Source organism: Thermopolyspora sp. NPDC052614 (genome assembly GCF_040678635.1).
Classification (GTDB): domain Bacteria; phylum Actinomycetota; class Actinomycetes; order Streptosporangiales; family Streptosporangiaceae; genus Thermopolyspora.
This window is the reverse complement of sequence record NZ_JBFATZ010000019.1, coordinates 1-55,334: the sequence shown is the minus strand read 5'-3', so window position 1 is coordinate 55,334 and position 55,334 is coordinate 1. Positions and strand designations below refer to the sequence as shown.

Sequence of the window (55,334 nt, the reverse complement as noted above, 5' to 3'; positions counted from 1 at the left end):
ACACCGCGCACGAGTGATGCGCCACAACCGGCACAACCGCTCATCCGCCCCGGCGACATCCCGCAGGCACCGCGCACCGTCCAGCGGATGAACCCGGTGTCGACCAGATCGGGCGCGTACCCGATGTCTGCAGCCACGCCGCCGCCTCGACCACCTCGGCGTCGGCACCCAGGATCGGCGCCAGCTCCACCGCGATCGACACATACACCGGCTCCCGATCCAGATCCATCGCGGGCGTGTCCCGACCCAGCACGATCCGCCCCTTGGAGGTGACGGTCGCGATGAGCCGTTCGTCCTCCAGCAGAATCAGCGCCCGGCGCAGCGTGTTGCGCGCCACACAGAACTCCGCGCTCCGCAACACCCGCCGCCGAGATAGAGGAGGCGGGCCTCGGAAAGACGCCAATCACCGCCCGGGATGTCGGTAAGCTCCCTCGCCAGAGCAGATTCCAGGGAGGCCAGTGTGACGGATGAGGCGCAGGAGATCGAGGTCAAGTACCGCGTAGGCGACCTGACGGCCCTACGGGACGCGCTGACCCGGCGCGGTGTGACGCTGTCGGCACCCACACGGCAAGACGATCAAGCCTACGCACCGGCAGGCTGGGACTATGGCCGCAGCAAGATCGGAGTAGCGTTCGCCCGTCTGCGCACCCAGCAGGATCGGCACCTGTTCACCGTCAAAACACCGGTCGACAACGAGATGGCGTGCCTGGAGCACGGGACGGAGGTCGCTGACCGGCAGCAGATGCGCCAGGCTATCCTCGCGATGGGGTTCCGCCCGACGGTGCGCATTGTCAAGACCCGGCGGACCGGCACGCTGGGTGAGGTGTATGTCTGCGTCGACGAGGTCGAGCATGCCGGGGTGTTCATCGAGTTCGAGTGCACAGCCCGGGCCGGGGAATCCGGCACCATCGCCCAGCATCGGCTCGACGCCCTCGCGCGCTCGCTCGAGGTTGATCTCCAGCGTGTCAGCGACACCTACGACTCCTTAGTGCGCGCAGCGATGGCCCCCGCGTAGCAGCAGCGCTGGCTAGAACAGGGCGATGGTCTCTGGACCAGCGGGGTTGCCGCAAGGCAGGCGGGAAGCCGTGACATCAAGGTCCAGCTGTACGGCGGCGTGGTCGGTCAGCCCGTCCGTTCGCACTTGGTGCAGGTAAGCAGACCCCCGGATGCGGTCGGCCAGGGCCCGGCCCACGTGAAAGTAGTCATAGCGGTAGCCCGCGCCGGTCCGGCCGATCCAGCTGTAGGCCTGAACGTCCGGCTGGCAGTGCCGGTGGGCGTCGAGAAAACCCTCGGCGTGGAGGGTCTCCAGCAGGCCGAACTCAAAAGGCAGGAACCCCGGGTGGAGCGGGCAGTGATCGGCGCCGACACGTTGTAGTCGCCGTCGATCACCAGATGGTCGTGCTGCTCGGCAGGAAGATTTCGCAGGACCGCAAGCAGCGAGCCGATGAAGGTTTCTTTACGGGTGGTCTTGTCCGCGCTGCGGTCCCGTCCTGACAGCGTGGACTCGCTCGCGCGGATGAGCCGCCCCAGTTGGGACCGTGATGGCTCGCTGGTGACATGGACGGCCCTGCCGTACGCGCGCAGTCGTCTGGCCGGCAGGCTGGTGGTCGTGGTCTTGCCGACACCGTTGGGGCCTTCCACGACCAGGAACACACCGCCGGCCATGACAGCAGCCGGGTGGCTATCTGCAGCAGTGGCCGCTCTGTGCGGGGACACTGCGCGGCATCAACGTCACCGATGCGCTGCCCTTGGGCGATCACCGCGGCGAGTCGGCGTCGAGCATCGACGGTCCTCAGCGTGTCCCGAGGACGAAGCCGCGGTAGTTGTCGGCCGCCACTTCCTCGCACGTCTCCCGGTAGACGTTGACCCCGCCGAGGTACGGCATGAAGACCCGGGGCTTGCCTGGCACGTTCGCGCCCATGAACCACGAGTTCGCGCGTGGGTAGAGCGTTCCGGCGGCGACGTCGTTCACGTGTTGGACCCATTTGTCCTCGGCGGCGGCGTCCGGCTCGATCGTGTCGACGCCGCGATTACGCAGGTCGCGTAGGCATCGTGCGATCCAGTCGACGTGCTGCTCGATTGACACGATCATGTTGCTGACGACGGATGGACTGCCCGGGCCGGTGATCGTGAAGAGGTTGGGGAAGCCGTTGGTCTGGAGGCCCAGGTAGGTGCGTGGGCCGGCCGCCCACTTCTCCTCAAGCGCGAGGCCGCCGCGACCGCGGATGTTCAACCGCAGCAGCGGGCCGGTGATCGCGTCGAAGCCGGTTGCGAACACGATCGCGTCGAGGGGGATGTCGCGCTCGCTGGTGCGGATTCCCGTCTCGGTGATGCGTGCGATGGGCTCGCGTCGGAGGTTGACGAGGTCGACGTTCGTGCGGTTGAACGTGTCGTAGTATCCGCTGTCTAGGCAGACCCGCTTCGCTCCGTATGGGTAGCCCTGTGGCATGAGGTCTTCGGCGACGGACGGGTTGTGCACGATTTCGGCGATCTTTGAGCGCACGAAGTCGGCGACCAGGGTGTTCGCGCGCTCGTCGGTCATGATGTCGGTGTATGACGCCGACAGGCAGGCGAAGAGGCCTTGGTTCCAGCATGATTCGAAGCGCTCCCGGCGTGCCTCCGGCGCGACCTCGAGCGCGGACTCGAGCCCGCGTTCGATGATGATGCCGGTGCGGGCCTCCAGTGCCTTGCGCCGGTATTCGGCGTAGTGCCGCTTGTACTCGGCGACGTAGTCCGGGTCGAGTGCGGCGTTGCGCGCGGGGAGGCTGAAGACGGGGGTGCGCTGGAAGACCGTCAGGTGTTCGGCCTGCTGGGCGATGACCGGGATCGACTGCACCCCGGACGAGCCCGTGCCGATGACGCCGACGCGTTTTCCGGTGAAGTCGACGCCCTCGTGTGGCCACATGCTGGTGAAGAGGGTGGTGCCGCGGAAGTCGTCTACGCCGTCGATCTCGGGGGGTTTGGGTGCCGATAGGCATCCGACCGCTGTGATGACGTACTTTACGTCGTATCCGGGGCCGGAGTCGGTGTGCGCGCGCCACCGTGATCGGTCGTCGTCCCACTCCAGTTTGGTGACGCGGGTGTTGAAGCGGATGTGGCGGCGCAGGTCGAAGCGGTCGGCGACGTGGTTGGCGTAGCGCAGGATTTCGGGCTGTGTGGCGTAGCGTTCGGTCCACTCCCACTCCTGCTGCAACGCCTCGTCGAAGGAGTAGGAGTACTCCAGGCTCACGACATCGCAACGGGCGCCGGGGTACCGGTTCCAGTACCAGGTGCCGCCGACATCCGATGCCATCTCGACCGCCTCGAAGGTGAGTCCGAGCTCGCGGAGGCGGTAGATCATGTAGAGGCCGCCGAAGCCGGCGCCGATCACGAGCACATCCCGCCGGACGGGCTCGTCACCCGCATTCGTCGTCATCATCAGTCGCTTTCTCTTGTGCAGTCCGTGTCGTGTCGCTTCCGCCCCTGGCGGACATGCTTGGGGTGCCTCCGTCCTGCCGCGGGGGCGGCAGGACGGAGTCGTAAGAGCGGGGACGGTCACGGGCTCCAGACGAGCGCCTTGTAGTCCGGCTCCTGCTTGAGTACGCCGTACTTGACGGCCGCCTTGGCGAGGTAGTTCAGGGACTCGGGCTTGAGCTGGGCCGGCCAGTTGTTGAGCAGCATCGTCTTGAGCAGTTCCTGATCGATCGTCGGCGCGACCTTGAGCGTCATCTGCCGGGTCTCATCCGGGTGCTCCGTGGCGTATACCGACGACTCGGAGATCGCTTCGCGGAGCCGGCGGAACAGGTCGCCCTTCTCCGCGAGCTGCTGGTCGGTCGTGAACCATGCGGCGGCCGCCGCCTCGACGCCCGGCGCGAGGTCGTGGAACGAGTTCGCGATCTGCACCGCGCCCTGCTTGATCGCGAGCGAGCAGAAGGGCTCGTTGCACATCGTCGCGTCCAGGTCGCCGTTGACGAGTGCCGAGACGAGGTCGGGCGGTGGCAGTTCGACGAACTTCACGGTGGACGGATCGCCGCCGCCCTTCTCGATCGACGTGCGGGCGAGCACCTCCAGCAGGTTGCCGAGCGTGTTGACCCCGACGCGCTTACCGTTGAGGTCCCCCGGGCTCTTGATGCCGCTGTCGCCCATCGTGAGGAGGTTGTTGATGCCCTTGTCCTCGTCGGCCCAGCTCGTGCCGGACGGCGAGATGATCTTGAGCGGCAGGCCCTGCTCGCGCCCTTGCATGATCGAGACGACGTTGCTGAAGCCGAGCTGATACTGCCCGCTCACGACCGGGGGGACGATGGCGGCGCCGCCCTGGCCTGGGTTGAAGTGCAGTTTGATACCGCGCTTGGCGAAAAAGCCCTTTGCTTCGCCGAGGTACAGCACTGCCGCGTCGGGCGAGGGGATGATGCCGACCTCGACGACGGTGGCCTCGTCGTTTCCCGTGGTCGGTGCCGCGGACCCTCCGCACGCGGCCAATGAGGACGTCATCAGCGCTGTAACGACGAGCGCGATACCGCGCCGCAACCTGGTTGTCAACATACCGCCTCCATGTGCCAGCCGTTTGGACGGCCGTTCTCACGTGGTGGAACCGGCCGTCGACGCGGTGACGGTCACCATAAATGCGCCTCAACGCCGCCGTCAACGCATTGCGTTCATCGGGACGCTGTGCGTACCATCCGGGCCAGAAGAGAAAGACGGCACCCCGGGTGGCTTTTGTCGCTCGGTGAGGAGGCCCGCGTGAACTCGATCGCCATCGTCGCGGACGAGCGCCGCTCGCGCCCACGCATCGCGCTTCGGTTACGCCCCCAGGCCTGGCGCGGTTTCGGCGGCCTGCTGGTACTCGTGGCGATCTGCGAGGCCGTGCCGAGGTCCGGACTCGTCAATCCGACGTTCCTCCCGCCGTTCAGCGAGATCATCGCCTCGCTCGTACGGCAGGCGGGCACGGCCGTCTTCTGGGAGGCGGTCGGGTCCACCCTCAGGGGCTGGGCGATCGGCCTGGCGATCGCGATGGTCGCCGGCACGCTCCTCGGCATCGTGGTCGGCTCGTCGCGCTTCCTGCGCAACGCCACGGCCTCCACCATCGAGTTTCTCCGCCCGATCCCGTCGGTCGCCCTCATTCCGCTCGCCGTGCTGCTCTTCGGCACGAGCATGCAGGCCACGCTGCTGATCGTCGTGTACGCGAGCTTCTGGCAGGTGCTCATCCAGGTGCTGTACGGCGTGCAGGACGTGGACCCGATCGCCCGCGAGACCGCGCGCTCCTATCGGTTCCGCACGCTGACGCAGATCCGCATGGTCGTCTGGCCGACGGCGCTTCCCTATGTCGTCACCGGGTTCCGCCTCGCGGCCACCGTCGCGCTCGTGCTGGAGATGACCGGCGAGCTCGTCATGGCGACGCCGGGACTCGGGCAGCAGATCACGCAGGCGCAGAGCTCGGGCAACATCCCCGCGATGTACGCACTCGTGATCGTCGCCGGGCTGTTCGGCGTGCTCGTCAACGTCGCCGCCCGCGCCGGGCAGGCCCGCGTCCTCAGGTGGCACCCCTCCATCAGAAAGGACCTGCCGCGTTGACCCTCACGACCCTGCTCCGCCGCCTCGGCTACGCGCTGGGGCTGCCGGTGATCCTCGTGGCCTTGTGGTGGGTCACCTCGGCGGGCAGCACGAACTTCTTCTGGCCGCCGCTCGGCCGCGTCATGGACGCGTTCGCCGAGACCTGGTTCGGTCCGCGGTTCGCCGCGGACGTGCTCCCGAGCCTCACCCGGCTGTTGATCGGTTACCTCGTCGCGCTCGTCGTCGGCGTCGGGCTCGGCGTCGCCGTCGGCTCGTGGCGCCCGTTGCGCGAGTCGATCGAGCCGTCACTGGAGTTCATCCGCGCGATCCCGCCGCCCGTGCTGGTGCCGATCTTCATCCTCTTCTTCGGCATCGGCGAGACCATGAACGTGACCGTGATCATCATCGGCTGCGTCTGGCCGATCCTGCTCAACACCACCGAGGGCGTGCGCAGCGTGGACGAGGTGCAGCGCGACACCGCCGCCTGCTTCCGGTTCCGAGCCGCCTCGCGGCTGTTGCGGCTGACGCTGCCCGCCGCGAGCCCGCAGATCGCCGCGGGCGCCCGCCAGGCGCTGTCCGTCGCGATCATCCTCATGGTCATCAGCGAGCTCTTCGCCACGACGAACGGACTCGGGTTCGTCATCGTCCAGTTCCAGCGCAGCTTCCAGATCCCACAGATGTGGTCGGGCATCATCCTGCTCGGGCTCATCGGCGTCGCCCTCTCACTGATTTTCCGCTTCTTCGAATCCCGCGCGCTCTCGTGGTACACGGGCATGCGCCACTCCGAGCGAGGAGAGTGATCGTGATACCAGATGCGACCAGGCTTCCCCGCACGGCCGTCGCGAGTACCGATCCCGAGGTCATGCTCGACATCCGGCACGTGCAGAAGATCTACGAGGGCAAGGACAGGTCGGTCGAGGCCGTCCACGATCTCGACTTCAGCGTCGCGGCGGGTGAGCTCGTGTGCGTCGTCGGCCCCTCCGGTGCGGGCAAGACGACGCTGCTGCGCTGCGTCGCGGGGCTGCTTGAGGTCACCAAGGGCGAGATCCGGCTGGCGAACGAGAAGGTCACCGGCCCGCCCGAGGGCATGGCGGTCGTGTTTCAGGAGTACGGCCGCAGCCTTTTCCCGTGGATGACCGTACGCCAGAACGTCGAGCTGCCGCTGCGGGAGAAGGGCGTCGGCCGGTCGGAGCGGGCCCGGCTCGTCGATGAGGCGCTGGAGGCCGTCGGGCTCGCGCGCGTCGGCCGGTCGCATCCGTGGCAGCTGTCCGGAGGCATGCAGCAGCGGGTCGCGATCGCGCGGGCGGTCGCGTACGAGCCGCAGGTGCTGCTCATGGACGAGCCGTTCGCCGCGGTGGACGCGCAGACGCGGGCCGAGCTGGAAGATCTCATCCTGCGGCTGTGGAAGCGCCTCAACGTCACCATCGTGTTCGTCACGCACGACATCGACGAGTCGGTGTACCTCGGCCAGCGCGTCATCGTGCTCTCGAACTCCCCGACGGTCGTGCTCGACGACGTCGCGATCGACCTGCCGGGCGAGCGCGACCAGGTCACGACCCGCTCCCTCCCCGAGTTCACCCGGCTGCGCACGAACATCTACCAGCTCGTGCAGCTCGCCAAGCAGCAGAACCCGGCGGCGCGAGCCTGACCGTCACGGCGGGCCGGGACCCCGACCACCGCGCCCGCGTCATCCGAATCCCCGTCCCCCTCGGAGGCAGCCGTTGGAACTCCGCAGCAACTTCCCGAAGAACTCGGCCCGGTCGATCACGCGTCGAGCGCAGTGGCGTCCGCTCGGCATCACGCCCGATGAGCTGGACCTGCCCAAGGTCGCGATCGTCAACACGTCCAACGATCTCGCCGCCTGCTTCGCTCACCTCGACGACATCGTCGTCGTACTCAAGCGGGAACTGCGCGCGCTCGGGATGCTGCCGTTCGAGGTGCGAACCGCCGCCCCGTCGGACTTCATCACGAGCGCTGGGCGTGGCGGACGGTACATCCTACCGACCCGGGACCTCATCGTCGACGACATCGAGGTCATGGTGGAGGGCGCGCAGCTCGACGCGATGATCTGCCTGAGCTCGTGCGACAAGACCACCCCGGCCCACCTCATGGCCGCGGGCCGGCTGAACATCCCGACCGTCATCGTGCCGTGCGGCTATCAGCACAGCGGGCTCGCCGCCGCCGGCGACGCCGACGTCGAGGAGGTCTTTCTCCTGTCGTCGCAGCAGGTGCTCGACGGGCGGCTCGACGACGAGGTCATCCGGATGGCCGACCAGGCGATCCGCGGGCCCGGCGTGTGCTCCGGGCTCGCGACCGCGAACTCCATGCACGTCGTCGCCGAGGCCCTCGGCATGGCGGCCACCGGGTCGGCGCCCGTGCGCGCCAACAGCGAGCGCATGTGGGCGAACGTGCGGGCCTCGGCGCGGGCGCTCGCCGGACTCGTCGAGCGCGGCATCCGGCCGCGGGACATCCTCACCGAGGCGTCCATCACGAACGCCATCCGCGTGATGCTCGCGGTCGGCGGGTCGATTAACACGATCAAGCACCTGCAGGCGGTCGCGATCGAGGCCGGCGTCGATCTCGACGTGTGGGAGACCTACCGGGTGCTGGGCCGCGAGACGCCGCTGCTCGCGGCGGTGCGCCCGAACGGCCCGTCGCTCATCGAGGAGTTCGAGGACGCCGGCGGCGGCGCGACCGTGCTCCGCGAACTGCTCCCGCTGCTCGACGGCACGCAGCTGACCGTGACGGGTACGACGGTCGCGGAGAACGCGGCGTCGGCACGCCCGGCGGACGGCACGGTCATCCGCAGCATCGCGGACCCGTATTCGACCGACCCGTCGATCGTCGTCGTACGCGGATCGCTCGCCGAGGAGGGAGCGGTCGCCAAACGGCCCATCCCCGACCCCGGCCCGTACCGGTTCACCGGGCCCGCCCGGGTCTTCCACTCCCGGGAGGAAGGAGTCGAGGCGATCGCGGCGGGCCGGGTGCGGGCCGGCGACGTGGCGATCATCCGCGGCATCGGGCTGCTGGGCGGTCCGGGCATGGGCATGATCTCGGCATTCATCTTCGCCCTGGAGGGTCGCGGCCTCGGCCAGAGCGTGGCCGTGGTCACCGACGGCCAACTGAGCGGCCTGGTCAACCAGGGCATCGTGGTGGGCGAGGTGTCGCCCGAGGCGGCCGTGGGCGGTGCGCTCGGCCTGGTGCGGGACGGCGACCTCATCGACATCGACCTGCGGTCGGGTCGCATCGACCTGCTCGTGGACGCCGACGTGCTCGCCGCGCGTCCGCCGTTCGTGCCGCGGGATCAGGTGGACACCACCGGCCTGCTCGATCGGTACCGGGCCACGGTGGGGCCGCTCTCGTGCGGCGCGGTGCTGTGCGCCCGTGGCGCGGCCACCGAGCGCCGCCCGGCCGACCCGGCAGGCGTGGCCGCCGATCGGCAGGAAACGGCGTGATCGGCGAGCTTCCGTACGCGTGCCATGGCGGCGAACGCGCGCCGGTGCTCGTCCTGGGCAACTCGCTCGGTACGACGCAGGCGATGTGGTCGCCGCTGCTCGCCGAGCTCGGCGACGCCGTCCGCGCGCTCACCTTCGACCTGCCGGGGCACGTCCGCGCCGAGGCGTCCGATTTCACCTTCGACGACATCGTCACCGCCGCGATCGCGCTGCTGGACCGGCTGTCCCTGCGCGACACCGTTTACTGCGGCGTGTCCCTCGGCGGCGCGCTCGGGGTCGCCGTCGCGGCGCGCCGGCCCGACCTCGTCCGCCGCCTCGTCGTGGTCAACGCGCCGATCCGGCAGCCGTCGGCGGAGTTCTGGTACGGCCGCGCCGAGGTCGCCGAGCGCACCGGGCTTGAGCCCTTCGCCTCGACGCTCGCCGACCGGTGGTTCGAGCCCGGATCCGACCCGGACGTCGTCGCCGCCGTGACCACGGCGTTCCGCGGGATCCCGCCGCTCGGGTACGCCCAGGCGTGCCGCGCGATCGCCCGCCTCGACATCTCCGACGACGCCGCTCGCGTGAAGGCGGAGACCGAGGTCGTCGCCGGCGAGTCGGACGTGGCGGTCGGCCGCGAGCACGCGGTGGAACTCGCCGCGGCGATCCCCGGCGCGGCGATGCGGACGGTGCCGGGCGCGCACCTGCTGCCCGCCGACCGCGCCGGTGACCTCGCCGCCCTCCTGTCCTTCGCGATCGATTCCAGAGGAGCCCAGTGACATCGAGCACGATTCCACAGCCCGCGACCGAGGTTCCGGTGATCGGCGAGTACGACGTCGTGGTCGTCGGCGGCGGGCCGGCGGGTCTCATGGCCGCGACGGCCGCCTCGCGCGCCGGCCGGTCGACGCTGCTCATCGAGCGGTACGGCTTCCTCGGAGGCGCCGGAACGATGGGCGGGCTGAGCACGTTCTGCGGCCTGCACGCGCGGGTGCACGGCGAGGATCGGCAGGTCGTGCACGGCTTCGCGGACGAGCTGCTCGATCGCATCAGGGCGCTCGACGGCCTCAACGCGCCGCACCTCACCATCGAGGACCGCATCCAGGCGGTCGCGTTCGACATCTCGGCGTACAAGATCGCCGCCGACGAGCTCGTGCTCTCGGGCGGCGGCGAACTGCTCTTCCACGCGATGGCCGTCGGCGTCTCGATGCGCGGTGACAACGAGATCGATGCCGTGATCATCGAGTCGAAGTCGGGCCGCGGCGCGGTGCGGGGGCGCGTGTTCATCGACGGCTCCGGCGACGCCGACCTCGCCTACTGGTCGGGCGCCCCCGTCGAGAAATCGCCCAAGCTGCTCTATCCGTCCCTCATGTTCCGCATCAACGGCGTGGACCCGGTCCGGGCGGGCGCCGCGTGGCGCACCGTCGGCCGGCTGATGACCGAGGCCGAGGAGGCGGGCACCCATCGCTTCCCGCGCAAGAAGCCGCTCGTCCGGCCGCAGCGCAACCCGCTCGAGTGGCGATCGAACCTCACCCAGCTCAGCAACGACGACGGCAGCCCGGTCGACGGCACCGACGTGCGCCAGCTCACCCACGGGGAGATCCAGGGACGCCGCCAGGCCCGCGACACCTTCGCGTTCATCAAGGCGAAGGTGCCGGGTTTCGAGGACGCGTACATCGTGGACCTCGCGCCGCAGATCGGCATCCGGGAAACCCGCAGGATCGTCGGCCCCTACCAGCTCACCGAGGACGACATCCGGGGATGTGTCGACTTTTCCGACGCCATCGGCGTCAACGGCTGGCCGGTCGAGGCCCACGTGGCCGGCGACGTCGACTTCCGCTTCCCGTACGCCGAGGACACCCGCGGATTCACCCAGCTTCCCTTCCGCATGATCGTCCCGCGGCGCGTCCGCAACCTCTACGTCGTCGGACGCTGCGCGTCGATGACCCAGTGGGGGCAGTCCGCCGCGCGCGTCTCGGGCCCCTGCTTCGTGATGGGGCAGGCGGCGGGAACCGCCGCCGATCTCGCCCTCTCCGCGGGCGTCGCCGTCGACGGCATCGACATCACCACGTTGCAGCGCCGGCTCGAAACCGACGGCGCTTACCTGGGCACCGATCTCGCCCCCGACCGGAAGACGACCACCGTGCCAGGAGGATCGGAATCATGACAAGGAGCTCCCGATGCTGACCGAGACCGGGACGACGCCGCCCGAGCCCGCCTCCGCCAGGCCGTACCGGCCGGGCGGCACCGTCCGCCTCACCGACGTCGAGCGCGACATGGCGGAGGGCGGTCAGGGCGAGGCCGTCGCCGCCGCCATGGATCTGCTCATCCGCTACGGCGACATCCTCGGGGCCGAGCGACTCGTCGAGACCGACAACGTGTGCGGCGCCAACATCTTCGGCCCGCGGCACAGCCGGTCATACGGCAACGCCGATCCGGTGGCGCTGTTCTCGGAGTTCTCGCTCGACTCCCCCACGCCGCTCGACGTGCCGCCGATGCGGGCGAACTCCTGCCAGCTCATCGGCCCGTACGACCCCGTTCACGCCGATCTGCAAGGGCTGGACGGCGCCACGCTCGAAGAGATCACCCAGAGCGAGCGGTACCTCGCCTCCCTGGGCGTCAGCCTGCTCAACACCTGCACGCCGTACCAGGTCGGCAACGTGCCCACCCGCGGCGAGCACTGCGCGTGGATGGAGTCCTCGGCGGTGCCGTACATCAACTCGCTGCTCGGCGCGCGCACCAACACCGAGGGCCGCGAGTCCACGGCGGCCGCCATGGTCACGGGCCGGATCCCGTACGCGGGACTCCACCTCACCGAGAACCGATACGCCACGCACCTGGTGCGGATCGACACGCCCGTGGTGTCGACCTTCGACTGGAGCGTCTTCGGGTACTTCCTCGGGCGGCACCTGCGCCACGAGATCCCGGTCATCGCCGACGTGGCGGGCAGCGTCGATCCGGTGTCGCTCAAACAGTTCGGCGCGGCCGCGAACTCCTCCGGCGATGTGGAGATGTATCACATCCCCGGGGTCACCGCCGAGGCCGTGAGCGTGGAGCACGCGCTGCACGGCAGGCCGCCCGTCGAGGAGCTGCGCTTCACCCGGCGCGACTACGAGGACGTCATCGAGCATCTCAACTCGACGGCGACCGGCGACGACATCCAGTTCGTCATGATCGGGTGCCCGCACTCCTCGCTCAGCCAGTTACTCGAGGTCACCGGGCTGCTCGACGGCAGGCGCATCAGCGACTCGGTGCACCTGTGGGTCTACACGCCGAGCGCCCTTCGCGAGGTCGCGCGCCGCAACGGGTGGATCGACATCATCGAGCGGGCCGGCGGGAAGGTATGGGCGGACACCTGCCCGGCGATCGGGCAGTTCGTCCCGCCCGGTACGAAACGGTTCGCGACCGACTCCGCCAAACAGGTCCACTACCTGCCGGCGATCATGGGTGTCGAAGGGCGGTTCGGCACGACCGAGGCGTGCGTCCGCACCGCGCTCACGGGGCGGTGGGCGGCATGAGCGCATTGGTGTTCACCGGCCGCTGCCTGCACCCCGGCGAGGCGACGGGCGAGGTGCTGCACTGCTCGACCGAGATCCCGGGCTGGGGAGGCATCAACCCGAAGACCGGCGACATCGTCGAGGTCGGGCATCCGCAGCGGGGTCTGAGCATGGCGGGGAAGGTACTCGTGATCCCCGGCGCGAAGGGCGCCTCGGGCTGGTCGGGGCAGTTCCACATGGCACGGGTGCTCGGGACGGCCCCGATCGCGGTCATCACGCGCAAGCTCAACACGAAGCTCGCGCTCGGGCTCGCCGTCCTCCGCGTACCCGCGCTCATCGACCTTCCCGAGCAGGCGTACGCGGCGCTCGAGACCGGCAGGACCGCCACCGTCCGGGGCGACACGCTCATCATCCACGCCGACGACGCGTCGGCGTTCTGATCATCGAATGAAGGGTCCTTCGAAAGTGGGCGACGTCCTGGCCGGACGCACCATCATCATCACCGGCCCGGCGAGCGGGATCGGCGCCGCGTACGCGCGCATCTGCGCGATCAACGGCGCCAAGCTCCTGCTGCTGGACCGCGACGCCGACGGACTCGCGGCCAGGGCCGACGAGCTTCGCGGTCTCGGCGCGGAGGTCGTCGAGTACGTCGTCGACGTGAGCGACGGCGACGCGGTGGACCGGGTGTTCGCCTCGATCGAGCAGGAGCACACGCCCGACGGCGCGTTCCTCAACGCGGGCATCAACGGCACGACGAGCTTCCGCCTCCCCGAGGGCGAACTGCAGAACACCTCGCGGGAGATCTGGCACCGGGTGCTGGGCGTCAACCTGCACGGCTTCTTCTACACGCTGCAGCGCACGGCGGGGCTGCTCAAGAAGGCGGGGCGGGGCACGATCGTGGTGACCTCCTCCACGGCCGGCGAACGTCCCGAACCGCTCATCGGGTACGCGTACATCGCCTCGAAGGCGGCGGTGACCGCGGTGTCCCGGCAGGCCGCGCTTGAGCTGTCGAAGTGGGGCATTCGGATCAACGTAATCGCTCCGGGCTCGTTCCGGACGAACATCGCCGGGCCGCTCCCGCCGCCTCCGGGGAAGATCGAGACCTGGAACCGCTCCATTCCCCTGGGCCGCCACGGACGCACGGAGGAGCTGGAGGATCTCGCCCTCCTCCTCATCTCCGATCGCTCGTCGTTCATGACCGGCGGGGTCTACGTCGTCGACGGCGGCGCGACCGCGCTCACCCAGGTGCTCGCGGATCAGCTGTAACCGCCCGTACACAACCGGATCGCAACGCCGGTTGGTCGGACCCCGTGTGGCCCGATCAACCGGCGTTGCCGCTACGCCCGCAACCGCCCGTTCGGGTACCAGGGCGCGCCGCTCATCCGATGGCGGTTGGCGGCCTCGTACGAGCCCGCGATGTCGGCCGCGGTTCGCTGCAGCACGGGCAGCGTCTCTTCACGCAACCGCTCCACGCTTGAGCGGTACATACTCGATGTCGAGCCGAGCGCCCCAATGATCTCGCCCTGCGCGGTGATGGGCACCGCGATCGCGAGCGTGCCCGGGAAGAGCTCCTCCTTGGCGATGTAGTAGTGATCCCGCCTCGCCTGGTCGATCAGCGATCGCAGCGCGCTCGCGTCCGTCGGGGTGACATCCGTGTACGCCTCGAACGGCGCGTGCGCGAGATACGCTTCGAGTTCATCGGGCGCCAGCCCGGCGAGCAGCACCTTGCCGAACGCGGTCGCGTGCACCGGGAGCGGCGCGCCGACGCGCATCGGTTCGGGAAGCACTCTGCGGAACTCCACGAGCGCCACATGGATGACCTCGGTGCCGTCGAGCACGGTGACCGCGCACGTCTCGCCGAGTTGTTCGGCGAGCGGCTCAAGGAACGGCCGCGAGATCTCCCCGAGCGAGCCGCGCACGAAATATCCGGAGCTGAGCTCGAGCACGCGCGGAGTGAGCGTCCAAACCCCGCGCGTCTGGCGCGCGTATCCGAGATGCTCCAGCGTGAGCAGAATACGCCGCACCACCGGCCGGGACAGACCGATCTCCGCCGCGATTTCGGAGATCGTCATCGGTACGCCCCGCGCCGAGAACGCCTTCATCACGGCGACGCCTCGTTCCAGACTCTGAATGAGGTCCCGTGATCGCTCAGGTGCGGTCATGTAACGCCTTTCGTGTACGCATTGCGTCCAATGGTACCGAAATAATCCGCAGATCGGCCCTCCATCCCTCTCGCCTATACCAGCCGGAAATGGGGCCGCAAAAACGGCCGGGTCGAGGCACCCGCTTTCCTGGGCGATCGCCTTCGTCAAGAGCGGCTTGTCTCCCGGGCGCAGAGGGCTCCGGCGGCGGCCGCGGCGGCGGAGGCGGCCAGCAGCGGCACCGCCGGGTGCAGAGACAGGAGCAGGGCGCCGACGGCGGCGCCGATGCACATCGCCACCGGGGTGGCGAACCGTCGGGCCCGGGTCTGTGCGGGAACGGCCATGAGCGCCCCGGCCAGCGACCTGGTAACCACGGTCGTCGGCAGATCGCGGGCCCTGGCCCGCAGGATGGTGACGTTGCGCGCCCCCATCGTCGCGGAGACCAGGATGATCACGGTGAATCGGTGCGGGCTCAGGTGCGCCGCGCCGGGCGGCAGCCCGAGCGCCAGCAGCGCCGCCACGGCGAGCAGCACTCCCTCCCCGTACATGGCGAGCGGCAGCCAGCCGTCCCCGGCCCGGCCGACCAGCGCTTCGTTGGCGTGGTTCCCCGCGAAGGCGCCGACCGCGAAGGCGACCAGCGCGACCGCCGGGCCCGCGACCGGCAGCCCGGCGTCGGGGAGCGCCGTTTCCGGCAGCACCGCGTCCGCCAGCACGAACCCGAGGAAGAGCGTGTTGCCGGTCATGATCGCGGTGAAGACCAGGCCCAGCCCGAGAAAGCTGACGGCCTCGACCACCCCCGTGACGGCCGTCAGCAGGACCAGCGCGACCGTCAGCGGGGACGGCCTTCTCGTTTCGGGCACCCTTCTTCATAGTCTGGGCACGGAACCGCGGCGAAGCCGACCCGCCGAGGGCACGGCGATCACGCATTACGCCTGGCGACGGCACCTGGCCGCAAAGCAGGCGAAGAACCTCAGACCGACCCGGTAGCTCCGATCAGGCGGCGGCAGCCGCTGCGGTACGCGATCCACGGGCGGCACGGCGGTCGGCGATCAGGATGGCCAGGAGGCCGACCAGCACCCATGCGCCCAGGATCAGCGCGGGCGTGCCCGCTCCGGTGCCGTCGAAGAAGGCGTTGGCGCGTACCAGGCTGCCGGAGGCGCCCGGGGGCAGGAGCTGGCCGAGGGTGGCCCAGCCGGACGGCAGCCAGTACGGCCCGGCCATGCCGGACAGCGGGTTGCCCAGCAGGATCATCACGGCGGCGCCGAGGCCGAGGCCGGGCATGCCGAACAGGGATTCCAGGGCGAGGAAGGGAATCGCCAGGGCGGCCATGCCCAGGGACAGGCCGAGCGCGGTCAGCCAGTAGTTGCCGTTCAGCGAGCCGAAGCCGTACTGCAGCACGGCGGCCACCGACGCCCCGGCGATCAGCGCGAAGGCGATCACTCCCGCCAGGCGGCGGCGCAGGTTGGCGTGGCCGGGGAACAGGCGCAGGAGCAGGATGGCGGGCATCACGCCACCGATGATCATCGGCAGGGCGGCGGCGGTGAACCCGGCGCCCCGGGGGTCGTCGACGGGGAAGGGCACCAGGTCTTTGACGGTGGCCTTGAGCTGCTGCTGGGTGGCCATGCCGGTGCCGAGCGCGGTGATCGCGGCGGTGACCTGCTGGCCGCCGGCTCCGGCGGTGTAGACGGTGACGCCGTCGGCTCCGACGGCGAGGCCGCCCAGGACTTCGCGCTGCTTGATGGCGTTCTGCAGGGACTGCGGGTCGGGGTAGACGCGTACGTCCCAGGCGTCGGCGGGCAGGCGGGTCTGGATGGCGGCGGTGGCCTGCGGGGGTCCGGCCACGCCGAGGGGTACGCCATGGGGGCCGCCGTTGACGGCGGGCAGCGCGAAGGCGCACAGCATCACGATGACCAGCACGGTGGCGCCGACGATGACGCCGAGCAGCATGCGCGCGGGGTTCGCGTTCGGCGCGCCGGACGGGGTGCCGGCGGCGGTGGCCGGGTCAGAGGTGGAGGTTGGGGGCATGGCGCGGATCCTGACTTCGGTGGTGAGTTGAGTTGGGTCGGCGCGGCGGGGCCGGCTAGGGTGCGGCCACGGCGCGCAGGAAGGCTTCGGCGAACACCTCGCAGGTCTCCTCCAGCCCGGGCAGGTCCACGCCGGGAATATCCTGAATGGCCGGGCGGGCCAGGAAGTGCACCAGCACCGGAGCGACCATCTGGTGCACCAGCAGCGGCAGCGGCAGGTCGCGGATACGGCCCGCGGCCACCTCTTCGGCCAGCCACGCCCCCGCTTCGACGAGTACGCGCGGAGCGAAGTGCTGCAGCAGGGCGCGCAGGAGCGGTTCGTTGGGGCGGGCCAGCGCTTCGGCGAGCATGGCCGGGATCACCCTGGGCTCGCGGTTGAGCGCCTCGGCCAGCAGCCGGTAGACGCGGGTCACGGTCTGGCGGAGATCGACGTGCGGGCCGGTGACGACCTTCTCCAGCTTCAGGATCGGGCTGTGGGCCTCGAAGATCGCGCGTAGCAGTTCGTCGCGGCCGCCGAAGGAGGCGTACAGGCTGTGGACCGAGCATTCGGCCCGGGCGGCGACCGCTTCCAGGGTGAACGCGGCGAGGCCGTGGGCGCCGATCAATTGCGCGCCCGCTTCGATGGCGCGCTCACGCACCGGCCGTTGCCCGCCGGGATCGACGCCCGCCGCGCGCACCGCCTCATCCAGAGCCTGCCGGGATCCGCCGATACGGCGCAGCAGTGTGCTGCGCGAGATGCCCGCCTCCTGCGCGATCGCCGGGACGGGCACATCGGCGACGTCCTTGCCGAGCCGCTCGGCGGCGCCCAGGGCGGCGTCCACCAGATCGGTGGGGATGGCGGGCCGGTACTCGTTCATGAGCCTTCTTCAAGCGTTGATATATGAGCCAATATAGCATCGGGCCGAGTTTCATCAATAGCTGAAATATTCGGCCACGGATGGCTCGAAGAAGGCCGGCCTTGAGGTAAGGCCCTTCGACAACACCGCAGGACAGGGCGGACCGTCCGTACGCCGCGGACAAGATCACGGCTTGCCGCGGCGGTGCGCGCGGACGTCTAGGCGTGATCGGATGAGTCAGACATCCTCGGGAAGCGGTTCGCCGGTCTCCAGGAGCGTCTTCAGGCTTGCGATCACGTTCGGCCAGCCGTGCACCACCATCTCGGCCAGGCCCGATCCGGGTTCGAAGCCATCGTGTACGACGGTGAGCTTCACGACCTGCCCGGCCTCCTCGATCGTGAAGGTGACCTTCGAGCGGGGCTCGGCGGACAGCCGGGCGAGCAGCTCCTCGTCCCAGCCGAAGCGCTTGGCGAGCTCCGGGGTGATGGCGTGCCAGGTGTAGGAGAGCCGCTTGTACGGCTCGGCCTCCAGCACGACCTGCTCCGGGTCGCTGATCAGCACGCCGTGGTTGTCCCAGGTCATCGGTGAGCCGGCGGACCAGTCGGTGGTGAACTCCGTGGCCCAGTAGCGGCGGGTGAAGGCGGGCTCGGTCAGCGCCTGCCAGAGCTTCTGCGGGGTGGTGCGGATGTAGGTGGTGTAGACGAAGGTGGGCGCGTCCATCGGGGTTTCCTCCAGGGCGAGTTTCAGGTCGGCCAGGGCTTGGACCCTGGCCCGGTCGTAGCGGCTGATCCAGCGGTGGGCGATCTCGTGCACGGGCGCGGCGTTCAGGTAGTGCAGCTTTTCCCGGCCTCGCCGCAGGGTCGTGATGAGCCCGGCCTCCTCCAGCACCGCCAGATGCTTGCTGACGGACTGCCTGGCCATGTCGAGTCCGGCGCACAGTTCGCGCAGCGTCTGCCCGTTGCGGGCGTTGAGCGAGTCGAGCAGGGCGCGCCGGCTCGGGTCGGCCAGCGCTTTGAACACCTCGTCCATTCACCGCCCTCGCATTCGGTCGACTCCCATCGATATGCAGCCTTACGGCTGCCTATATTTATGCAGCCGGATGGCTGCATGTCAAGGGGCGCCCTCGTTGGGCGGGGGGATCCGATCGGCCGACGCCTCGGGTCAGCGGTCGCGCCCCGGCCGGGTGACCCCTTTGTCGGCCTCCTCCAGGACGACCGTGAGCAGGCGGACGAGTTCCGCGCGCCGTTCGGGCGTGAAGCGATCGAACGAGGGCTTCAGTGCGCGCCGGAACCGCGTGTGCAACCGCGCCGCAAGTTCACGGCCCGCCGGGGTGGCGTACACATCGACGGCCCGGCCGTCCTCGGGGTTCTTGCCCCGCGCCAGCAATCCCCTCCGCTCGGCGCGATCGACCAGCCCGGACATCGTCGACTTGTCCAGGCCGAGGCGGTCGGCGAGATCGCTCACGCGGAGGCGGCGATCCCGCAGGATGCCGAGCACCCGAAGCAGGCTGAGCGACAGGTCGTGCTCCGCGCCGAGGCGCGTGAGTATGCCCATCACGCGGTAGGAGCCGCGGACCAGCGCCTCCTCCAGCTTCTCCGGCGCGTCGTCCGCCTGGGCGTCGAGCCTCATGCCGCCAATGCTAGCAAACTTGTTGGTAAAACCAATCAATCGAGCCGAGCGGCTTGACATGGTTGGCATTACCATCCATATTGGGATTGTTGGTAACACCAATCAAACGTGGAGGTTCACCATGCGTGCCGCCGTCATCACCGCCCCCAACCACCCGCCCGTCTACGGCACCTACCCCGACCCGGTCGGCGACGGTCCGGACGCGATGGTCGTCGACGTCCTCGCCGCCGGCCTGCACCACCTGACCCGCGGCATGGCCTCGGGCGCCCACTACGCCAGCAACGGCGCGTACCCGCTCGTCCCCGGCGTCGACGGGGTCGTACGCGACCCCGAGGGCAACCTGCGCTACGTGGCCCTGGACAACTCGACCTTCGGCACCTTCGCCGAGCGAACGGTCATCGACCCGCGCCGCAGCGTCGTGCTGCCCTCCGACGTCGACCCGGTCACCATCGCCGCCGCGATGAACCCGGCGATGTCCTCCTGGCTCGCGCTGCGCCGGCGCGTCGACTTCCGGCCCGGCCAGCGCGTTCTGATCATCGGCGCGACCGGCAGCGCCGGACGCATGGCCATTCAGATCGCCAAACTGCTCGGCGCCGCCGAGGTGATCGCCGTCGGACGCGAGCAGGACCGCCTCAAGCCCCTGATCGAACTCGGCGCTGACAAGACGGCGACCTTCGACGAGGTGAGCTGCGCCGCCGACGTGGACGTCGTGCTCGACTACGTGTGGGGCGAGCCGTCCGCCAAGGCCATGATGGCGATGCTCACCGCCCGCGCCGACCGCAGCGTCCCCCTGACCTGGGTCGAGATCGGCGGCATGGCCGGCCAGACCGCGCCGATCCACGGGGCCGCGCTGCGTGCCGCCCGGTTCCAGATCGTCGGCAGCGGCTTCGGATCGGTCTCGCCCCGCGAGATCATCGCCGAGCTGCCGACCGTGGCGAGGGCGATCAACGACGGCGCGATCGAGGTGCGCGCCCGCGCCCTGCCGCTCTCCGCGATCTCTCACGCCTGGCACGCGGAGACCGAGGACCGCATCGTCCTCGTCCCGTGAGCGGGCGCGATCAGCGGGTGCGCGCCGGCCGGACGGGCGCCGCGGGAGGCCGCTCCAGAAGAATTCCGAGCAGCCGGGTGAGCTGGCCGCGCTGCTCCGGGGTCAGCGGCTCGATCGCGGGCGCCAGTTCGCGCCGGAACTCCGCCAGCATCCGCTCGATGAGTTCGAGGCCCGCCGGGGTGGCGTACACGTCGACGACCCGGCCGTCCTCGGGGTTCTTGCCCCGCGCCAGCAGTCCCCTCCGCTCGGCGCGATCGACCAGCCCGGACATCGTCGACTTGTCCAGGCCGAGGTGGGCGGCGAGATCGCTCATGCGGCCGCGGCGGTCGCGCAGGATGCCGAGCACCCGCAACTGGGTGAGAGACAGATCGTTTTCCGCGCCGACGCGCGTGAGTATGCCCATCACGTGGTAGGAGCAACGGACGAGGGCATCCTCCAGCGCATCCGTCAAATCGTCCTCTGGACGGTCCTGCCGCATGCGGACATGCTAGTCGACAAGTTCGCACTACAAAATATCCCGCCGACGTCTCGGCCGGCCGCGCGAGGTTCCCACCCCGCGCCGCCGGCCGATCGTCTTCACGCCGCCGCGGCCGCGCCTCCCGGGCTCGCCCTACTTCCCGGACTCGCCGGAGTCCTTGCGGCCGACGCCGTACGTGATCCCGACCTTGCGGGTGGCGAGGAACTGCTCAAGGGTCTCGCCACGGAAGCTCGCGTAGACCTGCGGGTTGGAGACGCCGAGCACGGCGGCCATCTTCTCCAGCACGAAGAAGATCGCGCCGTACCGGATGAGCCCGATCCAGTCCCGGCGGCGGATCAGGTCCTTCTCCTCCTCCGACAGCGAGTACTCGGCGGCGAGCGCCTCGAAGTCGTTGACGAACCGCTCGCGGTGCGCGGGCTCGATCAGGCGGTGCAGGAAGTCGTTGATCCGGAAGCCCTTGTGGCTGCGCTCCAGCGTGTAGGGATAGGTGCCCTGCAGTTCCTCCGCGCCCGCGAGCTGCCGTGCGATGTGCTCGCGGTGGGCGGCGATCTCCGCGGGGTCGGGCTCGGCGCCGAGATCCTCGAAGATCAGGGTTCCGATGTTGGTCACCGACGGCGCGTACGTCTGCGAGTGCACCTTCGTGACCGTGTCGGAGAGCGCGCCGCGCATGATGAGCCACGTGATGACCTCGGCGCCCTCCATGCCGCCGAGCCGGGCGTACTCCGCGACGCGCATGTCGGCGAGCTTCTCCGGGGCGGTCTCCAGCAGGTGCAGGAACTCCTGGTCCCACTCCTCGTTGATGAAGCCCGCGCGCTCCCCGTGGACCTGGTGCGACAGGCCGCCGGTCGACACGATCGCGACGCGCAGGTCGTCGTCGGGGTAGCTCTGGATCGCCCGGCGCAGCGCCTTGCCGAGCTTGTAGCAGCGCCGGGCGCTGGGGATCGGCAACTGCAGCACGCCGACCTGCAGCGGGACGATGCTCCCCGACCACGCGCCGGTCTCGTCGCCGAGCACCGACAGCGGCGACAAAATGCCGTGGTCGAGCGGCTTGCCCTGGAAGAACGACAGGTCGAACTCGTCGGCCATGAGCGAGTACCCGATGTGCCGGGCGAGGTCGGCGTGCCCGGTCGCCGGCGGCACGTCACGGGGGTTCCCGCCCTCGTCGGCGGGGTGATAGACGTCGTCGACGCCGAGCGCGAAGGCCGAGTAGTGGTCAAAGAAGAACGAGGTGATGTGGTCGTTGTACGTCATGAACAGCACATCGACGCGCTGCCTCGTCAGCCAGTCACGCACCTGGTCGAAAGCATCGAAAATCGGCGCCCAGGCCGGGTCGTCCTGCTTGCGGGCGTCCTTGGCGAAACCGATGGTCGGTGTGTGCGACGCACCGATGCCGCCTACAATCTTGGCCATACCGTCACTCCGATCGGTGGTTGCGAACAGGTCGATCAGGCGCCGATCCCCTCGACGCGTCCGCGCAGCGGTCGGCACATTTGCGAATATGCACGACGCCGGGGTTGCCCCCCAGAGTCAAAAGTCCTAGACGGCGGACGCCCCTCGTCGCAGTGATCATCGGGTGATTCCGCGCATCAGGGTACGGAAGGCCGTGGGGGTCATTCCGGCGCGTTGCTGGAAGAACGCGCTGAACGCGGTGGGATAGCCGAAGCCGAGGCGTTCCCCGATCGCGGACGGCGGCAGGTCGGTGTGGTGGAGGAGACGTTTGGCCTCCAGCAGGATCCGGTCGTCGATGAAGCGTTTGGCGCCGTGTCCGGTCGCGGCGCGGGTGGCCCGGGTGAGGGTGCGGGCGCTGTAGCCGAGCCGGGCCGCGTAGTCCGCGACCTGGTGGCAGGTGGCGAAGTCCCGCTCGACGGCCTGCTGGAAACGCAGGAAGACCTCGTTGTCGGCGGCCTGGTCGCCGGGGCCGCCGTGCACGTGCGTCAGGCGCAGCAGCAGTACGCCGAGCAGGTGGCGCATGACGCCGATGTGCGACTCCAGCGGGAGCTCGGCGAGGCGCTCGCACTCGCCTTCCAGCAGGCGCAGGGTGTCGTCGAGGGCCGCCTTCTGCGTACCGGTGGGAATCAGGGGGCGCTGCTGCACGCGCCGGTCCAGCCCGACCGCCCGGCGCGTCTCGGCGTCGGGAAAGTCCGGCGTGAACAGGACGACCGTGCCCTCGACCTGGGTGAGATCGCTGAGGTAGCGGTGGATTTGGCCGGGACGCATCCAGAACCATCCGCCGGCGGGAACCCGCTGCTCGGCGAAGTCGACCGAACAGCGCACCGTGCCCGCCCGTACGGCGATGACCTCGTGAAAGTCCGGCCGTCTTGGTGCGTGGATGTCCACGCCGTGCCCGGCGGCGCGCCGGAGGAGACGGGCGAAGTCCAGCACCTCCACGCCGGGCGGGGCGCCCGCGGCGGGCCGGTACGGGACGTGCGGGACCTCCGTGCGCCGAGGTTGTCCGTTTTTCTTCATCGGCTGTCCTTGATCCGTAACAGCGATTATCGGCGCCGGTCCTAACGTGAGCCGCGGTATCGGAAAACGGTGACCGACATCTCAAGGGGATGACCGCCGTGCGACTGATCGTGGCGATGACGGGCGCGACCGGGGCGGTGCTCGGGGTCCGCCTGCTGGAGAACCTCTCCCGGCTTCCCGAGGTGGAAACGCATCTGGTGCTGTCCCGCTGGGCGCGGGCCACCATCGAGCTGGAGACCGGGCTGACGGCGCGGGAGGTGGCGGCGCTCGCCGACGAGGCGTACGGGCCCGACGACCAGGGCGCGGCGATCTCCTCCGGATCGTTCCGCACCGACGGGATGGTCATCGTGCCGTGTTCGATGAAGACGCTCGCCGCGATTCGCGCCGGGTACGCCGAAGGGCTGGTGGCGCGGGCCGCCGACGTGGTGCTCAAGGAGCGGCGCCCCCTCGTGCTCGTGCCCCGCGAGACGCCGCTCAGCGAGATCCATCTGGAGAACATGCTGGCGCTGTCCCGCATGGGCGTGCGGATGGTGCCGCCGATGCCCGCCTTCTACAACCACCCCGAGACCGTCGACGACATCGTCGACCACATCGTGGCCCGGGTGCTCGACCAGTTCGACCTGCCCGCGCCCGCCCGCCGGTGGGAGGGCATGCAGGCCGCCCGCGAGCTCAGACGACCCGCCTGACCCGCATGCCCGCCGCCCCTTTCGCCCCCGACCGCCTGTCCCGCTCGACCGCCGAGGAGCAGCCCCATGCCGTACGACGATTTGCGTAGTTTCCTGGAGACCCTCGAAAAGGAGGGCCAACTGCTGCACATCACCGACCATGTGATGCCCGAACCCGACGTCGCCGCGGCGGCCAACGCCGTCTGCCGCATGGGCGACGCCGCCCCCGCCCTGTACTTCACCAACGTCGCGGGATTCACCGACGCCCGAATCGCCATGAACGTCCACGGCTCCTGGGCGAACCACGCGCTCGCGCTCGGGCTGCCCAAGGACACCCCGGTGAAGGAGCAGGTGAGCGAGTTCAGCCGCCGCTGGGACGCGTTCCCGGTCGCGCCCGAGTGGCGCACGGACCCGCCGTGGGCGGAGAACGTCCTCGACGGCGACGAGGCCGACATCTTCAAGGTCCTCCCGCTCGTACGGCTCAACGACGGCGACGGCGGCTTCTACATCGACAAGGCCGCCGTCGTGTCCAAGGACCCGGAGGATCCCGACAACACCGGCAAACAAAACGTCGGCATCTACCGCATCCAGGTCAAAGGCAAGCGCAGGCTGGCCCTCCAGCCGGTCCCGATGCACGACATCGCCCAGCACCTGCGCAAGGCCGAGGAGGTCGGCGAGGACCTGCCGGTCGCGATCACCCTCGGCAACGACCCCATCATCACGATCGTGGCCGCCACCCCGATGCGCTACGACGAGAACGAGTACGAACTCGCCGGCGCGCTGCGCGGCGCCCCCGCCCCGATCGCCAAGGCCCCGCTGACCGGCCTGCCCGTGCCGTGGGGAGCCGAAGTGGTGATCGAGGGCGTCATCGAGGCCCGCAAGCGGGAGATCGAGGGGCCGTTCGGCGAGTTCACCGGGCACTACTCGGGCGGCCGGAGCATGACCGTCATCCGCATCGACCGAATCTCCTACCGCACCGACCCGATCTTCGAGCACCTCTACCTCGGCCAGCCGTGGACGGAGATCGACTACCTGCTCGCCGCCAACACCTGCGTGCCGCTGTACCAGCAGCTCAAGGCCGAGTTCCCCGAGGTACAGGCGGTCAACGCCATGTACACCCACGGCCTCGTCGTGATCGTCTCGACGGCGAAGCGGTTCGGCGGCTTCGCTAAGGCGGTCGGCCTGCGCGTGCTCAGCACCCCGCACGGCCTCGGCTACGCCACCACCGTCATCGTCGTCGACGAGGACGTGGACCCGTTCGACCTGCCACAGGTCATGTGGGCGGTGTCCACCAAGATGAACCCGGCCGGCGACCTGATCCAGCTCCCCAACATGCCCGTACTGGCGCTCGCGCCGCAGGCGACGACCCCCGGCATCACCGACAAGCTCGTCATCGACGCCACCACCCCCGTCGCCCCCGACCTGCGCGGCCACTACGGCACCCCGGTCCGCGACCTGCCCGAGACCGCCCACTGGCTCGCCCGCCTGCGCGAGCTGGCCCACTGACCACCCACGCAAGGAGCCCCGCGATGACCACCGACACCACATGCTGCCCGCGCTGCGCGCACGAGACCATCGACAAGCTGTTCGCCTCCCCCATCCCCGGCGTCTGGGAGGTGCTCCAGTGCCGCAGATGCCTGTACTGCTGGCGCACCACCGAGCCGCCCCGCCGTACCCGCCGCGACCGCTACCCCGACGCCTTCAAGATGACCGCCGAGGACGTCGCCTCCGCCGCCGAGGTCCCGCCGATCCCGCCGCTGAAGACCACCCCGTGATCGACGAGATCCGCGACGCCCTGGCCGCCTGCACCGTCCTCACCCTCGCCTACGTGGACGAGCACGGCGCCCCGGCGGCCTGCGCGGTCTTCTACGCCCTGACCCCCGACGGCTCGCCGATCTTCGTCAGCTCCTCGTCAACCCGGCACGGCCGTACGCTGTCGGCCGTGCCGGGCGGCACCCCGGTGGCCTTCACCGCCCAGGCCGACGACCAAACCTGGCAGACGCTGCGCGGCGTACAGGGCCGCGGCATCTGCCACCGCCTGACAGGCGACGAACTCTCGACCGCCCAAGCCGCCTACATCGCACGCTTCCCCTTCATCACCGCCGACGACCACCTGACCCACGCCCTCGCAGCGGCCGACCACTACCGCATCACCCCCACCTGGCTCCGCCTGATCGACAACTCCCGCGGCTTCGCCCACAAAACCGAGTGGCCGAACCCACTCCCCCCTCCCCCACCGGCCTGACCACCCACCCCGGACGGCCTGGCGTGGCCGGGACCGTCGGCGACGCGTACCGGCTCGCCTGCCTCACCGGCGTGCCGATGCCGGTTATCCCGCCCGCATCCGCATGGACGGCCGGGAAGTACCCTGGCGTGATGTTCTCGCCCCACGGCCCGTCGCTGCTTGAGCTGACGGTTCAGGCGCTGTCCTCGGTCGAGCGCGGCTATGACCTGCTCGCGCCGAAGTTCGAGCACACGCCCTTCCGTACGCCCGACGCCGTTCTCGACGCGACCGCCGACGCGCTGCGGCCGCTTGGGCCGTACGGGCGGGGGCTGGACGTGTGCTGCGGCACCGGCGCGGGGCTGCGGATTCTCAAGGACCTGTGCCGGGAGGATGTCACCGGCGTCGACTTCAGCGCGGGCATGCTCGCGCAGGCCCGCCGTACGCATCCGGACGCCGCGTTGGTGCGGGCCGACGTGCGCGCGCTGCCCTTCGCCGGCGATTTCGACCTCGCGGTCACCTTCGGGGCGCTCGGGCATTTCCTGCCCGCCGAACGGCCCGCGCTCTTCGCCGGCGTGTATCGCGCGTTGCGGCCGGGCGGGCTCTTCGCCTTCCCGCTCGGCGCGCCGCTTCCCGTCGCCTCGCTCCGGTACTGGATGCTGCTCGGATTCGACCTGGTCATGCGGGTGCGGAACGCCGTGTGGCGGCCCCCGTTCGTCATGTACTACGGCACCTGCCCGCTGCACGCGGTCCGCGCCGACCTGGTGGGGGCCGGATTCGCCGTGACCACGGTCTCGCTGGCGGCGCTGGGGCGGCGCGAGGACGGCAGCCCGCGGTGCGCGCTCGTCCTCGCGCGCAAGCCTTGACGGTCACAGGTACCAGAGGCCGGCGACGGCGTCGATCTCGTCGAGCGAGCGTTCCACGAAGGTGTCGATCACGCGCATGGCGTCGTTCGCCCTTCGCCAGCGCCAGGTGGTGCGGTCGCCGGAGGATCCGGCTTTCACCCTGCTGAGCACATCGAGGTGATTCGCACGGTCCCAGTACAGGGCGCTGCCGAACTCGCCCGCCGGGATCTTGATCGGGTTTCCGGCCGGACGGCCCGTGGCCAGATTGAAGAATCGGATGTAATGGGTCTTTCGGTTGCCGCGATCGATGTAGGCGACCGTCGTTCCGTCCATATGAAGCGCCCCGGACGGCGCGGCCTGCCGGGTCCGGACGACCGTCCAGGTATCGGTCGCGTAGACCGTGACGAACTCCCCCCGGGAGGTGAGCAGATACTTGTTGTCCGGGCTGAAGCTTTGCGGGACCTCTCCGACCGGCAGCGTGTGAATCCTGCCTGAGTACGAATCGACGATGGGGTACGGATCCGAGAAGCCGCGGTCGAGAATGATGAAACGCCCGGCGGGCCCGATCTCAATCATGGATCGATTCGACGGCCACGTGATTCCGGGCACGACGCGTACCTTGCCGGTGGTGACGTCCCGTACCACCAGGGCGTTGTCCTTCAGCCGGAAGTACGCCGCCTTGCTGCCGTGCGGCGACAGCGCGAACGGGGCACGGCTCTTCCTCCCCGTCCCGGTGAACACCCTGGCGTCGGTCAGGCGCATCACCCGGCCGTTCCTCAGGTACAGCCGCCACGGCGCGCAAACGTAGTATTCGCCTTTTCTGTCGCGGCAACTGTCGTCGGCGTGGCGGACGAAGTTTTTCGCGGCCGTCGTCTCCGCCTGCGCCGCGGCCCCCAGGCTCATCGCCAGGGCCGCCGTGACCGAAATGGCGGCTAATCGCCGAACGAGCCGCATCGCCGCTCCTTCCACCCTCGCGAGGTGCTCCATTATGTACGGCGAGCCGGCGACGGCGGTCGTTGATCGTTGGCGCTGGTCGCCGTCACCTCGACGGCGTGGGGCTCGGCGTGGGCGCGTTGCCGGTGAACTCCCTGCACTTGGCGTCCCACTCGGGGATGCGCAGCAGCGCCGGGGCGGCCACGGCGTCCTCGCCGCGTCGGCCGCTCGACGTGCTGGCGAAGGCGAGGCCCTCGATGCAGATGCGGGCCACGTTGGGGAAGTTGTCGGCGTTGCGGAAGACCTCGATGTAATCGACGTCGCTGATCTTGTCGGGCGGGGCGTCCTCCTGCCCGCCTCGGTCCGCCAGCTGGTCACTCGAGCAACCGGTCAGCAGCAGAACCGCGAGAAGTGCCCCCGTCCAGCCGGCGGCCGTCGAACGCGTCATCAGATGCTCCTTGCGGGAGGTTGTCGCGGGCCGTCGGCACGGAACCGCCGGAGCCGCGACGCGCCTGCCGCCGAACGCCGGACACCGGCCCGTCGGAGCGGCGGGGCGCACACGCCGCCCACCGCTACCGAAAGACCCCTTTGTTGTAGTTCTTCCGGGATGGTACACGCGGGGGTCAGGTGGGGCACGCGGGCATCCAGCCCCTCCGGCCCCGTGCGCCACCAGGGGACGGGTGTGAGATCGTGAGGCCATGTCCAACCCTGCCGGTCAGCGGCGCCGCGGCCCCGGGCGGCCCGGCTACGACCAGGCGACGGTGCTGCGCCGGGCGATCGAGCTGTTCAACCGCAAAGGGTACGAGGGCACCAGCATGGGCGACCTCGCCGAGGAGCTCGGTTTCAGCAAGTCGGCGATCTACCATCACGTGCCCAGCAAGACGCATCTGCTCGCGCAGGCGCTCGACGAGGCCCTCGACGAGCTCACGGTCGTGATCCGGGAGGCGCAGGACGAGTCGGCGGGCTCGGCGTACGAGCGGCTGCGGTCGGTGGTGCGACGCAGCGTCGAGGTCCTGGTCGCGCATCAGCCCGCGGTGACGCTGCTGCTGCGGGTGCGCGGCAACAGCGAGGTGGAACTGGAGGCGCTGCGGCGGCGGCGCTGGATCGACGCCCGGCTGGCGGATCTCGTACGCGCCGCCGCGCAGGAAGGGGCGATCCGGGACGACCTGCCGCCCGACCTGGTGAGCCGGCTGCTGTTCGGCATGGTCAACTCGCTCATCGAGTGGTACCGCCCGGAGGGCGAGATGTCGGCCACGGTCGTGGCGGACGCCATCGCGACGATCGCCTTCGACGGCCTGACCAAACGCCCTTCCTGAACCACGCCCGACCCGCCGAGGTCCCGGCGATCGCGCGTGGCACCCGGCGTGAGCCGAATGGCCGGTCAAGGAAGAATCTCGACGTACCCGTCGCTTCCGTGCACGCGGAGCCGCTGCCCGTCGGGAATCAGCCGGGTCGCGTCCGCCACGCCGACGACGGCCGGCAGGCCGTACTCCCGTGCGATCACCGCGCCGTGGGTCATCGACCCTCCGACCTCGGTCACCAGGCCCGCGATGGCGACGAACAGAGGCGTCCAGCTCGGGTCCGTGTGGGATGTGACGAGGATGTCGCCTGGTTCGAGATCGGCCTGGGCCATGTCCAGGATGACGCGGGCGCGGCCTTCGACGGTCCCGGCGGAGACCGGTAGTCCGATCAGTGCGCCGGGCGGGGCGTCGTCGCGTCGGTACGCCCCGGAGAGGGCCTCGCCATCCGATGTCAGCACCCGGGGCGGGGTGAGCGATTGGTAGGACCGGAACTCGTCCTTGCGCTGCCGGATCAGCTTGTCGTCCACCCGGTTCGAGCGCACGGCGTCGTGGAACTCCTGGAACGTGAGGTAGAAGACGTCCTCCTTCTCGGGGAGCACGCCGGCCCGCACGAGGCGCTCCGCCTCCTCCAACAAGGCCTGCTTGTAGATGAAGTAGCGGCTGATGATGTCGTACTTCGGGTATTCCCGGTAGCCGATGAAGGTCCGGACCCGGTCGATCATCCGCCTGGTCTCGTCGGCCTTGTGCTCCCCGTCCGGCAGCGCCCGCAGGCGTTCGAGCACCTCCTGTGCTTTTCTCCGCGCCCTTTGCCGTCCTTGCTCGAAGCGTCGCTTGGCGGCGCCCGGCTCGAAGTTTCTGACGTTGTCGAGGATCACGGGCACGAGCGTGGCAGGGCGTTCGCGCCAGCGCGGCCTGGTGATGTCGATCTCGCCGACACAGCGCATGCCGTACCGGTCGAGGTAGGTCTCGATGGCGTGGCGCGCTTCGGTCCCGCCCGTGAGCTTCGGCAGCTCGTCCAGGAAGCCGTCGTCCCGGACGTTCTGCAGGAATGCCACCACCTCGGGATACGGACGGATCACGTCGGCGACGTCGAGCAGCGCCAGACCCATCTCCGACGTGACGTTGCCGGGGGCGGACAGCGTGAGGGTGTCGGCCGCGTTCTTCTCGCCCAGCCATTCCCGCAACCGGTCGTTGAGCCACCAGGTGGCCTCCATGCCCGCCATGATCGCCTGCATGCTCAGCGGGTCGGCGAGGACTCGCCTGTGCTCCTGGAAGGCCTCCAGCAGGAAGTCGAACAGCGCCGGTCCGGTCTTCGCCCGGATGTCGCGCCGCAGGGCGGCGATCGAGGCCTGGCTGCGCTCGATCAGCTCGGTGACGATGGCCGGATCGGTCTCGATCGGAACGGGCGAGCCGCCCGCCGGAGGTCCGCCGGGGCCGGTGTCCGGAAGCGTCGGGACGAAGTGGCGGTCGAGGACGGTCTCCAGCGCGTCCCTGGTCAGCGGGTCGCCCCTCCCCACCATGTCCAAGAAGGCCGCGCGGCTCGCGGGGGACGTCAGGCGCGGGGTGGCGTCGACGAACAGCCTGCCGCCGGCCTCGTGCATCGGCGCCATCGCCGTCAGCCGCCACATGGACAGCCCCAGCGGCTTCATGGCGTCGGTCATCATCTGCTGATGGCCGACGGAGAGGTAGACGTGGTTCTCCCGGTCGCGGGCCGCGGGGATGGGGAACAGCGTGGTGATCGGCCTGCTCTGCACGATCTGGAAGTCATCGTCGGCCAGGCACCATTCGATGTCCTGCGGGCTGCCGAAATGCGCTTCGATGCGCCGACCGAGCCGCACGAGCCGTAGGACCTGCGCGTCCGTCAGCGCAGGCTGCTCCTGCCGCTGCGAGTCGATCGCCGCTTCCCGCGTCCCGCCGGTCGGCAGGGCGTGAACGGCCCACTGTTTGGCGGCGATCGTCCTGGCGATGACCGCGCCGTCGCGCACCTTGAAGACGTCCGGGTTCACCCGGCCGGTGACCAGGGCCTCGCCGAGGCCGAAGCAGGCGTCCACGGTGGCGACCTTCCGGTTGCCCGTGACGGGGTCGGCGGTGAACAGGATGCCGGCCGCGTCCGGGAAGACCATCCGCTGCACGACCACGGCCATGTGGACCGCCCGGGCGTCGATGCCGTTGCGCAGGCGGTAGGTCACGGCCCGCTCGGTGAACAACGACGCCCAGCACCGGCTGACATGCTCAAGGACCGCCGCCGGTCCCACGACGTTCAGGTAGGTGTCCTGCTGACCTGCGAAGGATGCCGTCGGCAGATCCTCTGCCGTCGCGCTGGATCGCACGGCGTAGGCGGACTGCTCGCCGAGCCGGGCGAGCGCGCGGGTGATCGCCGCCGCCATATCGCCCGGGACGGCGGTCCCTTCGATGATCCGGCGGATCTCCGCGCTGAGCGTGCGGACCGTCCCCCGGTCATCCGGATTCAGGCGCGACAACCGATCGAGCCGATCGTCGATCGACGGCGCTTCCGCCATGATCCCCCGAAAGGCGGCCGTCGTCACGCAAAACCCAGCCGGCACGTGGACGCCTTCGATCCGCGACAGCCCGCCCAGGTGCGCGGCCTTGCCACCGACGATCGCGACCTGCGCCTCGTCAACCTCTCGAAGATCCAACACGTACTGCTCGATCATTGAGGCTCCTCCGAGGCAGCCGTGTTCAGCCGCACGGCACCGGCCGATCGGGTCACCGGCGCCTCGGGCAGTGCCGGACCTCTCGCTTCGCCGGGTCCCCGGTACATCGACGCCACGCCCACGTCGTGCCCCCATCTTCTCGTTGGTGCTGCCCGGCCGCCGATTCTGCGGCACGACCCTGGTCTTGCCGCAAGCCCCCCTGTTCGCTGTACGTTGAAAATGGCGGGGAGTGAGGTCTACGCCGTGGCCGTGGTACGCCGTGGACGGTCGGGCGGGAGTGGCGGTGAGCCGCGAAGACCTCCGCGTTGGGCGAAGACGGTACCTACACCGTCGTCGGAGGGGCGATCGTCGCCGCCGCGCTCCACGATGATCCGGACACCTACGCCGACGAACTCGCCGACATCATCTTCTTCGGGATACTTTCCCCCAGCGGCCGACGCTCGCTCCGCTCAAGAATGAGCGACTGACCTCACCCTTTACTCCTGGCGGGCGCGCAGCCCGTCCAGCACGAGGGTGATGACGCCGTCGGCCTCGGCTCGCCAAGCGGGGCGGTCGTGGGCCGCGCCGATGCCGTGCAGTGCCATCATGATGGCGCCGGCGTCGACGTCGTCGCGGATGGCGCCGTCCCGCACGGCGGCGGCCACCAGGTCGGTGACGGCCTGTTCCAGCGCTCGGCTGCCCTCGGCGAGCGTGTCCGAGCGGGTGGACATGAGGGTGGCCAGCGTGCGGGCGAGGCCCCGGCGGGCGTCCAGGTGATCGACCATGTCGCGCAGGAAGGTCGCCAAAGCGTCCGCCGCGGGCAGGGTGGCCCGCAGGTGGCGAACGCGGTCGCACAGCGTCGCGACCTCCTCGCGGTAGATCGCCTCGGCCAGCGCCTCCCGAGTGGGGAAGTGACGGTACAGCGTGCCGGTGCCCACACCGGCCAGGCGGGCGAAATCGTCGAAGCGCAGGTCGAAGAACTCTCCGGCGTCGAGGGCCTCCCTGGCCTTCGCGAGCAGGGCCTCGCGGTTGCGCTTGGCGTCGGCGCGTAGCGGCTTGGCAGCGGTCATGTGATCCCTCGCGTTGACAACCGGAGACTGTCTCCATATTTTGGCACAAGTGGAGATTGTCTCCACTTCAATGGTATCCCACGAGGTGCGCTTGAGAATCCTGATGTTCGGCCGAGGCGTGATCGCCACCCTGTACGGCTGGGCCCTGGAATGGGCCGGGCATGACGTCGAGTTCTACGTCCGGCCGGGCCGCGCGGCGACGTACGGGAACACGATCGACCTCGATGTGCTCGACGCGCGGCGACGGATCTGGGGGCGGCGCGTCGTCCAGAAGTGGCCGGTGCGCTACCGCGAGGCGCTGGAGCCGGACCACGACTTCGACCTGATCGTGCTGAGTGTGCAGCCCCACCGTCTGCAGGAGGCGGCGGCCTTCCTGGCGCCGCGCGTCGGCAAGGCCACCGTGCTGATCTTCGGCAACCTCTGGTCCGAGCCGTCGGTCGCGATCGGCGCCCTCCCCGCCGACCAGGTCGCCTGGGGCTTCCCGCAAGCCGGCGGCGGCTTCGGCGAGGACGGCGTGCTCCGCGGGGCCATCCTGCCGCCGGTCGTCTTCGGCACCTTCGACCGGCCCCCGGCCGAACGTGAGCGGGCCGTCCGCCGGCTGTTCCGCGAGGCCGGGTTCCGGCTCCGAGAGCAACCCGACTTCCGCGGCTGGCTGTTGCTCCATTTCGTGACGAACGCCGGCCTGCACGCACAGGGTCTGAGGCTGGGCTCGTTGGCCAAGCTGGCCGGAGCGACGGGCGGCCTGCGCGAGGCGCTGCTGACCGGCCGCGAGCTTCTGCCGCTCCTCGAAGCGCGCGGCGTCGACCTTCGACGTCACCGGCTCTCTGCGCTGCTGTTCCGTGCGCCCACCTGGCTGACGGCCCCCGCGCTCGCCTGGCTGCTCACCCATGTCGCGCCGGTACGCGCGAACTTCGCGGCGCACTCCGACCCCGAGGCCGAGGAGCCGCGTGAGATCTGCCGAGACGTTCTGGCGGAGGCACGACGGTTGGGCGTCGCGGCGCCACGACTGGAGGCGGCGGAGCCGCACTTCGCCCGCGCGGGGAAGGGCCGAGCCTGAATCCACCGCGACTCCGGCTGCGCGCCTGTACGGCGCCGACCGGCGCCAGTGGACGGTGCCCGACCCGGTGAAGCATCAACGGGCGGATGCCGCCTTCCCGCCGTCGGGCGCCACCGCGAACCAGGTGCCGTCGAGGCCCTGACCGTTCGCCTGCCCTGGGCCGTTGTCGCCCGAGTAGCGGTAGACGGGCCAGCCGCCGATCGTGAGCTGTATCGTGCCGTCCGGGCGTTTGATCGCGCCGAGCGCCGCTCTGTGGACGCCGTGCAGAAAGACCCTGCCGCCCTCCTGGATCGTCACCGGCGGCCACGTGGTGGCGCACTGGCCCTCGCAGGTCGTCTGCGACGGGTTGGCGCCGTCCTTGTCGAAGCGGTAGAGCGTCGACTGGTTGACGTCGACGAGGTGGGCGTCGAGGGTGTGGGAGCGGACGGCGACAAGCTGCACCCATCTCGGGGGCTGCGGCTGTACCGCCGCGCCGACGACCGTGCCGCCGTTGCCGGTGACCCCGTTCTGCTCGGCGGTGCCGTCGACCAGTTGCAGGGTGTCGTTGCCCGGCAGCGGGCTGGCGGGCGGCGTGGCGGGCGCGCCGGACGCGGGGGGCTGTGGCGGGGCGGAGGAGGCCGGTGCCGGGGGGCTGGAGGCGGGCGGAGCGTCGCCGATGATGATGGTCTTGCCGCACCCCGCGATCCCGGCCAGCCCGCAGAGGACGACGGCGGACGCCAGCGCGCGGACCCCTGGCCGCATGCGGGCCGTACCGCTGTTGGTTTCGCTTGTCACCTGCGGAACACGAAACAGCGGCCCGAAGGGTTCAAATCCGGCGTTCGACCAACCTGCCGGGCGCGGGTGAACTTCTCCCCCTCCCTCCTACGTGTGTCCGGAAGGAGATGTACGACGGCACACAGGGGGCACGATGGCCGAGATCAACATTCCGGGCGACGAACTGGAGGAGGTGTCCCGGTCGCTGGGGTTCGTGCTCGAACACATCGACATCAGCAGCGCCCGCATCGACCTGGGGCGCGCGGTGGGGCCCGGGCTCATCGGGCACGCCGAGAACTTCGAGAACCGCTGGAGCGACGGGCGCTTCCAGCTCCGCCGCGAGGCCGAGGGGATCAGGGACTACATCGATCAGATCCTGGAGACCTTCAAGCAGGCCGACGACGCGGCCGCGGCCGGCTTGGAGGGCCGGTGATGGAGAGCCCTGGGCGTTTCGTCCTGGACGTACCCGACGCCTGGGCCGAGCTCGACGCGTCCGGCGAGGCCCTCGCCGAAGCCCGCGCCGCCGCCCTGGCGATGGCCGGGAGCGTCCGGGAGCAGGCGGCGATCAACGACATGTTCCGGCAGGCGCGGGAGATCAGCAGGGCGGCCCGGCGTCGCGGCGCGCTGTTCGCCGCCGGCACGGCCACGATGTTCGACGACGGGCTGTTCCTCGGGTACGCGATGGTCTTCGCGATCAGCGTCCCGCCGGGGCACGAGCTGACCCTGCCGGTGCTGTCCGCCCAGCTCACCGCCCCGGACCGCCCCTCCCGTACGGGGAACAAGGCACCCGCCGGCCGGAAGGTCACGGCGGTCACCCTGCCCGGCGTCGGCCAGGTGGCCCGGATCACCGGCACCGAGGAGGTGTCGCTCACCACGGACGTATCGGTGCGAATGCTCACCATGCACACCGTGGTGCCGATCCCAGGCTCCGAACGCGACTACCTGATCATCACCTGCACCAGCCCCAACCTGCCGCTGGAGGCGGACGTCTACGAACTGTTCGACGCGATCAGCGGCACGTTCCGCTTCCTGCCCGCCGCGTCCCCCGCCTGAGCGGCGAGGCTCACAACCGTGCGTCCGTCAGCGGCACCTGGACCGTGGTCAGCGTGCCGTCGCCGAGATGCAGCAGCCCGCGGCCCGGTTGCGGCGCCTGCCCGACCAGGCCGCGGGTGAGCTTGACGCCGATCACCTCGCCGTCGCTCATGTTCTGCGGCGACAGCAGCATCCCCGTCCGGTTGCGCCGCACCTGGCTCGCCCACCCGGTGACCGAGTAGCTCAGCGCCTCGGCGTTCCCGGCCACGACCAGGCCCCACCCGTTTCCGGCCCCGCCGCGCGCCAGCAGCGCCAGGTCGTTGTCGATCTCCGAGGTCAGGAACGTCTCCGCGTCGTCCACCAGGATCACCGCGTTGTCCTGCGGCACGTCGCCGAGCGCGGCGCGGAAGTCGGCGGCCCGCACGTCGGAGGCCGTCAGGACCGCCCGTACCCCGGGCGTGCCCTCCAGGTCGCGCAGCGGGGAGCGGCGCGGGGCGAGCGCGATCACCCCCGCCCCCTGCTCCAGCACCGACCGCGCCACGGCGAGCAGCGCCGTGCTGCGGCCGGTGCGCGGCGGGCCCGCGATGACGAACGTCGGTATCTCCGCCAGGTCCGGGCTCAACGCGGTCAGATTGTCGCCGCCCACGGCGACCAGCGGGCGCATCGGCCCGGGGGCGGTCCACAGCGCCCTCGCCTGCTCGTACGAGATCAGGTCGGGCAGCAGGTCCAGCCGCAGCGGACGCCGCGCCGCCGGCACGTCCGCCTCCCGCGCCGCGAGCTCCGCGCCCAGCGCCGCCAGCGCCTCCGCCTGCGCCGTACCGGACAGGTCGGAGGTCAGGACGGCGATCTGCACCTCGCTCGTGTCCTGCACCCGGATGCCGCGCCCGGGCGGCGGGTCGGACGGGGCCGAGCGGGAGCTGAGCCCCACCGTGGTGTAGTCCGCCCGGTCGTTCAGCCGCAGCACGATCTTGTCCTCGGTGGTGCCCGCGTAGCGGCTCTGGCCGAGGACTCGGTCGCCGGCCAGCACCAGGTGGATGCCCGCGCCCGCGCCGTCCCGCAGCAGCCGCAGCATGCGCTCCACGTAGCTGCCGTTGTCGAAGTTGCCGAACTCCCGGTCGAACACCTCGAACCGGTCCACCAGAACGACGATGTGCGCCGGACGTTCGCCCGCCGCCGTCGCCCGCCGGTACTCGGCCAGGTCGGCCGTGCCGCGCGCGCCGAGCAGCGACTGACGGGCGGTCAGCTCGGCGATGAGCCGGTCCAGCAGCCGCCCGAGCCGCTCGGTCTGGTTGCGCTCGACCACCACCCCGCAGTGGGGCAGCGCGGTCAGCGCGTTCAACGCCCCGTTGCCGAAGTCCATGCCGTAAAGGCGCAGGTCGTCGACGCCGTGCGCGCGGGCGAGCGCGGCGGCCAGCGTGCGCAGCGTCTGCGAGCGGCCGCTGCGCGGCGAGCCGATGACGTGCAGGTGGCCCGACCGGTCGAGGTCCAGCGTGAGCGGGCGGCGGTCCTGCTCGGCGGGCAGGTCCACCATCCCATACGGCACGGCGGGCAGCGCGGCCTCCCGGTCCGCGCGCGGCTTCGGCCCGGCGGGCTGGGCCCATTCCAGCAGGTCGGGCAGCGGCGGCAGCCACGGGCTCGGCTGCGCCGGGACCCCGGCGATCTCGGCCGCGCCGGCGATGGCCCGCACCAGGACGGCCAGGTCCGTGTACGCCTCCTGGGCGGCGATCGGGTCCGCGGCGCGGGCGGCGCGCGGCAGCGGCCCGCCCAGTTGCGCCCAGCCGACCTCGTTCACCCGCACGGGCGCCTCCATCGACGCGGCCACGGCCCCGGCCGGACGCCGTCCGCCCACCCGCCCGGTCTGGAACGGCAGCAGCGCCGAGGGGCCGAGCCGGGCGTAGGCGCGTCCCGGCGTGCCGGGGGAGATCGCCCCGGAGTCCGGCGCGTCGATGATGTCGCGGCTCTCGGAGGCGTCGGTGGTGCGCAGCGCGATCCGCAGGTTGGTGTTGGCGCGGATGTCCGCGGTCACCGCGCCGCTGGGCCGCTGCGTCGCCAGCACCAGGTGGATGCCGAGCGAGCGCCCCCGCTGGGCGATGTTGACCAGGCCGGAGATGAAGTCCGGCAGCTCGCGGACCATCGACGCGAACTCGTCGATCACCAGCAGCAGGCGGGGCAGCGGGCCGAGGACGTTGCCGCCGCGCGCCCGCTTGTCCACATAGTCCTCGATGTCCTTCGCGCCGGCCTGCGCCAGCAGCTGCTCGCGGCGGCGCAGCTCCGCGCCAAGGGAGACCAGCGCCCGCTCCACCAGGTGGGTGTCGAGGTCGGTGACGAGGCCGACGGTGTGCGGCAGGTCGGCGCACTCGGCGAAGGCGCTGCCGCCCTTGTAGTCCACCAGGACGAACGTCATCTCGTCCGGCCGGTTCACCACCGCGAGGCTCGCCACCAGGGTCTGCAGCAGTTCGGACTTGCCGGCGCCGGTCGTCCCGGCGATCAGCGCGTGCGGCCCGTCGCGGACCAGGTCGACGGAGAACACGCCGTCGTAGCCCGCGCCCAGGATGGCCCGGGTACTGCGCCCGGTCAGCGCCCACCCGGCGGCGATCGCCTCGGCGGTGGGCGGCTCGATCTTGAGCAGGTCCAGCAGCCGTACGGCGGAGGGCAGGACGTTCTCGTCGCCGTCGCCGACGCCCCGCAGCGGCGCGAGCGCCCGGGCCAGCGCCTCGTACCAGCCGGGCTCCGGGGAGTCCACCCGCACGTTCTCCGGCGGCGTGCCCTGCGCGGTGCGCACCCGCACGTCCTCGGCTTCGATCGCCACCACCGCCGTGCACTCCTCCGGCAGCGACCGCTCCTCCCGGTCCACGCAGATCGTGTACACGCCCACGGCCGGGCCGTCGCGCAGCAGCCCCACCACGCCGGGCAGCGAGCGCGCCCTGCGCGCCTGGGGCAGCACGATCAGGATGTCGGGCGCGCCCTCCGCGCCGCCGCGCGGCACGTTCGGCCCGGCCGCCGTACGCGCGGCGATGAGCCGGCCGAGCTCGCCGATGCGGCGGGCCATCGAGTCGGCGGTGCTGCCGACCAGCGCGTACGCGTCCTCGCCCTGCGGCCGGCAGTGCGGCAGCCAGCGCACCCACGACCAGTCGTCGGCGCCGTCGGGCCCGGCCAGCACCACGATGCGCAGGTCGGCCGGGCTGTGCAGCGCGGCGGCCTGGGCGGCCATCCACCCGGCCAGGTTGGCGGCGTGCTCGCCCGCGACGCCGGTCACGCCCGCCTTGCGCAGCGGGATCGCCACCGGCACCTGGGTCAGCATCGGAACCGACGTGCGGCGGTACTCCTCGACCGTCGGATCCTCGACGGTCAGCGAGGACTGGATGTCGGCCGTACCCACTCGTACGTCCAGGAAGTCCGGATCCTGCCAGCGGCGCTCCCACAGCCGCTCCCCCGGCTGCGCGGCGGTCTGCAGCAGCGACGCCGGGTCGGGCAGCGCCGACCGCAGCGTGTGCTGCTCCTTCAGCACGGCCTCGTCCACGGCGGCGCGCACCCGCGCCAGGGACTCCTCATGCTCACGCAGCTTCTGCTCATAGCGCACCTGGGCCTGCTTGCGCCCGCCGAACTGGGTCAGCAGGGCGCCGAGCGGGGACAGCAGCGCCAGAAACACGAACGACCAGCGGCCGGTCGTGATGATCGCCACCAGGGCGCCGCCGACCGGCACCAGCAGGATCGGCAGCAGCGGAATCGGCTGCTTCTCCGGTTTGGCGGGCGGGGCCGGCAGCCGGTAACGGCCGCCGCCGTCCTTCGGCCGGAATCTCGGGGGCCGGTTGTACTCCAGGCCCAGCCCGTCCGCGGCGGGCGTCAGCGACACCCGCCTGGAGGACGGTACGGCCAGCTCCAGCAGGGCGCCGCCGGCGGCGAGCTGGCTGCCCTCCGGCCACTCGACGGTGCCGGACGGCTCCTTGCCGTCGATCAGCGTGCCGTCGCCCGCCGTCACCGCCACCGTGCGGTCCACCCGGACCAGCGCCCGCGCGGCGACCGGCGGCGCCTCGGGCGGCAGCGGGATGCGCGCGGTGGGCGTGCTGCCGATCTCGTACTCGCCCGGCGGCAGGCGGTACGAGGTCCCGGCGCGCGGGCCGCTGACGACCCGCAGCTCCACCAGTCCCTCGGGCTCCGGCTCGGCCATCAGGGGCATGCCGAGCCCGAGTTCCACGCCGTCGCGGATCCCCGCGGCGTACAGGGTGGCCGCGGGGTCGAGCGGCTTCAGGCCGATGTACAGCTCCGGCGCCTCCGCCCCGCCGCCGTCACCGACGGTACGGGCCAGCTCCTCGGCCAGCCGTCCCACCGGCGCGGAAGGCTCGGTCTCCACGGCCACGACCACGGAAACCCGGATGTCCTGCGGGGTCCGGACGCTGACGTTCAAACGCACGGCGATCTCTGTTCCTTGGATGGGCGGAGCGGAAAGGGCGGTGGGCAGGCCCCGCCACGACGGCGGAACCCGCCCACCATCGACGGCGGGGCGAAGCCCGTCGGCGCTATGAGCGCAGCGACTGGTCGGCCTGGTCGTAGGTGTCGCCGACCTGCTTGACGAACTTGGCGAGGCTGTCCAGCGACTGGTTGAGCTGGGTGAAGCCCGTCATGAACTGGTCGAAGGCGGGCGTGAACTGCTGTTCCTGTGAGGGGGTTCGGTACCCGTTGTCCTTCAGGTTCTGGACCTTGTTCCGTACGTCGTTCAGCTTGGCCTCGAGTTCGTTGAAGTCGTTGACCAACGACGACGAGGTCGATGCCGTCTGCTCGGAGTCGACGAAGTACTGCGGCATCTGATTCTCCATTCGTGAGTGATCCGTCCACCGGGAGGTGGAGGTCTGGTGGGCCGGCCTGATGACCGGACATGGATGGTCAGGGGGTGGACGACGACGGCTGCGTATTCGAGCCGGTCTGCGACGGCTTGTTCCCGGGGTTCGTTGTCGTCGTCGACGGCTGTGGCGCGGGCCCGGCGGACGACGAACCCGACGTACTCTGCCCCGCCGTGGTACCCGCAGGCTGCGAACCAGACCCCGACGACCCACCGCCGCCCTGGCCCGTAGTACTCGCAGACGGCTGCGGCGCGGGCCCGGCGGACGACGAACCCGACGTACTCTGCCCCGCCGTGGTACCCGCAGGCTGCGAACCAGACCCCGACGCCCCACCGCCGCCCTGCCCCGCAGCACCCCCAGACGACTGCGGCCCGGCCCCAGCGGACGACGAACCCGACGTACTCTGCCCCGCCCCGCTCCCCCCAGGCTGCGAACCAGACCCCGACGCCCCACCGCCGCCCTGCCCCGCAGCACCCCCAGACGACTGCGGCCCGGCCCCAGCGGACGACGAACCCGACGTACTCTGCCCCGCCCCGCTCCCCGCAGGCTGCGGAGCCGGTCCGGACGACGTATCAGTCGTGTTTTGGCCCGTAGTGGTCGAGGAGCCTGGGGTTGGAGAGGTCTGGGCTGAGGTATTCCCCGTCGGGCCGCCGCCGGGGGCGGTGCCCTTCACTGGGATGAACGAGTCGATCGCGTCGGAAGCGCCCTTCTTACCCACCGGTCCCGGGGACTTCGCCAGGAAGTTCGACGCCTCGCTGAGCAACGCCTCGTTGGGCTCGGCTCCTTCGGCGATCCCCACACCAACCTTGGTGGCGGCGGACGCTCCCTCGGGGATCAACCCGGCGGCCTGTTCTATGGCGTTCTGCTTGAACTCCTGGGATCGACTCGTTGTGCCGGCCGGGTTTGCGGCACCGGCGGCAGGAGCGGGACCGGCCGCCACGGGCGGATTCCCCGCGCTCGTGTTGCCTGCGGCAGGCGGATTCCCCGCGCCCGCGTTACCCGCCGCGGGCGGATTCCCCTTGACCGGTGGAGTGAACACCCCGCCGGAGAACTCGCCGGCCCGGGCGCTCCGAGCTCCCTTGATCACCCCGCCGGTCACCGCGCCGGCGGCGGCGCCGGCCAGGATGTTGGCGGGGGTGATCTGCTCACCGTTCAGCCCCTTCGCCGCGGCGTCCTCGACGACCCCCTTCCCGAATTGGCCGATCGTGCCCGTGACCAGCATGCCTCCCGGGCTCTGGAAGGCCACGGAGACCGGCTTGCTGTTGGCGAAGGCGTTCTTGATGTTGGTGAGGCTGCCCCCGGCCCGCTGGAAGAAGCCGCCGGTGTTGGCGGCGGCGCCGGCCCCGGCGCGAGTCGCGGTCTGCGCGCCGGCGCCGAACAGCGGCCCGAGCTTGGAGCCGATGGCCGTCGTCACCCTGCCGCCCAACCGGAACAAGGCGCCGCCCGGAATGAGCGCCACCAGGCCGGTCAGGAAGTCGCCTAATTTAAACTCTCCCGCGCCTATCTGTTGCACGGTCTGCAGAGTGAACAGCGCCGCACCGAGGACGAAGCCCACCACTGGGAAGAAGACCGCGGTCACGGCCACCAGGACGTTAAGGATGATCTTCACCAGCGGGAAGTCCGCGAAGAAGTCGCCGATCTTCTGGAAGATGTTCCGTTCCGGGATGGCCTTGGCGGCGGCGGCGTCCAACTCTTCCCCCGCCCGGCGGGCGGCCTGCTCACGCAGGCTCCGGGCCTGCTCGGCGAGGCTGCGGGCGGCGGACATGGTCTGCTTGGCCGCGTCGATGCCGTTCTGCTGCCGCCGCGCCTCGTCCCGCTGAGCGTCCGTGGCGTCCGCGGCGAGGGTGGGGACGGTTTGCGCGGCCGTGGCCGCGACCGGGCCCGCCTGGTCCATCGCCCGGTCCGTCTGGGCCTGCGCCTCCTCCAGTTGCGTGGCATAGGTCTTGTACGCGGCCGCGGCGGCCTCGAAGGAGTCCCTGGTCTGGCCCAGCTTCTCTGGCAAGGACTTCAGCTTCTCGCGTAGCGAGTCCATCGCCTCGCCCTTGCCCCGCTCGACGGCGCCCCCCTGCCCGAGGATCTCGGCGGCGGTCCTCGCCTCGTCGGCGATTTCCTGGTAGTGGTCGGCGAGCCGACGGATCTCGTCCGGGTCCCCCGGCGTCGGGTCATCGGACATGCCGAGTAGGTCAAAGCCCGTCGTGTGTCGTCGTGCCACCATGACCCCCGAAATGACCCCCGTAATGCCGCACGCTTACCACTCAGGACACGGAATCCACCGCCCGGATGGTTCATCCAAATTTCAATGGCATCGAGCCCGCGCCGATGAACCGCGAGAAATCGGGTCGAACCCTTTCCGCGTCCGGCACGTGTGCCCTGGTGACGTCGCGGGTGGGTCGGCGCTCGGGTGCCGAGAAGTTGAGTGCCGAAAGGTTGGTGGGGACCAGATGACGAGAAGCGGTGACGTCGGCGAGGTGATCCGCCGGGGACGCGGGGGCGTCTTCGCGGGACCGGCACGGCGGCCAGGGGCGCGACCGGTGGTCGTGGGCGTGGTCGCCGCCGCGGCGCTGCTGTCGTCGAGCGGCCCTGCCCTCGCCCTGCCCGCAGCCCCGGCCGTGGCCGCCGCTCCGGCACCCTCGCCGAGCGAGAACCTCGTCAAGGTGTACGTGGTCAAGACGCCGGAGGAGAACGGCGGCGTGCCGGACTCCCTCGCCAACGTCGCCGCGCGCACCCTGAACGACGCCAACAGATCCGGCGAGATTTTCGAGCTCAACCGGGGACGCGCCCAGCGGGACGGCTCCTCCCTGCAGGACCCCGCCCAACTCCGGCCCGGCTGGATCCTGCGACTCCCCGAGGACGCGACCGGCCCCGATGTACGGCTCGCCCGCGAGACCGCCGGAACCGACGCCGGGGCCGGGGCTCCCACGGACGGCGCCGCGAGCCAACCACCCGCGAGCCAACCGGCGGCGAGTCAACCGGCGGCGAGTCAACCGGCGGCGAGTCAACCGGCGGCACCGGTCGGCGACCCCATCGTGCTCCCGCTCCCCGCGGTGCTCGCGGTGTTCGGCGCCCTGCTGCTCGGCCTGCTCACCATCGGCATCGTGGCCCGGCGGCGGCTGCGGCGCGCGTTCGCCTGGGTGCCCCGGCTGGTCCGCCGCCTCGGCGAGCCGATACGGCGGCGCCGCCGGCTCGCGTTCCGCAGGTCGCTGGCCCAGGCGTTCGCCGCCGACGGGGAGTCGCTCCGGCTCGCCTACCGGGTCGTCGCCGAGTTGTCCGGTCCGAAGGGCCGCGCCGTACACGCGGTCTCCATCGACGACAGGGGCGTCACCGCGTGGGTGGCGACGCAGGACGACCCCCCGGCGCCCTGGCAGGATCTCGGGGAGTCCCGCTGGCGGCTGCCCGCCGACGCTCTGGCCCGGCCCATCCGCGCCGCAACCCCCGTGCAGGGCGTCCCCACGCCGCTCCTCGTCCGGGTGGGCGTGACCGACGAGGGCGGAAAGGTGTTCGTCGATCTGAGCAGGCTCGACGGCGTGCTCAGCGTGGACGGCGACCTCGGCGTGGCCAAGGACGTCATCGAAGGGCTGCTCGCCGAGGTGGCGCGCGGCGGTTCCGGCATCCCGGCCGCCGTGCTCGGCCGTACGGGACCACAGGTCGCGATCCCGCAGGGGATGCGCCGGATCCAGGCGCCGCATCCCGGAGAGGCCGTCCCCCGCAAGGCCGATCCCGCGGCCGGTACGCTGCGGGCCGCGGCCCGCCGCCGTTTCGTGCGGGCCCTGCTGGTGGTCTCGGATCCGCCGTCGGCGGGCGAGGCGGCCGAACTCGCGGCGCTCTGCGACGCGACGACCGGCAGGATCGGCCTGGTGCGCGGCGACGCCGACGGCGCCCACTGGCGCTGGCGGGCCACCCGCGACGGATCGGTGGACATCCCGCTCCTGCGCCTGACGGTGTCCGCCCCTACGGCACCGGTTCCGGCGTGACCGGCCGCTAGGCGGCCGCCGTTCCGGCACCGTCGGATGGCGCCGGAGGGGGACGGTCGCCGCGCCCGTGCCCCCGGAGCCGGTTCAGCGCGTAGTGCTGGCGGGACTTGGCCGTGCCGACCGGTATGCCGAGGTTGTCGGCCGCTTCCCGGACGGTAAGGCCCCGCAGGTAGATGTGCACGAGGACGTCGCGATGCTCATCGGACAGCGAGCCGAGCATCTCGGTCGCCGCCACCGAGGCCACGACGGCGTCCGCGTGGTCGCGCTGGGCCACGTCCAGCATGTCCGCGCCGGTGATCTCGTACCGGTTGAAGCCGCTGCGGGCCTGGTCGATCACGAGGTTGCGGGCGACCGTGAGCAACCAGCCGCGCACCGACCCTTCGGACTCCACCAGCCGTTCGGCGTTGTGCCAGGCGCGGACGAGCGTCTCCTGCACGATGTCCTGGGCGAGATGGTGATCGTTAAGCAGTTTCTCGGCGTAGGCGAGCAGCGCCTTCTCGTGCTCACGTACGAGCGCGCCGAGGTGACGATCCCGCTCGGCCGCGTCCCCCCGGATCATGCGGGGGTCGGTTGTCGTCATTTCTCTCGCGTATCGGCCACGGCCGCTGATTACGCGTTTGTCCTGGCTCCGGACGCGTTCGCTTCGCCGGGTGACGACGCGATCGAGAAGGGTGACCATTTATTGGAGGCGGTGCCGTTCTGCGGGCCGACGGCGATGGAACGCATATCGCTTATCCCCGATCCGTGCTCACAAACGTTCGTTACCGCGACTTTCGTCTGCGTACCTCCGGGCCGACCATGGCTCAACGACCGCCACGGACGCGTTCTGCGGCGGAACCGTCACCATTGGCGATCACAGCGATGCTTTTCGCCGCCCCCTCGGCGATTTCACGATACCTGAAGGTATGGACGGAACAAGTTACGAGCTGCTGACGGTCGGGCTTTGTGGCCCGTCCGTATGTGCTTAGAACGTTCCCATCGGCCATTAAAACGTGCCCGAAATCCGAGAACTGCCCGCGATCACCCCGGCGTTCGGCGTCGGGAACGTTCCGGCCGAGGCTCCCGCCGAGCCCGAATTGGATCGTTCCCATGATTCGGAGACGATTCACGACCGCGTGGAGGCGACAGAGAAAGCGCAGGTCGCGACCTTTCCCTTGGCTTTGAATTACCCGGTCTCCCGGTTTTCACTGTGCCGCAGAGTGACGATGAGATCCTTATTTCGGGCCCGGCTCCGGCCACGCGAGTCCGCGACCACCTCACCGTCTCTACTCCGTCACCCCGATCATCGACGCTCCCCCGCCGGCTCCTGGGCGGGAAGCACGCGGCTTCGGCCGCGGAATTCCGCGACGACTTCGCCGTCCGCGGCGCGGCGGACCGTGACGTCGTAGATGCCGGAGCGTCCGCGCAGCGCCCGCTCTTCGGCGTCGGCGACGAGCACGTCGCCGAGCCGGGCCGGACGCAGGAAGTCGATTTGGAATCCCGCCGCGACGGCGGCCGGGCCGTGGCTGTTGCAGGCCAGGGCGAAGGCGCTGTCGGCGAGCGTGGCGATGAGGCCGCCGTGGCACAGGCCGTGGCCGTTCACCATGTCGGGCCGTACCGTCATGGTCACCCGGGCGCGGCCGGGGGCGATGTCCAGCAGTTTCATGCCGAGCGCGCGGCTGGCGCCGTCGGCGGCCCACATGTGTTCGGCCGCCGTGCCCTCCGTTCTGGTCGCCGGAGGGAGAACCGCCGTCCGGTCGCGCGGCGGGTTCTCGGGCGTCATGCGGACTCCATCGGCATGGCCGTGCCGACGCCGACGCGCGTGATCAACGTTTGCATGAGGGTTCGCTCCCTGGGGTTCCGGGTTCAGGCGTCGTAGTCGAGGGTGACGGAGGCGGTGACGGGACGGGACTGGCAGGTGAGGACGAATCCGGCCGCGACCTCGGACGGCTCAAGGGCGTAGTTGCGGGCCATCTCGACCTTGCCGTCGGTGACGCGGGCGCGGCAGGTGCCGCAGACGCCGCCCTTGCACGCGTACGGCAGGTCGGCGCGGGTGGCCTGGGCGGAGTCGAGGATGGGGCGGTGGCGGGGCACCGTCGCGGTGCTCTTCCGGCCGTCCAGGATGATGGTGACGTCGCTGGTCTCGCCGGTCACGGCGGGGGCGTCGCGCCGCGGCTCGGGGGGCGGCTCGTCGACGTGGAAGAGCTCGACGTGCACCTTCTCGCGGGGGACGCCCAGGTCGGCGAGGACGTCGCGGGCGTCGGTGACCATGCGCAGCGGGCCGCACAGCCACACGTGGTCGACGTCGTCCACCGGGGTGAGCGTGGTGAGGAGGCGGCGCAGGCGGGCGGCGTCGAGGCGGCCGGAGAAGAGTTCGACGTCGCGGGGCTCGCGGCTGAGCACGTGCACGATCTGGAGGCGGGACAGGTAGCGGTTCTTGAGGTCGCCGAGTTCCTCGGCGAACATGACCGTTTTGCTCGTACGGTTGCCGTACAGCAGGCGTACGTGCGTGCCGGAATTGCGCAGCACGGTCGCGGCGATCGAGATCATCGGCGTGATGCCGGAGCCGGCGGCGATCATCAGGTGGCGTGCGGGCACGGCCGGGTCGGCGCGGAGGCTGCCGGTGGGCGGCAGCACGTCGATCTCGGCGCCGGGCCGTACCTGCCGGACCAGCCAGGAGGAGAACAGGCCGCCGGGGATCTCCCGGACGCCGATGCGCGGGCGGGAACCCGCCGGGGCGCAGATGGAGTACGACCGCCGGTGCTCCTCGCCGTCAATGAAGCGGCGGAGCGTGAGCGCCTGCCCGGCGGCGAACGCGTACTCCCCCGCCAGATGCGCGGGCACGTCGAACGTGACCGCCGCCGAGTCGTCGGTGAGCCGCTCGACCCGCGCGACCTTCAGCGTGTGGAATGCCGCAGCCGCCACCCTAGATCTCCTTCACGTGCTCGAACGGTTCGAGACAGTCGGCGCACCGGTACAGCGCCTTGCAGGACGTGGCGCCGAACTCCGAGGTCAGCTCCGCCGACGCGGAGCCGCAGCGCGGGCAGCGCAGGCTTCGGCGCGTCGGCGACAACGTCAGCGCGACCGGCCCGGACCGTCTCGGCGCGGGGCCGGGCGGCGAGATCCCGGCCGCGGCGAGGGCCGCGCGGCCGCGTTCGCTGATCCAGTCGCTGGACCAGGCGGGGCTGAGCTCGACCTCCACCCGAACGTCCGCGTACCCGGCCGCGGTGAGGCGGCGGACCAGGTCGTCGCGCATCGCCGCCATCGCGGGGCAGCCCGAGTACGTCGGGGTGATCACGACGGTGACGGCGGAGCCGTGCTCCTCGACGCGGCGCAGCACGCCGAGGTCGTCGAGCGTCAGCATCGGCAGCTCGGGGTCGGTGACGGACGCGGCGATGGCGTACGCGGTGCCGTACACGCCGATCACCACCGGCCGAGCGGGTGCGCGCGGGCGACCACCTGCATCTCGGCGAGCATCCGGCTCAGCGCCTCGGTGTGCACGCCGTCGCGGCCGGAACGCCCGCCGAGCAGCCCGGCCTGCGGCGTCGTCGGCCGTTCGACGCCGGCGGCGGCGAAGACCTGGGCGAGCACCGTCTCGACCTCGGCGGCGGTGGCGGACGGTTCGACGGCCACGCCCGCCTCGGCGAGTTCGCGTTCCACCGGGTGGGTGCGCAGCAGCTCGTCGTGATGCCGCCACACCTCGCCGAGCCCCGCGACGACGCGGCGGCGCGACTCGTCGGTGCCCTGGGCGAGGGTGACGAACCAGCGGCCCGCGAAGTCGCGGTGGTAGGCCAGCTCCTTGACGCCCTTCGCGGCCACGGCGGCGAGGACCGGGTCGCGGCTTCCGGTGAGCCGTTCGAACAGCGCCAGGCGGGCGGTCGCGAACACCAGGATCCGGGCCACGGTGTGCCCGAAGTCGCCGTTCGGGACCTCGGCCATGAGCACGTTGCGGTACGCGTCGGCGTCGCGGAAGAACGCCAGCGCGTCGTCCGGGGGGATCGGCGAGCCGTCGGGGAGCGGCGGGACGATCGACGGATCCGCCGCGGCGGCGCGGGCCAGCAGGAAGCGCGCCTGGCCGAGCAGGTCGAGGGCGATGTTGGTGAGCGCGATGTCCTCTTCGAGGTCGGGGGCGTTGGAGCACCATTCGGAGAGGCGGTGGGAGAGGACGAGCGCGTCGTCGGCGAGCATCAGGCTGTAGAGGGCGAGCGCGTGGGCGTCCACGCCCGCCGGGACGGCGGCGTCGATGCCGGCCAGCGGGTCCTCGAAGTCGGTGCCGAACGCCCACTGGGAGTCGTCGCCGCCCAGGAACCCGTCGAATATCGAGCCGTTCGGGTCCGGGGTGTCGTTCATCGCCGCCTCACATGTGGGGGACATTCTGTGGAATGTCGTAGAACGTCGGGTGCCGGTAGATCTTGTCGCCGCTGGGGGCGAACAGCGGGTCCTTCTCGTCCGGGCTGGAGGCGGTGATGGCGTCCGACCGCACCACCCAGATGCTCACGCCCTCGTTGCGGCGGGTGTAGACGTCGCGGGCGTGCCGGATCGCCATCTCGTCGTCGGCGGCGTGCAGCGATCCGACGTGTACGTGGTTGAGGCCGCGCTTGCCGCGCACGAACACCTCGTACAACGGCCACTCACTCATGCCGGCGCTCCTTCCCTGGCCGTCCGTCGCCGGGTGGTTTGTTTCCGGGCGTAGGCCATCGCCGCCTCCCGTACCCAGGCCCCTTCCTCGTGCGCGCGGCGGCGGTGCGCCATCCGCTGGGCGTTGCAGGCCCCCTCGCCGCGGATGACGGCCGCGAACTCGTCCCAGTCCGGCTCGCCGAAGTCGTACGACCCGCGCTCGGGGTTCCACCGCAGGTCCGGGTCCGGCAGCGTGACGCCGAGCGCCTCGGCCTGCGGCACCGTCATGTCCACGAACCGCTGCCGCAGCTCGTCGTTACTGTTGCGCTTGATGCCCCACGCCATGGATTGGGCCGAGTTGGGCGACTTGTCGTCCGGCGGACCGAACATCATCAGCGACGGCCACCAGAACCGGTTCACCGACTCCTGCACCATCGCGCGCTGCTCGTCGGTGCCGCGCATCATCGTCATCAGCAGCTCGTAGCCCTGCCGCTGGTGGAACGACTCCTCCTTGCAGATGCGGATCATCGCCCGGCCGTACGGACCGTAGGAGGTACGGCACAGCGGCACCTGATTGCAGATCGCCGCCCCATCCACCAGCCAGCCGATCGTGCCGACGTCGGCGTACGTGAGCGTGGGGTAATTGAAAATCGACGAGTATTTTTGGCGGCCCGCGAGAAGCAGGTCGACGAGCTCGGCGCGGGACACGCCGAGGGTCTCGCACGCCGAGTACAGGTACAGCCCGTGCCCGGCCTCGTCCTGGACCTTCGCCAGCAGGATCGCCTTACGGCGCAGCGAGGGGGCGCGGGTGATCCAGTTACCCTCCGGCTGCATGCCGATGATCTCGGAGTGGGCGTGCTGGGCGATCTGCCGGATCAGCGTCTTGCGGTAGCCGTCGGGCATCCAGTCGCGCGGCTCGATGCGGTCGTTGCGGGCGATCGTCGCCTCGAAGCGTTCCCGTAGGTCCTGTTCATGGAGGGCTTGTGAGACCGTCACGGCCGCCTCCCTTGACTTCCGGCCTTCCTGACTCGGCCCATTTACTGACCGATCGGTCTGTATTACTGTTACACAGAGTGCGGCGACAGCGCAATGCGCGCTAAAACGGGAGGCCAGAGCCCATGTCCAAGCTTCTGGAGAGCTACGCGGCAGGACGTTGGCATCGGGCCGACGACGAAGGCGAACCGCTGCTGGACGCGGTCACGGGGCAGGAGGTGGCGCGGCTCTCCGCCCGCGGCCTGGATCTTGGTGCGATGGCCGCGTACGCGCGCACGGTCGGGGGCCCTGCCGTACGGGAGCTGACGTTTCACGAGCGCGCCGGGCTGCTCAAGGAGCTCGCCCTGCACCTGACGGCCGGCAAGGAGGAGCTGTACGCGCTGTCCCTGCACACGGGCGCGACCCCCCGCGACTCGGCCCTCGACATCGACGGCGGCTGCGGCACGCTGTTCAGCTACGCGAGCAAGGGACGACGCGAGCTACCGAACGACACGATCGTGCTCGACGGGCCCACCGAGCCGCTTGGCGTCGGGGGCACCTTCGTCGGGCGGCACGTGTACGCGTCACGGCCCGGCGTCGCGGTGCAGATCAACGCCTTCAATTTCCCCGTGTGGGGCATGCTGGAGAAGCTCGGCCCGGCGTTCCTGGCGGGCCTGCCGACGATCGTCAAACCGGCCGGGCAGACGGCGTACCTCGCCGAGGCCCTGGTCCGGCGGATCATCGAGTCCGGGATCCTGCCCGAGGGCTCGCTTCAGCTCCTGTGCGGGAGGCCGCAGGGGCTGCTCGACGTGCTCACGGTGCAGGACTCCGTCGCGTTCACCGGCTCGGCGCATACGGCCGGCCTGCTGCGCGGCCACCCGCAGATCCTGCACGCCGGCGTCACCCTCAACGTCGAAGCCGACTCCCTCAACTGCTCCATCCTCGGCCCCGACATCACCGCCGCCGACCCCGAGTTCGACCTGTACGTCGAGGCCGTGATCACCGAGATGACGGTGAAGGCGGGCCAAAAGTGCACCGCCATCCGCCGCATCATCGTCCCGTCCGACCTAGCGGACGCCGTCATCGAGGCCCTCATCGAACGCCTCTGCGGCATCACGATCGGCAACCCGGCCAACGAGGACGTCCGCATGGGCTCCCTGGTGAGCCTCGCCCAGCGCGAGGAGGTCCGCAAGGCCGTCGAGTCGCTGCGCGCCTCCGCCGACATCGTGTACGGCGACCCCCACTCCGTCACCGTCGTGGACGCCGACCCCGAACGGGGCGCGTTCATCTCCCCACTCCTGCTCCGCGCCGCCCGAGGCGCCGCCGAGCCACACGACGTCGAGCCCTTCGGCCCGGTAGCCACCGTGCTCGCATACGACTCCGTCGAGGAGGCAATCGACCTCGCGGCCCGAGGCATGGGCAGCCTCGTCGGCTCCCTGATCACCCACGACCCGGAAATCGCCCGCCGCATCGTCCTCGGCCTGGCTCCCTGGCACGGCCGCATCCTGGTCCTCGACCGCGACGACGCCAAGGAATCCACCGGACACGGCCTCCCGCTGCCAATGCTCGTCCACGGCGGCCCCGGCCGCGCCGGGGGCGGCGAGGAACTCGGCGGCATCCGCGCCGTCCTACGCCACATGCAGCGCACCGCCATACAGTCCTCGCCCGACGCGATGACCACCATCACCGACTGCTGGACCACCGGTGCGCACCGCCGCACCGAGGCTCTCCACCCCTTCCGCAAAAGCCTCACCGACCTGGCCATCGGCAACACCATCACCTCACCCCCACGCACCATCACCCTCGACGACATCACCCACTTCGCCGAGTTCACCGGCGACACCTTCTACGCCCACACCGACCCCGAAGCCGCCGCTGCCAACCCCCTCTTCGGCGGCATCGTCGCCCACGGCTACCTCGTGGTCTCCCTAGCCGCCGGCCTCTTCGTCGACCCCGACCCGGGCCCGGTCCTGGCCAACTACGGCGTCGACAACCTCCGCTTCCTCACCCCGGTCAAGCCCGGCGACTCCATCGCGGTCACCCTCACGGTCAAACAGATCACCCCCCGCGCCAACACCGACTACGGCGAAGTCCGCTGGGACGCCGTCGTCACCAACGCCACCGGCACCCCCGTCGCGACGTACGACGTCCTCACCCTCGTCGCCAAGACCTGGCCACGCACCTGAAAAGGCCTCAACAATGGCGCGCCGGTTGGCCCCAAGAACGACGAGGTGATGGTCGCATTCGCGCGCTATCAAGAGACCGAGCGGCGCAACGATCCACCGGCACTCACCAGAGCCACGCGCGTTGGCTCACCGCACGATGTACTGGTCGTGCCGGGCATACAGCTCAGTCCATTCCTCATCGGTGAGCTGACGACCGGAGGCGGCGATGTCGGCGAGTTCCTGAAAGTACGCCTCCCGAGGTGCCCCCGGCGTGAACAGCACCAGCATGGAAGCGGGCGCATCGGAAGTGTTGTTGAAGGCGTGGGTCCCGCCCGGCGGCACATACAGAAAATCCCCCGGGGTCGCGTCCCGCCACCGCTCGCCGTTGTACAGCGAGACGGTGCCCTCCAGAACGAAGAACGACTCCGAAAAGGTCTTGTGAAAGTGGGCCACCGGGTTGTGCGGGACCGCAGCCAGGTCCCAGCGATAGAGACCGAATTGGCCCTCAGTACTCGCCCCGGTCGCCAGATAGCCGACGCGGGACCTGACCCCGATCACGAGGTCCGGCTGCACATCGGCCGACCGAAAGGTTGCGCTGGCGACGCCGTGATCCTTCAGGTACAGCTGAGGCGGATAAGACATCGTTACTCGCTCCTAGCGGTAAATCGTACGGGCGGCATGACCCTACGTCATGAAGTGGCTCCACCAAGAGAGCCAATTCCCGCCTGTTTGATCGGGCCAATACCCGACGTACTCCGATGCCCCCAGTCCACCGACAAACTCACCCTGCCCGACTTCGGCAGTCACGCCTCAAACAGGCGATATCCGAACCAGACGCTCTTGGCTCCGTCGGGGGTACGACTCCAGCCGAGACTGCAGGTCATCATCCTGACCATGGCGAGGCCGCGGCCGTGCTCGGCCACGTCGTCGGCGTTCACCAAGTGAGGAAGGTCTAAACCGTGGTCGACAACCTCACCGAGCAGTATGTGTCCGCTGACCTGCAGGGTAAGGCTGATGGCAGGGGCACCATGGGCAACGGCGTTGCTAACCAATTCGGAGATGATGAGCGTGACGTCGTCGATGGCGTGCCCGTAACCCCAGTCCGCAAGCACCTTGCGGACATCACGTCGGGTCACCGAAACCGACCGGACATCGAAGGGAATCTCCGTGCTCCAAATCCGACCAGCGGTCATACCAGCCTCCATCGTCCAGGGAGATCTCGGCCACGCCCAGCACCGACTCCCTGGAGGTCGCGAGCGCGCATCGTAGATGTTCGAATAAACCGTGCACTGCCCTGCCATGGCCTGCCATCGCCTGCCCTGCTAAGACATGGCGAACAATGGCCTTCTACCTTTGCCGCATGATCCAGTTCGACGAGGACCGCCTGATATGGGTGCAGCTGTACGAGATCCTTCGCAGGCGAATCGAGGAGGGCACGTACAAGGAGCGGATGCCGATCCCTAGCATCGAGCAACTCGACCAGGAGTTCCCGATCTCACGCGGCACGATTCGCAAGGTCCTGAAGATCCTCGCCGAGGAGGGCTTCCTGAACCCCATCTCGGGCCGGGGAACCTACGTACGCCCCCGAGCGGATTGGCATCCTCCTCAGGACCAAGCCTGACTCTGCCACCCCCTCGTCGCTGGCCTGCCCCAACCCCTGAGCCGTTCCCCTGGCCCGCCTGCCGCGCCGAACACACATATCGACGCGGACGGCGAATCATCCGCACTGGCGAACTCCCATCAGCCCATCCCACCGAAGGTCCGTAACGGATGTATGGCCCGCAGTGGTGCGACCCACATGAAGACAGCCCATGACGCCCTTACTTGACGTGACGGATACCCTACCCATGGTTGTGCCTGACCGGCGCTTTTTCAAGCAGAAACTGAAGACCAGTTTTTGATTCAAAGATGTCCTAATTGCAGACTATGCCCAAGAATCAGACCAATTCGACCATGGAGGCCTCGCCGATGAGCTCAACAGTCCGGCTACGCCATCTCAGCGAGGAACTCGTACGCCTCAGAAGGACCGCCGGCCTCACCGTCGAGGAGGTCACGACCAGACTGAACAAATCCATGGGCTGGCTCACCTACATGGAGGGCAACAAATGGGTGAAAGCCAACATCAAGAACATCACGGCCCTACTTGACCTATACGGCATCCACGGCCAACAACGCGAAGAGATTCTGGAATTGGCACAAGCAGCCAGGCAGAAGGACTGGTGGCTGGCCTACCGAGACCTCTTCCCCGCCAAACTCCCCGGCTTCGAAGCCGCCGCCACCACCATCCGAACCTTCGAGGCCCTACTCGTCCCCGGCCTCCTCCAAACCAAGGACTACGCAGCAGCCGTCGCCCGCGGGCGCCGCGTCTTCACCCCGCCCGTCATCGCCCGCCAGGTCGAGGCCCGCCTCACCCGCCAAAAGATCCTCGACCGCGAGAATCCCCCCGAACTCTGGGCACTGATCGACGAAGCGGCACTCCTACGATCGGTCGGCGGCCCCGGCGTCATGCGGCAACAGCTGGAGCACCTGATGAACATGGCGGCACGACCGAGCATCACCATCCAGGTCGTCCCTTTACGCGCCGGTGCTCACGCCGCGATGACAGGAGGCTTCATGATCCTCGAGTTCGGCAATGACCAGGATGCACCGCTGGTGTACATGGAGGGCGTCACAAGATCGCAGTTCATGGAGAAGCCAGAGGACGTAAATAGTTATACCCTCACGTTTGAACACGTTGCGACATCAGCGCTGCCTCCTGACGAGTCGGCAGCGCGCCTGTCTGAGCTGCAGAACCATCACCCCCCTAGGTAGGCGCGATATGGATCGGAGCACAGCACTCGTCTGGCGCAAGAGCAGCTACAGCGGCGGCGGCAGCGAAAACTGCGTCGAAGTGGCAAGCACTCCAAGCGGCATCGCTATCCGTGACTCCAAGATGCCAGGGCTACATCTGCAATTTACATCCCAAGAGTGGCTCACTTTCCTTGGCACAGTGAAGAACAGCACAAGGAAAACATTTACACCTTAATCGCAGCTTTGTAGTCCCACGGCTCTGAGCTGCAACGTCTCCGCGTTAGCGCCACGGAGCGAGGGCAGGGCTCCGGCGTTCTCGCGTTTTGTCTGGTTTGATCACGTGAGGCCGAGGGTTACGAGGCAGCGGGCGGGGTCTTGGGCATGGCGGCGGTTGG

The 55,334-nt window shown here is 70.1% G+C and carries 56 protein-coding genes; 26 read left to right on the top strand and 30 right to left on the bottom strand.

The genetic code is table 11. The features are described 5' to 3' along the window. Positions 1-40 precede the first annotated feature (40 nt). Positions 41-337 carry a hypothetical protein gene (locus AB0K60_RS30455; protein ID WP_364062804.1) on the bottom strand — a complete coding sequence of 99 codons (297 nt, stop codon included), beginning with the start codon at positions 335-337 and terminating at the stop codon, positions 41-43. Positions 338-460: 123 nt separating this feature from the next. Between AB0K60_RS30455 and AB0K60_RS30450 the strand changes: the two genes are divergently transcribed. After that, on the top strand, positions 461-1,015 hold the full coding sequence (locus AB0K60_RS30450) for a class IV adenylate cyclase (protein WP_364062801.1): 555 nt from the start codon (positions 461-463) through the stop codon (positions 1,013-1,015). Between the two features lie 107 nt (positions 1,016-1,122). Here the strand turns inward: AB0K60_RS30450 and AB0K60_RS30445 are convergent, their stop codons facing one another. From AB0K60_RS30445 to AB0K60_RS30435, 3 genes are all read right to left on the bottom strand, one after another. Then, positions 1,123-1,665 carry a hypothetical protein gene (locus AB0K60_RS30445; RefSeq protein ID WP_364062798.1) on the bottom strand — a complete coding sequence of 181 codons (543 nt, stop codon included), beginning with the start codon at positions 1,663-1,665 and terminating at the stop codon, positions 1,123-1,125. A 127-nt stretch (positions 1,666-1,792) separates the two neighbouring features. Further along, entirely contained in the window at positions 1,793-3,418 is a 1,626-nt protein-coding gene (locus AB0K60_RS30440) for an NAD(P)/FAD-dependent oxidoreductase (protein WP_364062795.1), read from the bottom strand. Between the two features lie 116 nt (positions 3,419-3,534). Continuing rightward, positions 3,535-4,470 carry an ABC transporter substrate-binding protein gene (locus AB0K60_RS30435; protein ID WP_364062792.1) on the bottom strand — a complete coding sequence of 312 codons (936 nt, stop codon included), beginning with the start codon at positions 4,468-4,470 and terminating at the stop codon, positions 3,535-3,537. A 249-nt stretch (positions 4,471-4,719) separates the two neighbouring features. On the opposite strand from AB0K60_RS30435, the gene AB0K60_RS30430 reads away from it, so the two are divergent. The 9 genes from AB0K60_RS30430 to AB0K60_RS30390 all read left to right on the top strand — a co-directional run bounded on the left by AB0K60_RS30430 (position 4,720) and on the right by AB0K60_RS30390 (position 13,720). Then, the gene (locus AB0K60_RS30430; protein ID WP_364062789.1) at positions 4,720-5,550 is read left to right on the top strand and encodes an ABC transporter permease; all 831 of its coding nucleotides are present in this window, start codon (positions 4,720-4,722) and stop codon (positions 5,548-5,550) included. Then, entirely contained in the window at positions 5,547-6,329 is a 783-nt protein-coding gene (locus tag AB0K60_RS30425) for an ABC transporter permease (RefSeq protein WP_364062786.1), read from the top strand. Before AB0K60_RS30430 ends, AB0K60_RS30425 begins: the two co-directional genes overlap by 4 nt. A 62-nt stretch (positions 6,330-6,391) precedes the next feature. Further along, positions 6,392-7,177, top strand: a complete 786-nt coding sequence (locus AB0K60_RS30420) for an ABC transporter ATP-binding protein (protein ID WP_364062974.1) — start codon at positions 6,392-6,394, stop codon at positions 7,175-7,177. A gap of 73 nt (positions 7,178-7,250) precedes the next feature. Continuing rightward, positions 7,251-8,984 (top strand): dihydroxy-acid dehydratase, encoded by a 1,734-nt coding sequence (gene ilvD / locus AB0K60_RS30415; RefSeq protein ID WP_364062783.1) that lies wholly within the window; start codon positions 7,251-7,253, stop codon positions 8,982-8,984. Continuing rightward, positions 8,981-9,739 carry an alpha/beta fold hydrolase gene (locus AB0K60_RS30410; RefSeq protein ID WP_364062780.1) on the top strand — a complete coding sequence of 253 codons (759 nt, stop codon included), beginning with the start codon at positions 8,981-8,983 and terminating at the stop codon, positions 9,737-9,739. Before ilvD ends, AB0K60_RS30410 begins: the two co-directional genes overlap by 4 nt. Continuing rightward, on the top strand, positions 9,736-11,124 hold the full coding sequence (locus AB0K60_RS30405) for an FAD-dependent oxidoreductase (protein ID WP_364062777.1): 1,389 nt from the start codon (positions 9,736-9,738) through the stop codon (positions 11,122-11,124). Before AB0K60_RS30410 ends, AB0K60_RS30405 begins: the two co-directional genes overlap by 4 nt. Before the next feature lie 13 nt (positions 11,125-11,137). Further along, positions 11,138-12,475, top strand: a complete 1,338-nt coding sequence (locus AB0K60_RS30400; protein ID WP_364062774.1) for an aconitase X catalytic domain-containing protein — start codon at positions 11,138-11,140, stop codon at positions 12,473-12,475. Then, positions 12,472-12,894, top strand: coding sequence for a DUF126 domain-containing protein (locus AB0K60_RS30395; RefSeq protein ID WP_364062771.1), 423 nt, complete (start codon positions 12,472-12,474; stop codon positions 12,892-12,894). Before AB0K60_RS30400 ends, AB0K60_RS30395 begins: the two co-directional genes overlap by 4 nt. A 7-nt stretch (positions 12,895-12,901) precedes the next feature. Beyond that, positions 12,902-13,720, top strand: coding sequence for an SDR family NAD(P)-dependent oxidoreductase (locus AB0K60_RS30390; RefSeq protein WP_364062768.1), 819 nt, complete (start codon positions 12,902-12,904; stop codon positions 13,718-13,720). Positions 13,721-13,791: 71 nt separating this feature from the next. On the opposite strand, the gene AB0K60_RS30385 is transcribed toward AB0K60_RS30390, so the two are convergent. From AB0K60_RS30385 to AB0K60_RS30360, 6 genes are all read right to left on the bottom strand, one after another. Next, the gene (locus AB0K60_RS30385; protein ID WP_364062765.1) at positions 13,792-14,616 is read right to left on the bottom strand and encodes an IclR family transcriptional regulator C-terminal domain-containing protein; all 825 of its coding nucleotides are present in this window, start codon (positions 14,614-14,616) and stop codon (positions 13,792-13,794) included. Between the two features lie 146 nt (positions 14,617-14,762). After that, on the bottom strand, positions 14,763-15,455 hold the full coding sequence (locus AB0K60_RS30380; RefSeq protein WP_364062762.1) for a YoaK family protein: 693 nt from the start codon (positions 15,453-15,455) through the stop codon (positions 14,763-14,765). Positions 15,456-15,588: 133 nt separating this feature from the next. Then, positions 15,589-16,620 carry a hypothetical protein gene (locus tag AB0K60_RS30375; RefSeq protein WP_364062759.1) on the bottom strand — a complete coding sequence of 344 codons (1,032 nt, stop codon included), beginning with the start codon at positions 16,618-16,620 and terminating at the stop codon, positions 15,589-15,591. Between the two features lie 55 nt (positions 16,621-16,675). After that, a complete protein-coding gene (locus AB0K60_RS30370) occupies positions 16,676-17,476 on the bottom strand; it encodes a TetR/AcrR family transcriptional regulator (RefSeq protein ID WP_364062756.1) in 801 nt (266 codons plus the stop codon). Between the two features lie 216 nt (positions 17,477-17,692). Beyond that, positions 17,693-18,484, bottom strand: coding sequence for a metalloregulator ArsR/SmtB family transcription factor (locus tag AB0K60_RS30365; protein ID WP_364062753.1), 792 nt, complete (start codon positions 18,482-18,484; stop codon positions 17,693-17,695). A gap of 132 nt (positions 18,485-18,616) precedes the next feature. After that, positions 18,617-19,084, bottom strand: coding sequence for a MarR family transcriptional regulator (locus tag AB0K60_RS30360; protein WP_364062750.1), 468 nt, complete (start codon positions 19,082-19,084; stop codon positions 18,617-18,619). Between the two features lie 121 nt (positions 19,085-19,205). On the opposite strand from AB0K60_RS30360, the gene AB0K60_RS30355 reads away from it, so the two are divergent. Then, the gene (locus tag AB0K60_RS30355; protein ID WP_364062747.1) at positions 19,206-20,132 is read left to right on the top strand and encodes a zinc-binding alcohol dehydrogenase family protein; all 927 of its coding nucleotides are present in this window, start codon (positions 19,206-19,208) and stop codon (positions 20,130-20,132) included. A gap of 10 nt (positions 20,133-20,142) precedes the next feature. Here AB0K60_RS30355 and AB0K60_RS30350 read toward each other — a convergent pair whose 3' ends face one another. From AB0K60_RS30350 to AB0K60_RS30340, 3 genes are all read right to left on the bottom strand, one after another. Then, complete coding sequence (locus AB0K60_RS30350; protein ID WP_364062744.1) at positions 20,143-20,610, bottom strand: MarR family transcriptional regulator; 468 nt, start codon at positions 20,608-20,610, stop codon at positions 20,143-20,145. Positions 20,611-20,742: 132 nt separating this feature from the next. Then, positions 20,743-22,020, bottom strand: coding sequence for a gallate dioxygenase (locus tag AB0K60_RS30345; protein ID WP_364062741.1), 1,278 nt, complete (start codon positions 22,018-22,020; stop codon positions 20,743-20,745). 156 nt (positions 22,021-22,176) lie between these two features. Continuing rightward, the gene (locus AB0K60_RS30340) at positions 22,177-23,076 is read right to left on the bottom strand and encodes a helix-turn-helix transcriptional regulator (RefSeq protein WP_364062738.1); all 900 of its coding nucleotides are present in this window, start codon (positions 23,074-23,076) and stop codon (positions 22,177-22,179) included. Positions 23,077-23,165: 89 nt separating this feature from the next. Here AB0K60_RS30340 and AB0K60_RS30335 point away from each other — a divergent pair, with 89 nt between their 5' ends. The 5 genes from AB0K60_RS30335 (at position 23,166) to AB0K60_RS30315 (ending at position 26,828) form a co-directional block, all read left to right on the top strand. Then, positions 23,166-23,762, top strand: a complete 597-nt coding sequence (locus AB0K60_RS30335) for a non-oxidative hydroxyarylic acid decarboxylases subunit B (RefSeq protein ID WP_364062735.1) — start codon at positions 23,166-23,168, stop codon at positions 23,760-23,762. Between the two features lie 66 nt (positions 23,763-23,828). After that, complete coding sequence (locus AB0K60_RS30330; protein ID WP_364062732.1) at positions 23,829-25,247, top strand: non-oxidative hydroxyarylic acid decarboxylases subunit C; 1,419 nt, start codon at positions 23,829-23,831, stop codon at positions 25,245-25,247. A gap of 23 nt (positions 25,248-25,270) precedes the next feature. Beyond that, positions 25,271-25,516, top strand: coding sequence for a non-oxidative hydroxyarylic acid decarboxylases subunit D (locus AB0K60_RS30325; protein WP_364062729.1), 246 nt, complete (start codon positions 25,271-25,273; stop codon positions 25,514-25,516). Next, a complete protein-coding gene (locus AB0K60_RS30320; RefSeq protein WP_364062726.1) occupies positions 25,513-25,986 on the top strand; it encodes a pyridoxamine 5'-phosphate oxidase family protein in 474 nt (157 codons plus the stop codon). Before AB0K60_RS30325 ends, AB0K60_RS30320 begins: the two co-directional genes overlap by 4 nt. A gap of 131 nt (positions 25,987-26,117) precedes the next feature. Further along, on the top strand, positions 26,118-26,828 hold the full coding sequence (locus AB0K60_RS30315; protein WP_364062723.1) for a class I SAM-dependent methyltransferase: 711 nt from the start codon (positions 26,118-26,120) through the stop codon (positions 26,826-26,828). Positions 26,829-26,831: 3 nt separating this feature from the next. On the opposite strand, the gene AB0K60_RS30310 is transcribed toward AB0K60_RS30315, so the two are convergent. Together AB0K60_RS30310 and AB0K60_RS30305 are read right to left on the bottom strand one after the other, a co-directional pair. Next, positions 26,832-27,761, bottom strand: a complete 930-nt coding sequence (locus AB0K60_RS30310; RefSeq protein ID WP_364062720.1) for a hypothetical protein — start codon at positions 27,759-27,761, stop codon at positions 26,832-26,834. Between the two features lie 85 nt (positions 27,762-27,846). Then, positions 27,847-28,188 carry a hypothetical protein gene (locus AB0K60_RS30305; RefSeq protein ID WP_364062717.1) on the bottom strand — a complete coding sequence of 114 codons (342 nt, stop codon included), beginning with the start codon at positions 28,186-28,188 and terminating at the stop codon, positions 27,847-27,849. A gap of 250 nt (positions 28,189-28,438) precedes the next feature. Between AB0K60_RS30305 and AB0K60_RS30300 the strand changes: the two genes are divergently transcribed. Next, complete coding sequence (locus AB0K60_RS30300; protein ID WP_364062714.1) at positions 28,439-29,056, top strand: TetR/AcrR family transcriptional regulator; 618 nt, start codon at positions 28,439-28,441, stop codon at positions 29,054-29,056. 65 nt (positions 29,057-29,121) lie between these two features. Here AB0K60_RS30300 and rph read toward each other — a convergent pair whose 3' ends face one another. After that, complete coding sequence (gene rph / locus AB0K60_RS30295; RefSeq protein WP_364062711.1) at positions 29,122-31,716, bottom strand: rifamycin-inactivating phosphotransferase; 2,595 nt, start codon at positions 31,714-31,716, stop codon at positions 29,122-29,124. Positions 31,717-32,021: 305 nt separating this feature from the next. Between rph and AB0K60_RS30290 the strand changes: the two genes are divergently transcribed. Next, complete coding sequence (locus AB0K60_RS30290) at positions 32,022-32,183, top strand: hypothetical protein (protein WP_364062708.1); 162 nt, start codon at positions 32,022-32,024, stop codon at positions 32,181-32,183. Between the two features lie 9 nt (positions 32,184-32,192). Here the strand turns inward: AB0K60_RS30290 and AB0K60_RS30285 are convergent, their stop codons facing one another. Next, on the bottom strand, positions 32,193-32,765 hold the full coding sequence (locus AB0K60_RS30285; protein WP_364062705.1) for a TetR/AcrR family transcriptional regulator: 573 nt from the start codon (positions 32,763-32,765) through the stop codon (positions 32,193-32,195). Between the two features lie 91 nt (positions 32,766-32,856). Here AB0K60_RS30285 and AB0K60_RS30280 point away from each other — a divergent pair, with 91 nt between their 5' ends. Next, complete coding sequence (locus tag AB0K60_RS30280) at positions 32,857-33,822, top strand: 2-dehydropantoate 2-reductase N-terminal domain-containing protein (protein WP_364062702.1); 966 nt, start codon at positions 32,857-32,859, stop codon at positions 33,820-33,822. A gap of 75 nt (positions 33,823-33,897) precedes the next feature. Here AB0K60_RS30280 and AB0K60_RS30275 read toward each other — a convergent pair whose 3' ends face one another. Beyond that, positions 33,898-34,596, bottom strand: coding sequence for a hypothetical protein (locus AB0K60_RS30275; protein WP_364062699.1), 699 nt, complete (start codon positions 34,594-34,596; stop codon positions 33,898-33,900). 133 nt (positions 34,597-34,729) lie between these two features. Here AB0K60_RS30275 and AB0K60_RS30270 point away from each other — a divergent pair, with 133 nt between their 5' ends. Continuing rightward, complete coding sequence (locus AB0K60_RS30270) at positions 34,730-35,008, top strand: hypothetical protein (protein ID WP_364062696.1); 279 nt, start codon at positions 34,730-34,732, stop codon at positions 35,006-35,008. After that, the gene (locus AB0K60_RS30265; protein ID WP_364062693.1) at positions 35,005-35,628 is read left to right on the top strand and encodes a hypothetical protein; all 624 of its coding nucleotides are present in this window, start codon (positions 35,005-35,007) and stop codon (positions 35,626-35,628) included. The genes AB0K60_RS30270 and AB0K60_RS30265 overlap by 4 nt, the downstream gene beginning before the upstream one ends. Positions 35,629-35,638: 10 nt before the next feature. On the opposite strand, the gene AB0K60_RS30260 is transcribed toward AB0K60_RS30265, so the two are convergent. From AB0K60_RS30260 to AB0K60_RS30250, 3 genes are all read right to left on the bottom strand, one after another. Further along, a complete protein-coding gene (locus AB0K60_RS30260; RefSeq protein WP_364062690.1) occupies positions 35,639-40,018 on the bottom strand; it encodes an FtsK/SpoIIIE domain-containing protein in 4,380 nt (1,459 codons plus the stop codon). A 106-nt stretch (positions 40,019-40,124) separates the two neighbouring features. Next, the gene (locus tag AB0K60_RS30255; protein ID WP_364062687.1) at positions 40,125-40,409 is read right to left on the bottom strand and encodes a WXG100 family type VII secretion target; all 285 of its coding nucleotides are present in this window, start codon (positions 40,407-40,409) and stop codon (positions 40,125-40,127) included. A 79-nt stretch (positions 40,410-40,488) separates the two neighbouring features. After that, positions 40,489-42,618: a putative T7SS-secreted protein gene (locus tag AB0K60_RS30250; RefSeq protein ID WP_364062684.1), complete on the bottom strand. Its 2,130-nt coding sequence runs from the start codon at positions 42,616-42,618 to the stop codon at positions 40,489-40,491. A 268-nt stretch (positions 42,619-42,886) separates the two neighbouring features. On the opposite strand from AB0K60_RS30250, the gene AB0K60_RS30245 reads away from it, so the two are divergent. Continuing rightward, positions 42,887-44,416: a hypothetical protein gene (locus tag AB0K60_RS30245; RefSeq protein ID WP_364062681.1), complete on the top strand. Its 1,530-nt coding sequence runs from the start codon at positions 42,887-42,889 to the stop codon at positions 44,414-44,416. A 7-nt stretch (positions 44,417-44,423) separates the two neighbouring features. On the opposite strand, the gene AB0K60_RS30240 is transcribed toward AB0K60_RS30245, so the two are convergent. The 7 genes from AB0K60_RS30240 to paaA all read right to left on the bottom strand — a co-directional run bounded on the left by AB0K60_RS30240 (position 44,424) and on the right by paaA (position 50,008). Then, complete coding sequence (locus AB0K60_RS30240) at positions 44,424-44,996, bottom strand: sigma-70 family RNA polymerase sigma factor (protein WP_364062678.1); 573 nt, start codon at positions 44,994-44,996, stop codon at positions 44,424-44,426. 702 nt (positions 44,997-45,698) lie between these two features. Beyond that, entirely contained in the window at positions 45,699-46,097 is a 399-nt protein-coding gene (gene paaI / locus AB0K60_RS30235; RefSeq protein WP_364062971.1) for a hydroxyphenylacetyl-CoA thioesterase PaaI, read from the bottom strand. 164 nt (positions 46,098-46,261) lie between these two features. After that, the gene (paaE, locus tag AB0K60_RS30230) at positions 46,262-47,320 is read right to left on the bottom strand and encodes a 1,2-phenylacetyl-CoA epoxidase subunit PaaE (protein WP_364062675.1); all 1,059 of its coding nucleotides are present in this window, start codon (positions 47,318-47,320) and stop codon (positions 46,262-46,264) included. A 1-nt stretch (position 47,321) separates the two neighbouring features. After that, the gene (paaD, locus tag AB0K60_RS30225; RefSeq protein WP_364062672.1) at positions 47,322-47,825 is read right to left on the bottom strand and encodes a 1,2-phenylacetyl-CoA epoxidase subunit PaaD; all 504 of its coding nucleotides are present in this window, start codon (positions 47,823-47,825) and stop codon (positions 47,322-47,324) included. Then, positions 47,819-48,745 (bottom strand): 1,2-phenylacetyl-CoA epoxidase subunit PaaC, encoded by a 927-nt coding sequence (paaC, locus tag AB0K60_RS30220; RefSeq protein ID WP_364062669.1) that lies wholly within the window; start codon positions 48,743-48,745, stop codon positions 47,819-47,821. The genes paaD and paaC overlap by 7 nt, the downstream gene beginning before the upstream one ends. Positions 48,746-48,752: 7 nt before the next feature. Next, positions 48,753-49,034, bottom strand: a complete 282-nt coding sequence (paaB, locus tag AB0K60_RS30215; RefSeq protein WP_364062666.1) for a 1,2-phenylacetyl-CoA epoxidase subunit PaaB — start codon at positions 49,032-49,034, stop codon at positions 48,753-48,755. Next, positions 49,031-50,008, bottom strand: coding sequence for a 1,2-phenylacetyl-CoA epoxidase subunit PaaA (gene paaA, locus AB0K60_RS30210; protein WP_364062663.1), 978 nt, complete (start codon positions 50,006-50,008; stop codon positions 49,031-49,033). The genes paaB and paaA overlap by 4 nt, the downstream gene beginning before the upstream one ends. A gap of 122 nt (positions 50,009-50,130) precedes the next feature. Between paaA and paaZ the strand changes: the two genes are divergently transcribed. Then, positions 50,131-52,170 carry a phenylacetic acid degradation bifunctional protein PaaZ gene (gene paaZ / locus AB0K60_RS30205; protein ID WP_364062660.1) on the top strand — a complete coding sequence of 680 codons (2,040 nt, stop codon included), beginning with the start codon at positions 50,131-50,133 and terminating at the stop codon, positions 52,168-52,170. A gap of 126 nt (positions 52,171-52,296) precedes the next feature. Here the strand turns inward: paaZ and AB0K60_RS30200 are convergent, their stop codons facing one another. Next, positions 52,297-52,791, bottom strand: a complete 495-nt coding sequence (locus tag AB0K60_RS30200) for a cupin domain-containing protein (protein WP_364062657.1) — start codon at positions 52,789-52,791, stop codon at positions 52,297-52,299. A 161-nt stretch (positions 52,792-52,952) separates the two neighbouring features. Next, positions 52,953-53,342 carry an ATP-binding protein gene (locus tag AB0K60_RS30195; protein ID WP_364062654.1) on the bottom strand — a complete coding sequence of 130 codons (390 nt, stop codon included), beginning with the start codon at positions 53,340-53,342 and terminating at the stop codon, positions 52,953-52,955. 167 nt (positions 53,343-53,509) lie between these two features. Between AB0K60_RS30195 and AB0K60_RS30190 the strand changes: the two genes are divergently transcribed. The 3 genes from AB0K60_RS30190 to AB0K60_RS30180 all read left to right on the top strand — a co-directional run bounded on the left by AB0K60_RS30190 (position 53,510) and on the right by AB0K60_RS30180 (position 55,174). After that, positions 53,510-53,770, top strand: a complete 261-nt coding sequence (locus tag AB0K60_RS30190; protein WP_364062651.1) for a winged helix-turn-helix domain-containing protein — start codon at positions 53,510-53,512, stop codon at positions 53,768-53,770. Positions 53,771-54,117: 347 nt separating this feature from the next. Next, positions 54,118-54,960: a helix-turn-helix transcriptional regulator gene (locus AB0K60_RS30185; RefSeq protein ID WP_364062648.1), complete on the top strand. Its 843-nt coding sequence runs from the start codon at positions 54,118-54,120 to the stop codon at positions 54,958-54,960. A 7-nt stretch (positions 54,961-54,967) separates the two neighbouring features. Continuing rightward, complete coding sequence (locus AB0K60_RS30180; protein ID WP_364062645.1) at positions 54,968-55,174, top strand: DUF397 domain-containing protein; 207 nt, start codon at positions 54,968-54,970, stop codon at positions 55,172-55,174. Positions 55,175-55,334: the final 160 nt, after the last annotated feature.

Bases quoted from the DNA above. Each gene is read 5' to 3' on its own strand.
- AB0K60_RS30445 (WP_364062798.1), bottom strand. From the start codon at position 1,665: ATGGCCGGCGGTGTGTTCCTGGTCGTGGAAGGCCCCAACGGTGTCGGC.
- AB0K60_RS30440 (WP_364062795.1), bottom strand. From the start codon at position 3,418: ATGATGACGACGAATGCGGGTGACGAGCCCGTCCGGCGGGATGTGCTC.
- AB0K60_RS30435 (WP_364062792.1), bottom strand. From the start codon at position 4,470: ATGACGTCCTCATTGGCCGCGTGCGGAGGGTCCGCGGCACCGACCACG.
- AB0K60_RS30420 (WP_364062974.1), top strand. From the start codon at position 6,392: ATGCTCGACATCCGGCACGTGCAGAAGATCTACGAGGGCAAGGACAGG.
- AB0K60_RS30400 (WP_364062774.1), top strand. From the start codon at position 11,138: ATGCTGACCGAGACCGGGACGACGCCGCCCGAGCCCGCCTCCGCCAGG.
- AB0K60_RS30395 (WP_364062771.1), top strand. From the start codon at position 12,472: ATGAGCGCATTGGTGTTCACCGGCCGCTGCCTGCACCCCGGCGAGGCG.
- AB0K60_RS30390 (WP_364062768.1), top strand. From the start codon at position 12,902: ATGAAGGGTCCTTCGAAAGTGGGCGACGTCCTGGCCGGACGCACCATC.
- AB0K60_RS30385 (WP_364062765.1), bottom strand. From the start codon at position 14,616: ATGACCGCACCTGAGCGATCACGGGACCTCATTCAGAGTCTGGAACGA.
- AB0K60_RS30375 (WP_364062759.1), bottom strand. From the start codon at position 16,620: ATGCCCCCAACCTCCACCTCTGACCCGGCCACCGCCGCCGGCACCCCG.
- AB0K60_RS30370 (WP_364062756.1), bottom strand. From the start codon at position 17,476: ATGAACGAGTACCGGCCCGCCATCCCCACCGATCTGGTGGACGCCGCC.
- AB0K60_RS30365 (WP_364062753.1), bottom strand. From the start codon at position 18,484: ATGGACGAGGTGTTCAAAGCGCTGGCCGACCCGAGCCGGCGCGCCCTG.
- AB0K60_RS30360 (WP_364062750.1), bottom strand. From the start codon at position 19,084: ATGAGGCTCGACGCCCAGGCGGACGACGCGCCGGAGAAGCTGGAGGAG.
- AB0K60_RS30355 (WP_364062747.1), top strand. From the start codon at position 19,206: ATGCGTGCCGCCGTCATCACCGCCCCCAACCACCCGCCCGTCTACGGC.
- AB0K60_RS30350 (WP_364062744.1), bottom strand. From the start codon at position 20,610: ATGCGGCAGGACCGTCCAGAGGACGATTTGACGGATGCGCTGGAGGAT.
- AB0K60_RS30345 (WP_364062741.1), bottom strand. From the start codon at position 22,020: ATGGCCAAGATTGTAGGCGGCATCGGTGCGTCGCACACACCGACCATC.
- AB0K60_RS30340 (WP_364062738.1), bottom strand. From the start codon at position 23,076: ATGAAGAAAAACGGACAACCTCGGCGCACGGAGGTCCCGCACGTCCCG.
- AB0K60_RS30335 (WP_364062735.1), top strand. From the start codon at position 23,166: ATGACCGCCGTGCGACTGATCGTGGCGATGACGGGCGCGACCGGGGCG.
- AB0K60_RS30330 (WP_364062732.1), top strand. From the start codon at position 23,829: ATGCCGTACGACGATTTGCGTAGTTTCCTGGAGACCCTCGAAAAGGAG.
- AB0K60_RS30325 (WP_364062729.1), top strand. From the start codon at position 25,271: ATGACCACCGACACCACATGCTGCCCGCGCTGCGCGCACGAGACCATC.
- AB0K60_RS30315 (WP_364062723.1), top strand. From the start codon at position 26,118: ATGTTCTCGCCCCACGGCCCGTCGCTGCTTGAGCTGACGGTTCAGGCG.
- AB0K60_RS30310 (WP_364062720.1), bottom strand. From the start codon at position 27,761: ATGCGGCTCGTTCGGCGATTAGCCGCCATTTCGGTCACGGCGGCCCTG.
- AB0K60_RS30305 (WP_364062717.1), bottom strand. From the start codon at position 28,188: ATGACGCGTTCGACGGCCGCCGGCTGGACGGGGGCACTTCTCGCGGTT.
- AB0K60_RS30300 (WP_364062714.1), top strand. From the start codon at position 28,439: ATGTCCAACCCTGCCGGTCAGCGGCGCCGCGGCCCCGGGCGGCCCGGC.
- rph (WP_364062711.1), bottom strand. From the start codon at position 31,716: ATGATCGAGCAGTACGTGTTGGATCTTCGAGAGGTTGACGAGGCGCAG.
- AB0K60_RS30285 (WP_364062705.1), bottom strand. From the start codon at position 32,765: ATGACCGCTGCCAAGCCGCTACGCGCCGACGCCAAGCGCAACCGCGAG.
- AB0K60_RS30270 (WP_364062696.1), top strand. From the start codon at position 34,730: ATGGCCGAGATCAACATTCCGGGCGACGAACTGGAGGAGGTGTCCCGG.
- AB0K60_RS30255 (WP_364062687.1), bottom strand. From the start codon at position 40,409: ATGCCGCAGTACTTCGTCGACTCCGAGCAGACGGCATCGACCTCGTCG.
- AB0K60_RS30250 (WP_364062684.1), bottom strand. From the start codon at position 42,618: ATGTCCGATGACCCGACGCCGGGGGACCCGGACGAGATCCGTCGGCTC.
- AB0K60_RS30245 (WP_364062681.1), top strand. From the start codon at position 42,887: ATGACGAGAAGCGGTGACGTCGGCGAGGTGATCCGCCGGGGACGCGGG.
- AB0K60_RS30240 (WP_364062678.1), bottom strand. From the start codon at position 44,996: ATGACGACAACCGACCCCCGCATGATCCGGGGGGACGCGGCCGAGCGG.
- paaI (WP_364062971.1), bottom strand. From the start codon at position 46,097: ATGTGGGCCGCCGACGGCGCCAGCCGCGCGCTCGGCATGAAACTGCTG.
- paaC (WP_364062669.1), bottom strand. From the start codon at position 48,745: ATGAACGACACCCCGGACCCGAACGGCTCGATATTCGACGGGTTCCTG.
- paaB (WP_364062666.1), bottom strand. From the start codon at position 49,034: ATGAGTGAGTGGCCGTTGTACGAGGTGTTCGTGCGCGGCAAGCGCGGC.
- paaZ (WP_364062660.1), top strand. From the start codon at position 50,131: ATGTCCAAGCTTCTGGAGAGCTACGCGGCAGGACGTTGGCATCGGGCC.
- AB0K60_RS30200 (WP_364062657.1), bottom strand. From the start codon at position 52,791: ATGTCTTATCCGCCTCAGCTGTACCTGAAGGATCACGGCGTCGCCAGC.
- AB0K60_RS30195 (WP_364062654.1), bottom strand. From the start codon at position 53,342: ATGACCGCTGGTCGGATTTGGAGCACGGAGATTCCCTTCGATGTCCGG.
- AB0K60_RS30190 (WP_364062651.1), top strand. From the start codon at position 53,510: ATGATCCAGTTCGACGAGGACCGCCTGATATGGGTGCAGCTGTACGAG.
- AB0K60_RS30185 (WP_364062648.1), top strand. From the start codon at position 54,118: ATGAGCTCAACAGTCCGGCTACGCCATCTCAGCGAGGAACTCGTACGC.
- AB0K60_RS30180 (WP_364062645.1), top strand. From the start codon at position 54,968: ATGGATCGGAGCACAGCACTCGTCTGGCGCAAGAGCAGCTACAGCGGC.